This window comes from Campylobacter jejuni (assembly GCF_049221745.1).
In the GTDB taxonomy this organism is placed as follows: Bacteria; Campylobacterota; Campylobacteria; order Campylobacterales; family Campylobacteraceae; genus Campylobacter_D; species Campylobacter_D jejuni_E.
The window spans coordinates 1-57671 of sequence record NZ_JBMJAO010000001.1; the positions used below are offsets into that span (position 1 = coordinate 1).

Below are 57671 nucleotides of genomic sequence, written 5' to 3' on the forward strand. Positions count from 1 at the left end.
TTATTTAAGCGGACAGGTTGGGCTTAAGTATAAATTTTAAACACAAACTTTTTGAGAATTCTTTGCAACGAAATTCTTGTTAAAACACAAGAATTTCAAAGTTTTAACCTAGGCTTTATCTTAAAGCCCTTTTTATAACAAACAAGTAAATAAGTCTTTAGAGTATAAACCCTAAAAACTTTTAGTTTTCTTTGAAAAGTTTAGAAGCTAAGTGCGTTGCACGACTTTGATCTGTATCTTTTTTAAGTGTTTTATAAATTTTACTCACATATTCTTCTAAGGTCTGTTGAGAATCTATAGTTTTTTTAGAAGAAGGAATTTTTTCATATTCTCCATTGTTTTTAAGCTCATAAGCTAAAACATTATCACTAAGTTGCAAGCGTAAAAATTGAGCTAATTTAGCTTTGCTTCTTTCATCATATATAGGAGTCATAAGTTCTAAGCGACGCTCTAAATTTCTTGGCATCCAATCTGCACTCGATATAAAATAATTTGGCTCACTATGTTTAAAATAAAACACTCTAGCATGTTCTAAGTATTTTCCTATGATGCTTCTAACGCGTATGTTTTTACTATATTCTTCATTAGGTTTTAAACAGCAAATTCCACGTATGATAAGATCAATTTGAACCCCTTTTATACTTGCTTCATAAAGAGCTTTGATGATATCGCTATCTACAAGAGAATTCATTTTTGCAATGATTGTCCCTTCATCGCCTTTATTTGCTTCTAAAGCTATCATTTCTAAAATTTTTTCTTTAATTTGATTTGGACTCATTGAGAGGGTTTGAAGGCGACGATTTTTACTAAAGCCCGATAAGATGTGAAAAAAACTTGTCGTATCTCTTGCAAATTCTGCTTTGCTTGTAAAATAACTCATATCAGTATAGATTTTAGCACTGCTTGCATTGTAGTTTCCTGTACTTAAATGCATGTAAAATTTAAGTTTATCTCCTTGTTTGCGTATAACTTGAGAAACTTTAGCGTGAACTTTAAAACCTGTAATTCCATAAATTACATGAGCTCCAGCATTTTCTAAAGCTTTTGCCCAATGAAGATTGTTTTCTTCATCAAAACGTGCTTTTAATTCCACCATCACAGTTACTTGCTTTCCATCACTTGCAGCATCAATTAAGGCCTGAACTATATTAGAATTTTTTTCTACTCTATAAAGTGTCATTCTTATAGAAATTACTTCAGGATCTTTACTTGCTTCTTTGATAAATTTATAAACTGGATCAAAACTTTCAAAAGGCTGTATAATAAGTATATCTTCTTTTTCTACAGCATCAAAAATAGATAAATTTTCATCAAAAGGCGGCAAAGTTTTAGGTGTATAAAGCGGACTTAAAAGATGGGTAAAAGTTTTATTTTTAGTGATTTGCCAAAGACTAGGAAGATTTAATAAAATAGAATATTCATAGACATCTTTATGGAAAATTTTCATGTGAGTGTTAAGAAATTCTACGATTTGTTCATCTGCATTTTTTTGTATTTGTAATCTTACAAAAGCTCCTTTTCTACGAAGTTTTAAACCTTGCTCTAAAATCATCATAAAATCATCAGCTTCTTCCTCTTCTATCACCATATCTGCATTTCTAGTCACTCTAAATGCTGCTGAGGCTAAAAGCTTATAGCCTGGAAAAATTTCTTCTGCGTGTTGATGAACTATGCTTTCTATGGGAACATAAATATTTGTGCTTACTTCATAAAAACGAGGTAAAACCCTTGGAATTCTAATCATTCCAAATTTTATAAGTTCAGGATGTGCTTTATCGCAAATTTTAACTGCTAGCGAAAAAGAGAGATTGTTTAAATGTGGAAAAGGATGAGTAGCATCAACAGCAATTGGAACAATGACAGGAAAAATATTAGAGAAAAAATACTCATCACATTTTTGTTTTAAATTTTCGTCTAAATTTTCATAATGTTTTATAAAAAGATTTTCTTTTTCTAGTTCGTTTGTAATTTCGTTAAAATAATGTTCTAAAAGTTTTTTTTCTTGATGTAAATATTTACGTATAGCTTTTAGTTGTTGTAAAGGTGACATTTCATCACTGCTGCTTGCATTAACACCAGCTGAAAAAAGCTGCTTTAAACCTGCAACACGTATCATATAAAATTCATCTAAATTGGTGCAATATATAGCTATAAATTTTAATCTTTCTAGCAAAGGTAAATTTTTAGAACATTGATCTAATACACGAGAATTAAAGCAAAGCCAAGAAAGTTCTCGATTGATAAACATATCAGGACTTGTTTGCATTAATTTTTCCTTTTTTGTTTTATTTTATCATTTATTTTTAAATTTATTAAAAAAGTTTTATTTTTTTTAGTTAATTAAGAGTAAATATATCTTTAAAATTATATTAAATTCATCTATGATACAATCATAAAAATTATTTTTGGGAAATTCTGTGACATTATTGTTTTTGTTAGAGATTTCGAGAAAATGATAATTTTAAGGAGGAAAATTTTGAAGAAAACTTCGAATCTTTTTACTATTTTTCTTGTTTTGCTTTTTGTTTTCTTTGCAGTTGGATTTTATACCTTTTACAATGCTAAAGGTACATCTTATTTAAGCAATGCAAGTGAGTCTTGTAATAACTGCCATATTATGAATGAAGTTTATAACGAATACATGGCAGGACCACACTCTCAAAAAGTCAAGGGAGAACCTAGAGCAACTTGTGTAGATTGCCATTTGCCACATAGCTTTGTAGCTAAATGGATAGCTAAAGCACAAAGTGGTTTAGGACATGCTTATGCTTTTACTTTTAAACTTGATGAATTGCCTACAAATTTGAGTGCAACTGAAAAAAGCAGAAGAATGGTGCAAGAAAATTGCATACGTTGTCATGCAGATTTTGCTCAAACAGCTATTAATGCTACAACAAATCCACATGCAGATAAGTCGTTAAATTGTGCTTCTTGTCATAAAGATGTTGGGCATAAACACGGAATTTAATAAGGAGAAGATGAATGAAAAAAAATATTTTACGCTTAGGTATTGTTGTTTTGATTTTACTTATAGCAGGAGTTTTATGGTTAAATAATGATATAAATCAAAAAAAAGAAGATGAAGCAAATAAAAACACTATTGCAGCAAATGCTGATTTTTCTTTACTCAGTGATGATGATCCAAATTTTGAAAAATGGGGCAAGGTTTTCCCAGAGCAGCTAAAAATGTATTTAACAGTTGAAAAAGAAGAACCTAAGACTACTGAATTTGGCGGTAATTTAGCTTATTCAAAATTGATTCGTTTTCCTCAATTAACTATACTTTGGGCAGGATATCCTTTTAGCCTTGATTTTAATGAAGAAAGAGGACATTTTTGGGTTCAAGTAGATCAAATGAAAACAGCAAGAAACAACAAAGATTTTCTTAATGCCCATGGACTCGCTGCTTTTAAAGGACAACCAGCAGCTTGTATGAATTGTCATAGTGGATGGACTCCGTGGCTTATAAAAAATGTTGCTAAAGGGGATTTTACTGCTTTTAACTCAACAAATTACTGGACTATGATTAAAAATATCCCAGCCGTTGATGGTATAGTAGAAAATTCACCTGAACATGCAGGCCCACATGGTGGTAAAAGAATGGGTGTAACTTGCGCAGATTGTCACAATCCAAACGATATGAGTTTAAGACTTACTCGTCCAGCAGCTATTAATGCTTTAGTTTCTAGGGGATATGAAAAAGATCCAGTGCAAGGCGTAAAAGCCACAAGAGAAGAAATGAGAACTTTAGTTTGCTCTCAATGTCATGTTGAGTATTATTTTAAGCCAACTGGGGAAAAGGTAAAAGTAATGGGCGAAACTATTGTTGATGATAGTTCTAAAAAATGGTGGAATGGAACCCAGAAAAATTATGATGAATATGAGTTTTGGAGAGATGGTAATAAAGCTAAAGAGATTGAAACCGATGGTATAGTTTTAACTTTTCCTTGGAGTGAGTGGAAAAAAGGACAACCATTTAGAATTGAAATGCTAGATGATTATTATGATAAAATTCGTGGAGTATTTGGAGCTGATTTTACTCATAAATTAACAGGAGCACAAATTATTAAAATTCAACATCCAGAAAGCGAACTTTACAGTGGCGGTGTGCATGCTGCAAATGGAGTAAGTTGCGTGGATTGTCATATGCCTTATGTTAGAGAAGGAGCTAAAAAAGTTACTCAGCATAATATCACTTCTCCTTTAAGGGATATTAATTCTGCTTGTAAATCTTGTCATAAACAAAGTGAAGATTATTTAAAAGCTCAAGTGCTTGATATACAAAATAGTGTTGCACATGATCAAAGAACAGCAGAATATGCTATAGTTAGTTTGATTATGGATACTAAAAAATTACGTGATGAGCTAGGTAGCATGGGAAAATTCCAAACTGATGGAAAAGCTGATACGAAAAAGATTAGCGAGGAATTAAAAGAAGTTTTAGAACTTCATCGTAAAGCTCAAATGAGAGCAGATTTTGTTAATGCTGAAAACTCAACAGGCTTTCATAACCCTCGCGAGGCAACAAGAATGCTATTACAAGCTGTTGATATGGCAAGAATGGGACAAACTAAACTAGTAGAAATTGCAGCAATAAATGGAATTAAAGATTTTAAAACTTCAAATCTAGGTTTTGAAGATATACAAAAATTTAATCCAGGAGAGCTTTATTATAAAGTTGATGTTAATGATCATAAAGCAGGAGAGCGTTACTATGCAGATGAAAAAGATGTTAATGGTAACCCTCCAAAAGAACTTTTAGAGCATGATAAAGAGCTTGCTCCTTATAATTATCAAATAATTGATAAAAAATAATTCTTAAGCCCTATAATCATAGGGCTTTTCTTCTTTGTTTTAAAAAGTATAAACTTTTTGTTTAAAATTCACTTTTACTTCACTTTATTTTGTCAAAATATCATAAATTTTGATAATCAAAAAGGAACTAAAATGATCAATAAAAATAAATTATTTAGACAAATTCATATTTATCTTAGCTTATTCTTTTTACCTTGTGCTTTGCTTTTTGCTTTAACGGGTATAGTTTATATTTTTGGTATTAATCAAGATGTAGGTTTAAAGATTGAACATTATCAATTGTCAAAAACTATAGAAAGCGGCAAGGAAAGAGAGGCTTTGATAGAATATTTAAAAGAAAATGGTTTGAAAGTGCCATCTAATACAAATATAATTAAAAGTAGAGATAAGGGCGTAACAATAGGTGGAACTCACTATAGTGCTAATATAGTTCAAAATTCTACCAGTGAATATAATATTACTTTAAAAACAAGATCTTTGCTTGGAGATATGATTATGCTTCACAAAAACAAGGGTACTTGGTATTTTTCTGTGCTTAGTGTAGGGTTTGGTGTGGTTTTATTTATGCTTTATATTTCAGGACTTATGATTACTTTGTTTGCAAATAAAAAAGATAGAAGCAAGCAGTTTGCAGTTTTTGGAATGGGTATTATTGTAACTTTACTTTTGGCTTATCTAAGTCTTTGATTTATCCAGCTTTTAAGCTAGGTATTATTTATTTTTTTGTATAATTATACTTCATTTTGTTGGACAGATGGGTGAGTGGCTGAAACCACACCCCTGCTAAGGGTGCAGATCTTAACGGGTCTCGAGGGTTCAAATCCCTCTCTGTCCGCCACTAAAATTTTCTTGAAAACTCCAAGTATTTTATTAAGTATCGAAGCAAGAGACTAGCCCTTGCGAAGTTGTATTATTTTACAGCGTTTTTGATTTCTAAAATCATAGTTTTTAATGATTCTAGTCCATTGCCACTTGCTAGATACCAGTATTCTGGATCAAGATATATAATTTTTTTATTTTGTGCTGCTTTGGTTTTGGCAACAATTGGATTATCAAGTATGCCTTGAGCACGTTCTTTATTGCCTACTATAATATTTCTATCAATTATAAAAATATAATCAGGATTTTTTTCAAGTATAAATTCAGAATTGATACTTTTACCATGTGTGCCTACTTTTATATTCTCATCTACCGCGTTAATCCCTAAAACATCGTGAATAATTCCAAAGCGAGATTGAGGACCAAAGGCAGAAATTTTATTAGAATTAGTAAGAATGATAAGAGCTTTTTTATCTTCATCAACTATATTTTTAGTTTTTTCAATTTCATTTTTAATATCTGAGATTTTTGCTGAAGCTTCTTTTTCTAAACCATAAAGCTTTGCAACACTTAAAGTATTATTTTCAAAAGAATTTAAAAAATTTGTATTATCAAGCCCTACAAATAAAGTTGGAGCAATTTCTTTTAATTTGTCATAAAATTTACTTTGTCGTCCAGAAATGAGGATTAGATCAGGTTTTAAAGCATTAATGGCTTCAAAATCAACTTGTTGTACTCCACCTACATTAGGTTTATTTTTAAATTGTTGTAGGTATTTTGGCAAATTTTTAACAGGAACGCCTGCAACTTTATCATTTAATTTTAAAGCATCAAAAGTATCTAAAATTCCAAGATCTAAAATCACTACTTTGGAGGGATTTTTAGGGATTTTTTTTTCGCCTAAGCTATCTTTTACTAAAAAGCTATCACCTTCATCATTCATGCTAATAGGTATGACTTTTACTGCAGTGTTAGTTTTTGTTGTAGAGCTTATATTGTTTTCATTTGAATTTGAATTACAAGCTGTTAAAATCAAGCTTAAAAAAAATGCAAAAATTAAAGATTTTTTCATATTTTCTCCTTTTTAAAAATAAATACAAATTTTTTTGCCATCGATTTGACTTATGGGTATATCCATATCATAAATTTGTTTTAAAATTTCTTGATTGATAATTTCATCTTTTGAACCTTGTTTTAAAAGTTTTCCATCTTTTAAGGCTATGATTTCATCTGAATAAATAGAAGCAAAATTAATATCATGCAATACAACAGCTATGCTTTTGTTAAAGTCTTTGACTAAATTTTTCATCAATTGCATGATTTGTACACTATGCTTCATGTCAAGATTATTTAAAGGCTCATCAAACATTATAAATTCAGTATCTTGTGCAATAATCATTGCTATGAAAGCTCTTTGTTTTTGTCCGCCACTTAGTGTATCTAAAAATTCATTTCTTAAGTCACTAAGTCCCATAAAATCTAAGGCTTTATTGATTTTGATTTTATCATTTAAATCAAGCCTTCCTTGAGAATGTGGAAAACGTCCAAAAGCAACTAATTCTTCAACTTTTAATCTTAAATTGATATTGTTTTGTTGCTTAAGAATAGAAATTTTTTGTGCTAAAATTTGTTCTTTGTAATCTTTTAAATTAATTCCATTGATATAAATTTCTCCGCTGCTAGGTTTTATCAAGCGACTTGCAAGAGCTAAAAGAGTGGATTTTCCTGCACCGTTGGCTCCTATTATAGAAGTAATTTTGCCTTTATGAAAATCAAGGCTAAGATCTGAAATAATGGCTTTGTTATCATAAAATTTGGTAATATTTTTTAGTGTAATCATAATTTATTGCCCTTTAATACAAGATAGATAAAATATATTCCACCTAAGAAATTAATAATCACACTTATAGTGGTATTATAATCAAAAATTCTAGAGACAAAAAATACTCCACTAAGTAAAGCTAAAATATTAATAAGTATGCAAGCACTTAGTAAAATACTATGTTTTGTAGTTTTAAAAAGCTCGTAAGTGATATTAACTACCAAAAGTCCTAAAAAGGTTATAGGACCTACAAGTGCAGTGCTTATAGAAGTTAAAACAGCAATAATAATCATTAATTGTTTTGCTATTTTTTGATAATTTATACCTAAATTTATTGCTAAATCTTTACCCAAATTTAGAGGATCTAAAAATTTTATATAACGAAAAATCCATATAAAACTTAAAAAGGTAAAAATATAAGCAAGGATTAGAACGTTAAAAGCAATATTATCAAAACTAGCAAACATTCTTCCTTGTATTACCATAAATTCATCAGGATCGATCAATACCTCAAAAAAAGAGCTTAAAGTGCCAAAAAGTGTTCCAAAAATTAAACCTAAAAGCATGATAAGATAAATATTTCTATTGCTATTAAATAAAATTTTATAAAGTCCTAATGAAAAAATTACCATACAAATTAGGCTAATTAAAAAATTTATATTATTTTTATAAACACTTAAATTGGTTGCACCAAAGGAAAAGATAAGAGCACTTTGAAGTAACATATATAAAGAATCTAACCCTATGATAGCAGGAGTTAGAATTTTGTTATTGCATAGAGTTTGAAAGATTATAGTTGAAACAGCAATACAAATTGCTACTATGATAATAGCTGCAATTTGTAAAAAACGATTTTTTAAAGCATATTCATCAAAGCCATTTAAACCTACAAATATAAAGATACCCATCATGATAAGTGTTAAAAAACTTAAAATTAGTATTTTTTTACTCATAAGCTTTCCTTTTTAACAAAAGAAAGATAAAGATTAAAGATCCTAAAATCCCTGTAGTGATACTTAAAGGCATTTCAAAAGGAAAGATAATAAGTCTTGAAATGATATCGCAAATAAGTAAAAATAAAGCTCCAAAAAGTGCTATATAGATAAGATTTTTTCTAAGATTATCGCCTAGATAAAGTGCTACTAAATTTGGAATAATCAGCCCTAAAAAAGGTATAATCCCAACACTTACAATTACCATGCTAGTGATAATGCTTACAATCATCAAACCCAGAAACAATATCCCATTATAAGAAATTCCAAGATTTAAAGCTATATCTTCACCCATTCCAACTATAGTAATTTTATGTGCTAAGAAATAAGCAAGTATAAAAAGCGGTAAAGAAATGTAAAGTAATTCGTAATTTCCTTGCATGACATTTGCCATGCTTCCTTGTAACCAACTTTGGATATTTTGTATATAATTTAAAGCATAGGCAAAAAAAGTGGTTATAGCACTAATAATTCCGCCAAACATTAAGCCTATTAGAGGTACAAAAATCACATCTTTGAGTTTGATTTTCTTTAAAATTTGAATGAAAACAAAAGAACCTAAAAGTGCAAATACAGAAGCAATAATAGCTTGAGTAAAAAAAGATACTCCAGCAAAAAATATCAAAGAAACAAGTATGCCAAATCTAGCACAATCCATAGTTCCTGCTGTTGTCGGAGAAACAAATTTATTTTGTGTGAGTTGTTGCATGATAAGTCCACATATACTAAGGCTCATTCCTGTGAGTAAAATTGCTATAAGTCTAGGAATTCTTGTCAAGGTTATGATCTCTAATTGAGTAGGGCTGAGATTAAAAATATCTTTTACATTGATACTGATAACTCCTATAAACAAACTTATCATTCCAAAGAACAAAAGTAAAGTTATAAGTACTTTTAAACTCAATATATACTTAAAAAACAAATTTTTCCTTATAGTAATAATAATTATCAAAAATGAAATTGTAATAAAATTTATTTTAAGAACGAATAAAACTATAAAGGATATTTTTAATAAGAAATTAAAAATCCAGTTGAAAGTCTTTGTAAATGTTGATTATAATCTATAAGGCTTTCTCCATAACCATTAAAGTATTGTAAATACCAAAAAATTCCGTTATTAAAAATATCATAGCCTATATCAACTTGAATAGCACCTTTGTTATTGTTAAATTTAAGATTATTTCTTAGCATAAGATTGATAAAGTAATCATCTCCTAAATACGCTAAATTCACATCAAAATTTCCCATATAGTGCAATATGGCAGGATTATCATCATCTTTTTTGCTCTCAGGAATTCTATACCAAAGACGTGGAACAAATAAAAATTTGTTATACAAAATAGCTGTGGATATATAAATTCTATTCCATGATCGCGATTGTAAATTCTCATCTCCTTTGCCATTGCTTTCGTGTAGTATACCTAAGCGTAAGTTATTAAAAAATTCATAATCTTTAAAATACAAGGGAAAATCTACAAAAAATTCAGGTTGATAGTTTGTCTCTCTAAAAGGTGATGAATGTTTATAAATTTGCCACCAAGAAGTTTGAGTATAGCCTATATAATATTTCTCATCAAATCCTAACAAATTTTCAAAAAGTCTTTTTTTAACACTAAGTTGAAATTTGGCCTCACTTTTACGATTTTCTTCTCTTAATGGTCCAAAGCTATAAGCAAAGGGTAAAAAATAATTCATCTTATAAGAACTAATACCAAGAGGATTAAAACCCTCATCTTCGCCAAGATAATTAGCCAATGCTAAACGAGCAAAATCTTGTTTTTCTTCTTTGGTTGCAATGATGGATTGTTTTGTTTGTATAACTTGATTGGTTTTATTTTGTTCTTGAGAAATTAAAACAGGTGAATTTTTTAAAGCGAGTTTTTTGTAAATTTCCATAGCTTTTTTATAATCGCCTCGTTTTTCATACTCTAAAGCTTGTTGTAAATCACTAGCCCATATAAAAATGCATAAGCTTAAAAATAAAACAATTTTTCTCACTTTAACTCGCTTTTAAATTTTTCATATTCTTCATAAAAATTAAGATTTAAAAAAGCATCTTCATCTTCAAATTCTACAAATTTAGTTTTAATCTCAGAAAATAAAAGTCCTATTTTTTGTTCATTTTTTTCTAAGAAATTTTTACAAGTTTGAGCTAAAGAGCTGTGATAAAAGCCGCATAAGGGATGTTTGTGTAAAGGGGTTTTGGCTATGATTATTTTATAGTTTTGTTCTAAAAAAGGAAGCATTTTTAAAAGTTCATTTTCACCTACTTTAGGACTATCCACACTTAAAACAAAAACAAATTCATTTTTAAAATTTGAAAGTATAGAGTAAAGCGCAAGCATAGGAGAATAAACTTTAAATTCTAAAGAATCTTTTATCAAGCTAAAGTGGTTTTCAAATTTGTCTTCTTTTGCGCTCACATAGACATTTTTGAAAATTTTAGAAAATTTATCTACTTGAAATTGAGTTAAATTTTGATTTTTAAGAATCAATTTGCTTTTATCTTGTCCCATACGACTAGATTTGCCACCACATAAAATCACGCAATTTAGCTCATTAAGTTGCACACATTTCCTTTTTTAATATAATTATAATTCTACCACAAATTCGCCAAAATATTTTATAATTTCTTTTATGAAATATACAGAACTTTTGCAATTACAAACTTTTTTTTCTCAGTTTAAAAAAATCGATTTTATCAAGCGTATCAATGACAATATATTAGAACTAAGCTTTGATAGAGAAAGATTTATTTTTGATCTCACTCGTGCAATGAGTGCGATTTATACAGCTAAATTTAATGCAAAAAATTATAATGCACCTTTTGATTTTATGCTCAAAAAGTATTTTAGCAATGCTTTTATAAAGGAAGTTAAAGTTCTTAAAGATAATCGTATTTTATGTTTTAGTGTAAAAGCTAATAAGGCTTATAAAAGCTATGAGAGCAAAATTTATTTTGAATTTACGGGTAAAAATACTAACGTTATTATTACCGATGAAAAAGATTTGATTATAGAGGCTTTAAGACACATTGATAAAAGTTATCGCATTGTAAAACCTAATGTAATTTTAGAGCCTTTAAAACCTTATAAAATGGATGAAAATTTTGAGGAAATTAAAGATTTTAAAGCTTATTTTTCTCGCAAATTTACAAGCATTTATGAGAGTAAAATCAAACAAATAAAAAATTTAAAACTTGCACAAGTGGATAAAAAAATACAAAATTTACAAGAACTTTTTTCTAGCTTAGATGAAGAAAATTCTTTGCTCTTAAAAGCTTTAGAATACAGAAAAAGGGCTGATGTATTGTTTGCAAATTTGAGTGTTTTAAAAGATTATGAAAGGGAATTTAAGCTTGATGATTTTGAAGGCAAAGAGCTTGAGTTTAAACTCGAATTTAGTCCTAAACAAAGTGCTAATTTATATTATAAAAATGCTAAAAAATTAGAACAAAAAGCTAAAAATTTAAACATACAAAGACAAAATTTAAAAGAAAAGTTAGATTTTACCTTGAGTTTGAAAGAATTATTGTTTCAAGCTAAGAGTGAGATAGAGCTTGAAATTTTACTGCCTAAAAAAAATAGCAAAAAAAATCAAGATCACAAACAAGAAGATCTTGTGGCAAATTTTTATTTTAACGAGTTTAAAATTTGCGTGGGCAAAAATGAAAAAGGCAATGAATTTTTACTTAAAAATGCTAAAAAAGATGATTTGTGGCTTCATGTAAGGGATATTCCTAGTGCTCATACTTTAATTATATCAAACAAGCAAAAAATCAGCCTTGATGTGATAGAATTTGCTGCAAGGCTTTGTGTAAGCTTTTCTAAGTTAAAGAAAGGTTCGTATTGGGTCGATTATACCTTAAAAAATTTTGTTAAGGTTCAGCAAAAGGCGTTTGTAAATTATACAAATTTTAAAAGTATTAATATCACAAAGGATTAAAATGCCAGTTAGCCCATTAGGAAATGTCAATTATATAAATCAAAATATGGCTTATCCAGCTACACAAGCAAGCAATGAGCTTGCAAAAGAAGGTTTTGCAGCTACGCTAAATATGGCTGAATTTAGTGAAAAAGAAAAAACTTTGAACAAGCTTGAAAAAGTCAATGAGACTCATGAAATCAAAGAAGAGATCAAAGAAAAAGCCGAACAAGAAGAAAAAAAGAAAAAACACAATCAAGAAGCTAAAACTAGCAATGATGAGAAAAATGAAGAAGATGAGTCTAAAGATCCAAATTTTAAAGACGCACAAAGCATTCATCGCTTAGATATTAGTATATAAGGAAAAATATGTTTAATACAACTAGAATTATTTCAGCTCTTGTGATGATAGGGGCTATTATTATTATCGCGTTGATTGATCAATTTTTTATCAATTTTATCGTTTTTGCGGTTTTATTGTATTTATCTTTTAGCGAAGCAAAAAAACTTTTTGCTTTAGAAAATATTTCTATTATCCCTTTGGCTGTAGCTTTTATTTTGGGAAGTTTATCGTATAAAGCTTTGCTTTTTGGGATTTTAGCTTTGTTATTAGTCGTTGGATATTTGGTTTATAAAAAGGCTTCCTTAAAACCAGCTCTTATTTATATTTATCCTAGTTTGCCTATTTTAGCACTTTGGCAAGTGTATTTAGATCAGGGTATGTTCGCGCTTTTTTGGCTTATCATTATCGTTGCAGCTTGTGATAGTGGAGCGTATTTTATCGGAAAACTTATAGGAAAAACTCCTTTTTCTCCAACAAGTCCAAACAAAACCTTAGAAGGCGTTATAGGTGGCTTGATTTGTGCGAGTGTTATTGGAACTATTTTGGGAGTTTTTGTTTATAGCTTTTGGCTTTCTTTGCTTTGTTCGTTTTTTGTAGCGATTTTTGCAGCGATTGGAGATTTACTTGAGAGTTATTTTAAAAGAGAAGCAGGCGTAAAAGATAGTGGAGATCTTATCCCTGGTCATGGGGGTGTGCTTGATAGAATCGATGCGGTGATTATCGCTACTTTTGTGATGGTTGCTCTTTTATGATACTTTTTGGAAGTACGGGCAGCATAGGAGTAAATGCTCTTAAACTTGCTGCTTTAAAAAACATTCCTATTTCTGCTTTAGCTTGTGGGGATAATATAAAGCTTTTAAATGAACAAATCGCAAGGTTTAAACCCAAATTTGTTGCCATAAAAGATCCAAAAAACAAGCATTTAGTTAAACATGATAGAGTTTTTATAGGGCAAGAAGGTTTAGAGCAAATTTTAACAGAATGTCAAGACAAACTTTTGCTCAATGCCATTGTAGGTTTTGCAGGACTTAAAAGCACTTTAAAGGCTAAAGAACTTGGCAAAAACATAGCCTTAGCTAACAAGGAAAGCCTTGTAGTGGCGGGGAGTTTTTTAAAAGGAGCTAAATTTTTACCCGTTGATAGTGAGCATGCGGCTTTAAAATTTTTACTCGAAGGTAAAAAAAATATAGCAAAACTTTATATTACAGCAAGTGGCGGAGCTTTTTATAGGTATAAAATCAAAGATTTAAATCAAGTCAGTGTCAAAGATGCTTTAAAACATCCTAATTGGAACATGGGGGCAAAGATCACTATAGATAGTGCGACTATGGCAAATAAGCTTTTTGAGATTATAGAGGCTTATCATTTATATGATTTTAAAGAAATTGATGCTTTAATAGAACCAAGATCTTTAGTACATGCAATATGTGAGTTTAAAAATGGATCTAGCACAGCATATTTTTCAAAAGCAGATATGAAACTAGCTATTTCAGATGCTATATTTGAAAAACAAGATACGCCTATTTTAGAGGCTGTTGATTTTAGCAAAATGCCTGCTTTAAAATTTTATCCAATCAGCACAAAAAAATATCCTATTTTTAAGCTTAAAAATGCATTTTTAAAAGAGCCAAATTTAGGTGTTATCATCAATGCAGCTAATGAAATAGGTGTACAAAATTTCTTAGAAAATAAAAGTAGATTTTTAGATATTGCTAAATGTATTTTTAAAGCCCTTGATCATTTTGGAGTGCCTAAAATTTCAAGTATAGAAGAGGTTTTTGAGTATGATTTTAAAACAAGAGAGTATTTAAGGAGTTAAAATGAAATTTTTTTTAACAATTTTATTTTTTATAACAAGTATTTTTGCTTTAGAACTAGACTTTAGTGTAGGAGAAAATGGGAAAAGTCTAGATGATAATAATACGGTTTTAATTTTTGGTGGAATTCAAGGCGATGAGCCTGGTGGATTTCATGCGGCAAGTTTGCTTTTGAGTGATTATAATATCACTAAGGGTAAGATTATAGTGGCTCCAAATTTAGCTTTTGATAGTATTATCAAGCGTTCGCGTGGGAATAATGGGGATTTAAACCGTAAATTTGCAAGTATTAGCCCAAAAGATCCTGATTATAAAAGAGTTCAACGCATTAAAGAGCTTATTTTACTTCCTGAAGTTAGTATGGTGATCAATCTTCATGATGGTTGGGGTTTTTATAAACCAATCTATATCGATGCGATGCGAAATCCTAAGCGTTGGGGAAATTCAAGCGTGATTGACACAAGCGAAATCAATGCAAGCAAATATTCTGATCTTGAAAATATCGCCACTCAAACTGTAAATAGTGTCAATTCTTCACTTGCTGATCCAAAGCATGCTTATTATCTTAAAAACACCAAAACTCAAGAGCTTGGTGATACGGAAATGCTTAAAGCTTTAACTTATTTTGTGATTTCAAATCACAAAGCTGCTTTTGCAAATGAAGCGAGTAAAAATCTACCTGTAAATTTAAGAGCTTATTATCATCTTTTGGCAATTGAAAATTATTTAAAAACTGCAGGAATTGAATTTAGTAGAGATTTTGAACTCACTCCACAAGGGGTTGATAAAGCCATAAATAAAGAGCTTGAAGTAAAACTTTTTGATGATAGAATTTTACTTTCTTTGAAAAATCCAAGAAAGGTTATTAACTATGTGCCTTTTCCAGTAAATAAAGAGTTAAATTATAACACAAGCAATGAACTTACCGCTGTTATCGCAGAAGGAAATTCTTTTTATATCCAGTATGGCAATCGTTTTCAAACAAGATTATATCCTGAATATTTAGAATTTAGTGATGCTTTTAATGAAGTAACTTTTCAAGTTGATGGTAATGAAACCTCAGTTCCTTTTGGAACCAAGGTAAAAGTAAAAGAGAATTTTCTTATCCCAAAGATAGCTAATGTGCGCGTAAATATCATAGGCTTTGATCATGGAAAAGATGAAAGCGGTATTTTAGTTCATAAAAAAAATATGCAAACACAATACTCTTTAGACATGGCAGGTAAAATTTATAGAGTGGAATTTTATGAGCTAAGAGGAGCAAATTTGCAACAACTTTTAGAGGCAAATACCAATAGCAAGTTGATCAAAAATGCTAAAAATTTGGATTTAAACACTCTTAAAATGGCAAGATTAAAAGATAAATTCTTAGGTTCTATTTTAGTGGAATTTGAATGAAAAATCTTATCCTAGCTATAGAAAGTTCTTGTGATGATAGTTCTATAGCTATCATTGACAAAAATACCTTAGAATGTAAATTTCATAAAAAAATTTCCCAAGAATTAGATCATAGTATCTATGGGGGAGTGGTACCTGAACTTGCTGCAAGACTTCATAGCGAGGCTTTGCCAAAGATACTTAAGCAATGCAAAGAGCATTTTAAAAATCTTTGTGCCATAGCTGTGACAAATGAACCTGGGCTTAGCGTTTCTTTGCTCAGTGGAATTTCTATGGCAAAAACCTTAGCAAGTGCTCTAAATTTACCCTTAATCCCTATAAATCATCTTAAAGGTCATATTTATAGTCTTTTTTTGGAAGAAAAAATTTCTTTAGATATGGGAATTTTGCTTGTTAGTGGTGGGCACACTATGGTGCTTTATCTTAAAGATGATGGAAATTTAGAGCTTTTAGCAAGTACAAATGATGATAGTTTTGGAGAAAGTTTTGATAAAGTGGCTAAAATGATGAATTTAGGTTACCCTGGTGGGGTTATCATAGAAAATTTAGCAAAAAACGCCAAACTTAAAAATATCTCTTTTAACACACCTTTAAAACATTCTAAAGAACTCGCTTATAGTTTTTCAGGGCTTAAAAATGCAGTGCGTTTAGAAATTTTAAAACATGAAAATTTAAGTGATGATATAAAAGCAGAAATAGCTTATGCCTTTGAAAATACAGCTTGTGATCATATCATGGATAAATTAGAAAAAATTTTTAATCTTTATAAATTTAAAAATTTTGGCGTTGTAGGCGGAGCTAGTGCAAATCTTAATTTGCGTTCGCGTTTGCAAAATTTATGTCAAAAATATAATGCAAATTTAAAACTAGCTCCTTTAAAATTCTGCTCTGATAATGCTTTGATGATAGCAAGGGCCGCAGTTGATGCTTATGAAAAAAGGAAATTTGCAAGCATAGAAGAAGATATTTTAAGCCCTAAAAATAAAAATTTTTCAAGGATATAGATGAGAAAAGCTTTTACTATATTAGAACTTGTTTTTGTGATCGTTATTTTGGGAATTTTAGCCGCTATTGCTTTGCCAAAAATGAGTTCAAGTAAGGATGAAGCTGAAGTTAGCAAGTCTTTAAATAACCTTAAAAATTTGATCAATGATATAAGCATTTATACTTTAAAAAATGACCATTTAAGCTCTATAAAAACGATGAGTAATGTAAGCGGGGTTGAAAATGTTGATCTTAGTAATTTTAACGGCGTAAAAGAAGTAAATTTTCGTGTAGGCGATGATAAAGAATGCTTAAAACTTGTTTTTATAAATAAAGCTGATTTTATACTCATGGGAATTTCAAGCAATGAAGCAAGCAAAAATGCTATCATCAACGCAGCCAATCAGACTCATGAAGATTTAGAAAATATAGACTTTACAAGCTCTTCTAGTAATAAAGCTTGCGTGATCTTAAGTAAGAATGAAAATTTTAAAAATCTAGCGAGCAAAACTTATCTTTTAATAGGAGGAATGTAATGATAGTGAGTAAAACTTATGAGATTGACTCTTGCGATGATGTAGAACTTGGTATAAAAAGAAAATCAAAGCTTGAATTTAAGCTTTGGTATGATGATGAAAAAACACCTAAAGCTTTGGTGTTTGTGGTGCAAGGTATGGGCGATGATATATCATCGATCCAATATGTTGGTGATTATATGGTAAGGCAATTTAATACTGCTGTAGTTGGAGTAAATTATCATTGTATTGGTAATCGTCCTCAAACTGGATCAACTTTTAATTTAGATGATATAGACAAGCTTATTTTAAAAGCAAGTTGTGAAGCTATAGACATAAAGCTTCCTTATAGTGTTGATAAAATTCAAGACTATAAACAAATGAGTGAGATTTTTCATTTTATAAATAATAAAATAATAGAAGGTAAGCAAAAAGGTGATTTTGCACCAAATTATTTTTTAAATTTGCATGTGAGTTTGCAACCTGCAAAAAATGAGTATCAAAATTTTGGCGTTATGCAGGCTCAAGATCTTTTAAATGTCGCACTTTATCTTAAAAAACATGCTCCTTTTGATACTATGGGGGGGGGGTATTCCAGTTATCATGATAGGTAGTTCTCATGGAGGGTATTTAGCACACTTAGCCACTAAAATTGCTCCTTGGCTAATAGATGGAGTGTTGGATAATTCTGCATATGCTAAGTTTTTATGGAGAGTTGTAGGTTTTGGAAAGGAAATAGATTTTATGCAGTATAGCGAATTTGCTACTTTTGATTTTTTTCATCATATTAAAACACATTGTTCGACAAAAACTTTTTGGACAAGTAATTCTTCATCGCCTCGTTTTTTTTCTCCCGCAAGAAGAAAAATTCGAAATCTTTTAGAGGAAGATCATCTTTTAGAGCAATCAAAATGTTTAAAAACTTGCTTTATAAGTTATCATTCATTATATGATGAGTATGTTTCTTTAAAAGAAAAAACTATGCTTTATGAAGAGCTTGAAAAACTTGGCTTTGATGCAACTTTGCATTCTATTACTAAAGAATCTCAAGTTGATGGAAAATTTATTAAAAATTTAAATCATGGTATGGGAATTCCGGTAAAACTTTTGATTAAGAAAGAACTTCCTTTAATGCTAGAAAAAATAAAACAAAATCCAAAAAAAGATTGTAAAGAAAAATGTATCTCTTATCCTTGTGAGGATTTGTTGTATCAATTTAGCGAAAAAGATGACAAAATATCACTAAAAATAGATAAAATTTAAGGAAGGCTAATGACCATACTAGAAAAAAACATACAAGCTTTATTAAGCGGGGTAAATGAACCTTTAGGAAATAAACTTTTAAATTTCATACAAAATAAAACTTGTTCTCGATTTAATATAGATGAAAATTTAAATATCTTTGATAAAACTCATAATGTTTTTATGTATGAAAATTTAGAAGAAGAATTAAATTTTTTCTATCAAAGTATTTTAGAAAAAACTCCTAGATATCCTTTTATATGTATTTATGGCACAGGCAATGCTTTGCTTATTAAAAACTTAGCTAAACACTATAAACATCTTTTTGTATTTGAAAGTGAGATAGAACTTTTTATCTTGGCTTTAAGCACAATAGATTTGAGTGAAGAGCTTTGTAGTGGAAAAATTTATCTGGTGGATATTCAAGAGAAAAAAATAAATTTACAACTTAGAATACTTTTTGACCAAAATGATGTATTTTTATGGTTAAATCTTTATGAGATGTTTATTAATAATAATTTTTATAAAAAATGTTATTATGAGGAAATTTTGAATGCAGATAAAATTATACATGAAAATATTAATCTTGTTATAAGAAATTTAGATCCTGACTCCAAAATTTCTTTGTCTTGTTATGAAAATTTTTACAAAAATATACCTTTAATGTTGAAAAATATACCTTTTAAAAGAATTATTGATGAAAGAAAAGGGCTTTTTGAAAGCTGTATAGTTGTATGTGCCGGTCCTAGCCTTCAAAAGCAAATTCCATTGTTAAAAAAATATCAAGAAAATTTTGTGATTTTTTGTGTTGATGGAGCTTATCCTTTACTTGTAAAACACAATATAACTCCTGATTATGTGTTAAATCTTGATTTTGAAGAATATCCACTTGAATTTTTCAAAGAAGTTAATCCAGAAAATAAAACCTTATTTATATTAGCGGCAAGTACTCACCCTAGCGTGATTGATTATCTTTATAAAAAACAAATTCCTTTATCTATAGCATTAAGTGATAATCTTCCTTATCAAAATCTTCATATTAATGATTTTGGTTATCTTGAATTTGGAACCCATGTTGGGCATGCTTGTTATACTTTGGCGATTGCTTTAAAATTTAAAAATATAATTATTATTGGGCAAGATTTATCTTTTGATAAACAAGGAAATTCTCATTTTGATAGTTTTGATTTGGGGAGTGATATAGATACAACCTTAGATATTCCTACATTAAAAACAATTGCCTATGAAGGCTTAGGAGAAGTTTTAACGCATTTAACTTGGGATGATTATAGAAAAAAATTAGAGGATTTGTTTGCAAGAAATTCCCAAGTGAATTTTTTAAATGCTACAGAAGGTGGTGCTAGGATAGAATTTTCGAAAGAAATTAATTTTGAGTTATGTTGTAAGAAATTTAAGAATTTAAATAGTAAATTAAATAAGTCTCTTCCAAAAACTTTAACAGCTAATCGTAGTATTAAAATTTTTAATAAAATTTTAGAAACTTTCAAAGAAGAAAAACAAAATGCCTTATTTTGTTTAGAACATGCTATGAGATTAAATGATGCATTGAAAATGATTTTAGCTAGTGATAGAAAATTACCTTTAGATTTTTTTAAAAATACATATGAAAGTATTAGCAAATTTGAATCTTTTTTGGAAGTAAATTCTTTATTAAACGATGGAGTTTTAAAAGGGGTGATTTTTTATAAAGGTAAATTATTAAGTGAAGTTATTATTAGTAAAATTGAAGATGAAAAAGAATATTTATTAATGTATTTAAAATCTTATAAGCAATGGCTTGAAATTTTTATTTTTAGATTACAATTAAAATGTGATATTTATAATTTTTAGTTTAAAGTATAAATTTTTTAAAAAAAGTAACGATATAGGGTATAACAAGTTCATGGATGAACTTGAAATTATTTAAAAGGATTTAAAATGGGATTTCGTATTAACACAAATGTCGCAGCATTAAATGCAAAGGCAAACTCAGATCTAAATGCTAAAAGTTTAGATAGTTCATTAGCAAGACTTAGTTCCGGTCTTAGGATTAACTCTGCAGCGGATGATGCTTCAGGGATGGCGATAGCAGATAGTTTAAGATCTCAAGCCAATACTTTAGGTCAAGCTATCTCAAATGGTAATGATGCTTTAGGTATCTTACAAACTGCTGATAAGGCTATGGATGAGCAACTTAAGATCTTAGATACTATCAAGACTAAGGCTACTCAAGCGGCTCAAGATGGTCAAAGTCTAAAAACAAGAACCATGCTGCAAGCAGATATCAACAAGCTCATGGAAGAACTTGATAATATCGCAAATACCACTTCATTTAATGGTAAACAACTTTTAAGTGGTGGTTTTACTAATCAAGAATTTCAAATCGGTGCAAGTTCAAATCAAACCGTTAAGGCAACCATAGGTGCAACCCAGTCTTCAAAAATCGGTGTTACAAGATTTGAAACAGGTTCACAAAGTTTTACTTCAGGTGTAGTAGGACTTACTATCAAAAACTATAATGGTATAGAAGATTTTAAATTTGATAATGTTGTGATTTCAACTTCTGTTGGAACAGGTCTTGGAGCTTTGGCTGAGGAGATTAATAGAAATGCCGATAAAACAGGAGTTAGAGCAACTTATGATGTAAAAACTGTAGGAGCTTATGCTATAAAAGAAGGAACTACTTCTCAAGACTTTGCTATCAATGGGGTTGTAATTGGCAAGGTTGACTATAAAGATGGCGACGGTAATGGTTCTTTAATTTCAGCTATCAATGCGGTTAAAGACACAACCGGAGTTCAAGCTTCTAAAGATGAAAATGGTAAGCTTGTTCTTACTTCAGCTGATGGTAGAGGCATTAAAATCACAGGTAGTATAGGTGCTGGTGCTGGTGTTTTAAAAACTGAAAATTATGGAAGATTATCTTTAGTTAAAAATGATGGTAGAGATATCAACATAAGTGGAACTGGACTTAGTGCTATAGGTATGGGAGCTGCAGATATGATTTCTCAAGCTTCAGTATCTTTAAGAGAATCAAAAGGTCAAATTTCAGCAGCTAATGCTGATGCTATGGGATTTAATTCTTACAATGGTGGCGGAGATAAGCAAATTATCCAAGCTTCTAGTATTTCAGCATTTATGTCTCAAGCAGGTTCAGGTTTTTCAGCAGGTTCAGGTTTTTCAGTAGGTAGTGGAAAAAATTATTCTACTGTTTTAAGCGCAGCGGTTCAAATTGTTTCAGGTGCAGCTTCTATAAGCAGTACTTATGTAGTTTCAGCGGGTTCAGGTTTTTCTTCAGGTTCAGGAAATTCTCAATTTGCTGCCTTAAGAACATCAACTGTAGGTGCTACTGATGAAACTGCAGGTGTAACTACTCTTAAAGGTGCTATGGCTGTTATGGATATCGCTGAAACTGCTATCACTAATCTTGATCAAATCAGAGCTGACATAGGTTCTATACAAAATCAAGTTACATCAACCATAAACAACATTACCGTAACTCAAGTGAATGTCAAATCAGCTGAATCTCAAATCAGAGATGTAGACTTTGCAAGTGAGAGTGCAAACTACTCTAAAGCAAATATCTTAGCTCAAAGTGGATCTTATGCTATGGCTCAGGCAAATTCTAGTCAGCAAAATGTTTTAAGATTGCTTCAATAGTCTAAATATTTTTAAAATACTGCGATATATACAAATCCAAGCCTAGTTTAAATACTAGGCTTTTTATTTTAAACTCTCAAGATTTTTAATTAAACTAAAACTTGGAACACTTCTTGCTTTAATCTTTTCGATGCAATATTTTGAAAGGATTTAAAATGGGTTTTAGGATAAACACCAACATCGGTGCGTTAAATGCACACGCAAATTCAGTTGTTAATGCTAACGAGCTTGATAAGTCTTTAAGTAGACTTAGTTCCGGTCTTAGGATTAACTCCGCAGCGGATGATGCTTCAGGGATGGCGATAGCAGATTCTTTGCGTTCTCAAGCAGCTACTTTAGGTCAAGCTATAAACAATGGTAATGATGCTATAGGTATCTTACAAACTGCTGATAAGGCTATGGATGAGCAACTTAAGATCTTAGATACTATCAAGACTAAGGCTACTCAAGCGGCTCAAGATGGTCAAAGTTTAAAAACAAGAACCATGCTGCAAGCAGATATCAACCGCTTAATGGAAGAGCTTGATAATATCGCTAATACTACAGCTTTTAATGGTAAACAACTTTTAAGTGGAAATTTTACTAATCAAGAATTTCAAATCGGTTCAAGTTCAAATCAAACTATAAAAGCAAGCATTGGACCAACCCAGTCTTCAAAAATCGGTGTTACAAGATTTGAAACAGGTTCACAAAGTTTTACTTCAGGTATAGTAGGACTTACTATCAAAAACTATAATGGTTTGGAAGATTTTAAATTTGATAATGTTGTGATTTCAACTTCTGTTGGAACAGGTCTTGGAGCTTTGGCTGAGGAGATTAATAAAAGCTCTGATAAAACAGGAGTTAGAGCAACTTATGATGTAAAAACTGTAGGAGCTTATGCTATAAAAGAAGGAACTACTTCTCAAGACTTTGCTATCAATGGGGTTGTAATTGGTCAGATTAATTATAAAGACGGAGATAATAATGGCCAATTAATCTCAGCTATAAATTCTGTTAAAGACACAACCGGAGTTCAAGCTTCTAAAGATGAAAATGGTAAGCTTGTTCTTACTTCAGCTGATGGTAGAGGCATTAAAATCACAGGTAGTATAGGTGCTGGTGCTGGTGTTTTAAAAACTGAAAATTATGGAAGATTATCTTTAGTTAAAAATGATGGTAGAGATATCAACATAAGTGGAACTGGACTTAGTGCTATAGGTATGGGAGCTGCAGATATGATTTCTCAAGCTTCAGTATCTTTAAGAGAATCAAAAGGTCAAATTTCAGCAGCTAATGCTGATGCTATGGGATTTAATTCTTACAATGGTGGCGGAGATAAGCAAATTATCCAAGCTTCTAGTATTTCAGCATTTATGTCTCAAGCAGGTTCAGGTTTTTCAGCAGGTTCAGGTTTTTCAGTAGGTAGTGGAAAAAATTATTCTACTGTTTTAAGCGCAGCGGTTCAAATTGTTTCAGGTGCAGCTTCTATAAGCAGTACTTATGTAGTTTCAGCGGGTTCAGGTTTTTCTTCAGGTTCAGGAAATTCTCAATTTGCTGCCTTAAGAACATCAACTGTAGGTGCTACTGATGAAACTGCAGGTGTAACTACTCTTAAAGGTGCTATGGCTGTTATGGATATCGCTGAAACTGCTATCACTAATCTTGATCAAATCAGAGCTGACATAGGTTCAGTGCAAAATCAACTCCAAGTTACTATAAACAACATTACCGTAACTCAGGTTAACGTTAAAGCAGCTGAATCAACTATAAGAGATGTAGACTTTGCAAGTGAGAGTGCAAATTTTTCTAAGTATAACATCCTTGCACAATCAGGCTCATACGCTATGAGTCAAGCTAATGCTGTACAACAAAATGTTTTAAAACTTTTACAATAATCTTTCTAAAGAGCAAAATTTTGCTCTTTAGATTAGATTTCTTTTTTCAAGTTCGTCTTGTAAAGGAATGATAGCTTTTTTTAAGATAATATTTTGAGTATTTACAAGATCATAGATATTTTCTATCAAAGATTCGTGAGCATAAAGCCAAGCAAAAAGTTTGTTTTGTTTTTCGCTTTCATTTGTAAAATTTTGAGTGTATAGAGGAGTTAGTAAACTTTCTTCGTGATATAAAGTAGGTCCTAAAATTTCATGTAAAAAATTATAGTGTTTTAAATCTAAACGAGTTTTAAATTTATCTAAATTTTTATTGATTTGATCTAGGGTGAGTTTAGATCCCCCTTTTTTTAATGAAGCTAATTGATTTTTAACTTTTTTGCATTCTTTTAAAAAAGTTTGAGTTAAGCTCATTTGTTTTTTGATATTTTTATAGGCTTTTAGCATTAATTTATCTCTTTGATTTTTTGAAAGTTTAGGAATTTTAGCAAAAGGCTTTTTTAGATCTTTTTTAGGTAGAGTTTTGCATATTTCTTCAAACGATTTTTCTATAGCTCCTTCTATCCTAGCTCCTCCTTCAGTGCAATTATAAGTTTTTATTGTTTCTTTATTTTTCTTTATACTATTTTCAAAAATTTCTCTAAATATAGTCCAAATTTCAGAGCTTTGAACTATTCCTTCTCCTCCATAAGCTATAGTTGTGTATTTATCAAAATCCCTTTGATGATGTCCATCGTGGAGTTCTTCATGGACAAAGCCTTTTGAATGAGAGCTCCCATCTTTTGCATAAGCTAGATCTTGTCCTATTAAAATGATATTTTTATAGTTTAAATTGATAGCTAGTTCATAGTTCATGTGGGCTACGCTTAATCCACCACCTATATATCCAAATTCTTTAAGGTCTATTGAGCTAGCAAAAGGTAAAAATCTTGTTGCTAAGATATAGGATCTTTTGTTTTTTTCAAGATAAGAAAGGGTTTTTTTATGCACTAAAGAAGCTACTATAAAAATAATATCTTTATCAAAATTACCAAAATCATTATTAAAACATTCAGCTACTATTTCATCACGTTCCATCATGCAAACATAATCAGGTTTTATATCATGTTTTGCTAGTATAGCATAAGCACTATCAGCACAAAAAATAGTTGCTTTGTTTGCATACTGTTTAAGTAAAGGAAGCTGTTTTTCAAGACTAGGTCCTGTAGAAACTATGATGGCTACATTTTCATTTTTAGTATTTTTTCTTTTTTGAAGTAAGGTTTGATAGCTTGGATGAGAGATCATTTTTGGGATATTTCTTACAAACTGTTCTATACCTTGCATAGCATCTTTTGGGTCAGTTCCATGTCTTAAGCTTATGTTTTTAATAGCTTTTAAATTTAAAGTATTGACCTTTAATATATCTTCTTTGTAGTTTTTTTTATAAAAATTAGAATGTAAATGCAAATTGTAAGTTTTAAAAAAACGATTAATTTCCTTTAAAGAAAATATACTATCTGCTTTAGTATAGCTCATATAAGATGTGTAGATTAAGATCAACCTTCCTTTTCTTAAATCTTCACTAAAGTCTAGTAAATTTAAAACTATAAAAATAATTTCAATTTCTTTTTCAAAAATAACTATTCTTTTGTGATTTTCATTTCGAAGTAAGGCTTTGTATAAAATTCCATTTCCAAGACCGTAAAAAAATAAAGCTGGATATCTTTTATAATCTTTGAAAAATTCAATGTTTTCCTCTAGCTCTTTTAAAGGATTTTTATAAATGGTTTTTAGATTTCTTTTTTGAATGATATTGATATCTAAATTATCTTTACCAAAAGTATAAGAAAATTCTCTGAGTTCTTTTATTTGAACTAATTTTTCTTTAAGTTTATCATATTCTTTACCGTCCATAGCTTTTATGTTTTTATCAAAAATTTCATTTTGCATTTTTTATTTTCCTTTTGTATTTTTCTAAATTTCTTTGAGCTAATTCATTTTCTAAAGGAGTGATATTTTCTATCAAAGCTTTTTCTTGAGCTTTGATATGTTCATAAACCATATCAAAAAATTCTATATGTTCTTTTACCCATAGTAAAGATTTGTTATAAGAATCTTCTAAAGTTTTTGGATTTAAAACATAAATCCTTGCCAAATTAAGTTCAAATTGAGTTAAAAGAGGACCTAAAATTTCATAAAAATCTAGCATATTTTTTCCATCTTCAAGTTTAGTTTTGATTTTATCGATTTCTTGTATGAGATAATCAAGTATTTTTTTACCTTCATTTAAATTTGAGATTAAACTAAGATTTGAAAAACTTTCTAAGATGTGGTTATAAGATTTTAAAAGTTCATCTGAAAAATCTTTGCAATGTTTTATACTTTTATAAATTTTATAATAACTTTTTAATAATAATTCATCTTGTTTATCTTTGCTTAAAGCTTCTACTTTAGGAAAAGGTTTTTTAAGATCTTCTTTAAGTAAAGTTTCACAAATTTCTTTAAAAGGTTTTTCTATAGTCCCTTCTATCCTAGCTCCACCTTCAGTACAGTTGTAAGTAGTACAAAGCTTTAGTTTTTTTGTTTGAAAGATGTGTTTTTCTAAGGTATGACGAAATACATTCCACATTTCTTTAGTATAAACCATCTTTTTGCCACCATAAGCTAGAGTTTTTAAATGGTAGGTGATTTTATTTTTATCTACAGCATCATAATTTCCATAAATATGTTCACTTGGATGAGAGCTTCCATCTTCTGCATAAGCAAGATCTTGTCCTATGAAGATAATATTTTTATGTTTTAAAAGCATAGCTAGTCCATAAGCTATATTAGCTACGCTATGTCCTTCTACTAATTCTCCAAATTGTTTAAGTTTTAAATAATATACAAATTTAGATCCTCTGTAAGATAATAAAAAATTTCTATTATTGCTTTTCAAATTTTTTATGGTTTGAGGATGAGTTAAATGAGTTGTGATAAATAAAATATCTTTATCAAAATCACCAAAATCATTATCAAAAAATTTAGAGGTTGATAAAATTCTTTCTAAAGATAAAACATAATCAGGCTTTATGCCATGTTTTGCTAAAATAGGATATGAGGCGTCAGCTGCTATGATGGTTGCTTTATTTGTGTATTTTTTCAAAATAGGAAGTTGTTTAGCAAGAGAAGGTCCTGTTGAAACAATGATAGCAGTATCACTAAGATTTGCTCTTTTTTTGAGCAAATCTTGATAAGGTATGCGGGTTAGCATGATGGGAAGATTGTTAATACATTGTTCAATCCCTTGCATAGCATCTTTTGGAAGATTACCGTGTGTTAATATAACATTTTTGAAATTTTTCATAAGATTGTTATTTAAATTTAATATTTCTTCTTGATCTTTTTCATAATAATTGCTACTAAGCTCTAAAAAATAAGTTCTTGAAAATTGAAAAAAAGGATTAGAAGAACACAAATCATAATAATCTTGAAATTCTAAAGAATTAATATCAAGAATTAAAAGCCTATTTTCTTTTAATTCTTGTGAAAAATCTATAAGATGAAGCATAATCTTAATAATTTCTAATTCTTTTTCAAAAACAACTATATGTTGACGGTTTTTATTTTGAAGTAAGGTTTTTAATAAAATTCCATTTCCAAAACCATAAAAATAAAGCACAGGATATAAAAGATATTTTTCATTATAAGTTTTTAAGATAACATCAAGTTCTTTTATCGCATCTTGATAAAGAAAAGTATGATTTTGGATATCTTTTAGGTTGATATCTAAGTTATCATTACCTAAAATAAGCTCATAATGAGTGATTGATAATTCTTTTAATTTTTCTTTTAAGGTAGGATTATTTAGTGAATCTAGATTTTTATTAAAAAGTATAGTTTGATTTGTATTGAATTTCATAAGCCTCCTTTTTTATTTTGCTAAAATATCGTCATTTTTGTATTTTTTTAAAGCTTCTTTTATGATTTGGTTTTGAGTATTTAAATACTCAAAGCTTTGTAGCCACCATGTTTTTTGACTGGTTAAAAAGTCTTTAATTTTTTCGTTTTGTTCTAGATCATTTAAAACTTCGTAATGAACAATTTCGCATTCATTATGATAATATATAGCTTGAGTGAGCTCATTGAAAAGTTTTAATCTTTTAAGATCCTTAAAAAAAATTAAAAGGTTTTGCTTAATTTTTATTAGAGCTTGTAAATTAAGTTGAGATTTACTAAGTTCAAAGTCAAGTTTTTTTAGTTCATTTTGACATTTTTTTATAAATTTTTCACTTTGTTCGACATTTTTAATTAGCAGTTTTTGAGTTTGTAAAAATTTATTTTTTGTCTCATTGTTTTCTAAAATTTTAGGTTTGTCAAAAGGTTTTTCAAGATCTTCTTTAAGTAAGGTTTCGCACACTTCTTTAAAAGGTTTTTCTATAGTCCCTTCTATCCTAGCACCCCCTTGGGTGCAGTTATAGGTGTTGATTTTTAATTTTTCTTTTGCCCAAAAAATATCTTTTTCAAATGCTTGTCGGAACAAGTTCCAAGTGAGTTGAGTTCTTACTTGTTTTTCTCCTCCATAAGCAAGAGTATAAACTTCACCGCGTATTTTTTCTCCTTTATTTCCATAGATATGTTCACTTGGATGAGAGCTTCCATCTTCTGCATAGGCTAAGTCTTGTCCTATTAAAATGATATTTTCATGTCTTAAACTTGCAGCTAGTTCATAAGCCATATTAGCAACACTTGCTCCAACTCCAATATAACCAAATTCTTTAAGATTTAAAGATACAGCAAAGTGCAAAGGACGATGTGCTAACATATATTCTCTATTATTTCTTTCAAGAAATTCAATAACTTCTTTATGAACCACTGAAGCTAAGATAAACAAAATTCCTTTATCAAATTCTTTAAAATTATTATCAAAACACTTAGATACTATATCGTCTCTTTCTAACATGCAAACATAATCAGGTTTTATATCATGTTTAGCTAAAATAGGATAAGCACTATCAGCACAAAAAATAGTGGCTTTATTTGCATACTTTTTTAGTAAAGGCAATTGTTTGATAAGAGAAGGTCCTGTTGAAACAATGATAGCATTTTTAACTTTTTGTTTTCTTGCTTTTAGGAAATTTTGAAAAATACCATGGTTTAAAAGTTTAGGAAGATTATTAAGCATGTGTTTGATGCCGATGATAGAATCATAAGGATCATTTCCTTTAGCTAAAACAATAAAACGAATATTTTCAATAAGTTTTTTATTAAGTTCTTGTATCTGATGAGTATAGAATTTAAGATAAAAATCACTATGTATAAAAAGATTAAAAATTTTCACACTTTTTTGTATGTGTTCGTACATAAAAAGTGTCGTAAGTTGTGCAGTAGTGATATTTGGAGTATGAAAAAGTATTAATTTTTCATCTTTTAACTCTTTAGTGAAATCAAAAAGATGTAAAGCTAGAGCTAAAATTTCTAGCTCATCTTCAAAAACGATGATGTGTTTATGGTTTTTATTTTCACATAAGGCTTTATAAAACATACCATTTCCAAAACCGTAGAAAAATAATACAGGATATTTTTTATATTTATTTTTAAAAAGGGTTAAATTTTCTAAAAACTCTTGATTAGGATTTTTATAAAGCGAAACATCATCTTTTGTAAAATTCATTCCGTTTTCATTTTGTAGTATTTTAAAATCATTTTTTTCTAAAGCACGCAATTTATAGGCTAAGATTTGATCAACTTCAAATAAAGCTTGAGTATTTTTTAAAAAAAGATTTTGATTCATCTAAAATCACTTTCTTTTAAAGCATCACCAAATTCTATATCTTTAGTAGCTTTTTTACCTAGAATTTCTTGATAAAATTTAGGATGTAGCCCAAAAGAAGGACGCACAGATTTTATATTTTCTTCACTAAAAATTTCATTTTTTTTAATATTTTTACTTGCGTATAAGCTTCTAGCAAAAACACGGTTTTTAAGAGCTTTTTCATCTAAGTCTAACTTCCCATCACCTAAGGCACTTTCGGCCTGTCTTACTGCATCTACCATAGCTTTAAATTCATCAAAATCAAGACTAAATTTGCTGTCTTCACTTTCTATGCTTTTATCTAACATAAAATGCTTTTCTATCACTCTAGCTCCAAGTGCTACTGCTATTACAGGAGCTAAAGAGCCAAAGCTGTGATCGCTTAGTCCCACTTCAACATTAAATTTTTCTTTTAAACTTACTATGCCTTTTAAATTCATATCTTCTATGGCAGCAGGATAAGCTGAAGTGCATTTTAAAAAAATCAAATCAGGATTTTTTTCTTCTTTGAAAATTTCGCAGATTCTAAAAAGCTCTTCCTCTGCAGCAATGCCTGTTGAAACGATAGTAGGTTTTTTTTCTTTGGCGATTAAACGCACAAAATTTTCATCATTGGCTTCAAAAGAAGCGATTTTATAGGCTATAGGATCAAAGCGTTTAAGAAACTCTACATCTTCTTTAGCAAAAGGACTTGAAAAACAAAGTATGCCTTCATTTTGCGCAGTTTCAAAGATTTGAGAATGCCATTCATAAGGAGTTTTTGCGCTTTCGTAAAGTTCATAAAGCTTTCTTTTATCCCAAAGTCCACCTTTGATGATAAAATCTTCTTTATCGCTATTTAGAGTAAGACTATCAGGTGTATAGGTTTGGATTTTTATCGCATCAGCTCCCGCTTTTTTGGCGGCTTTTATGCTTTTAAGTGCCATCTCAAGACTTCCTGCGTGATTGGCGCTAAGTTCAGCGATGATAAAAACTTTTTTATCGGTATTAAAATTTCCTATTTGCATGTTTTAATTCCTAAAATATTATAAAAATTAAACTAAATATCGGTAAAATTATACAATTTTTTATTTAAGGGTTGGATTTGTGTGAAATAGAAAAACTTCTTTCTTTTAAATTTAATCATGAAAATCTCCTCTATACAGGATCTGGAACGAGTGCTTTGTATTTGATTTTTTCTTATTTAAAAAAACAAGGAAAAAGTAAAATTGCTATTCCTTCTCTCGTGTGTCCTCAGGTTTCTTGTGCAGCATTTAAAGCTGGATGTGAACTTGTTTTTATCGATGTTTCTTTATGTAATTATACTTTAGATTATGAAAGTTGTGTTGCTTTATATACAAAATATTCTTATGATGCTTTAGTTTTGGTTCATCTTTATGGACATTTTTGTGATGAGAGAATTTGGAAGTTTTGTTTAGAAAATGATATTTTTATTATAGAAGATTGTGCGCAAACTTATAAGATAGATTTTAGGGCTCATGCAAGTATTTTAAGTTTTGGTCATACTAAATTTTTGGAAAATAATTCATGGGGGGGGGTAATTTTTGTTTACTCTAAAGAAATTTTACAGGATTTATATATAATGAATGAGCACTTAGAATGCAAGGATTTTAAAATATTTTTTGAAGAATATAGGCAAAAATATTATGCTTTGGATTCTAAAGATTTACATTATTTTTCTAAGCTAAAATCTTTGCTTTTGGATTATACTTTGATTTTTAAAGCACAAAATTATGGAAATTTAAAAACTAAACTTAATAATCTAGAAATGATTTGTAAAAATCGTAGAGAAAAAATGCAAATTTATCAAGAAAATTTAGTGCATCGAGATATTATTCATCCTAAATTAAGCCATAACTGTATTTCTTGGCGTTATACTTTTAGATATTTAGGAGATAGGGAAAAACTGCTTGAAAGATTGCGTTTATTGAGAATTGATTGTTCTTCTTGGTATATTCCTTCTCATCAGATTTTTCAAAGTAAGATTTTAAAAAATGCTGAAATTTTATCTCATCAATTGATCAATTTATGGCTTGATGAAAAAATAAGCAAGAAAGAAATTTTTAAAAATGTCGATATAATTATGCAAAATTTGTAAAAAAGGTAAAATATGATTCAACAAAAATGGCACGAATTGCATGCAGATAAAAGGCATCAACCGCGTTACCCTAGCAATGATTTAGTAAGTTTTGTTTTTAGAAATTTTAAATCAGGAGATAAAATTTTAGATTTAGGGTGTGGTGCAGGAAGGCATGTTAAATTTTTAGCAGAAAATGGCTTTAAAGCTTTTGGAGTGGATTACTCAGAAAATGGAATTAAAGCCGCTCAAGAGCTTTTAAAAACATACAATCTTCAAGCAGATTTAAAAGTTTCAAGTGTAGATGATATTCCTTATGAAGATGAAAGTTTTGATGGTTTACTTTGTTATGGAGTGCTTTATTACAATTCTAAAGAGGTGATAGAAAAAGCAGCTAAAGAAATTTATAGAGTCCTTAAAAAAGGTTCTATGGCCTATGTTGCTGTAAGAAATATGGATGATTATCGTTATAAAAATAATGAGAAAAAGTCAAAATATGAAGTTATTATTCAAGAAAGTGATAAGAATAGATCTGCAAGCTGTGAAGATGGCATGCAAATGTATTTTTTTGATAAAGATGAAGTACAAAGGATTTTTAAAGATTTTAAAAATATAGAGATTAATCTTTTAAAAACAAGTTATGCAAATGATAGTTTTGCTGATGAAAGCTTTTTGATAATCTTGAAAAAATAAGGTTTATTTTGATGAATTTAGATGAGAGATTAAAAAAAAGACAAAGAAATGAAGTAAAAAGTATGTACATAATAGAGTATTTTTATAGAATTATTCTTGCGCGTAGATATTTGCCATTTTTGGCCAAGATAAATATACATCCTATTGCTATTACTGCACTAAATACTATTATTTTTCCTATTACTTTATATTTTTTATATTTTGAGTATTTTTTAGTGAGTGCAATTTTAATTCAAATATATGCTTTAATTGATCATACGGATGGTATGCTTGCACGGTATACAAATAAGCAAACTTATATAGGTTCAAGACTCGATCGTTTTAATGATAATGTATTTTTTAATGCAATTTTTATTTTTATAGCATTAGGTGCTAATTTATCTTTATATCTAGCTTTTATGACTATAATTTGTATGAATATTCATAATGCACTTGGAATGTTTTATTTTTCAAAAAAACTTAGGTCTTTAAAGAAAATTAGAAGATTTGGAATTAAAAAATGGTTTCTTGATAGAAATTTTATTTTAGGTATAGATTGTTCTTTAATGTTGACCTTGGTTAGCTTATTTTTAATTATTGATGAAGTATTTTTATTGTTTTATGTTGTATCGTTTTTATATTTATTGGATGTTATATATCGTTTTATAGAATTAAAAAGGAATCAAAATTTAGATTTTAAGGAGAAATGCAATGGGAGAAATTAAAGCAGAATCTACTTCAGCAGGAAGAGTTGTAAATAATTCAAAAAAAGATATTGATGCAATTTTTGTAAAGTATTATGGGCAAAAATGGTTAGATTATAGAAAAAAATGGTCAGATGCGTCTAAGCAGATTTTGAATGATTTTCCTTTATTTGTTCGTTTTGAAAATCAATTTAAATGTAATGCCAGATGTATTATGTGTGTTCATGGTCATGCAGACTTAAGGAATGATTATTATTATAATGGATATTTGCCAATTGAAACTTTTAAAAGACTTGTTGATGAATGTGATACATATAAATGTCCTTCTGTTGGTATGTCTCAGACTAATGAACCGCTTTTAGATCCTGATATTATAGAAAGAATTTGTTATGTTAGCAAAAAAGACAGCATAATGGATATTCATTTTAATACCAACGCTTCACTTCTAGATGAAGAAATGAGTAAAAAATTGCTTGATACTAAGATTACAAGAATGAATTTTAGTATCGATGCTTTTACGGAGGAAACTTATAAAAAAATTAGGTTAGGATTAAACTTTAAAAATGTTGTTAGAAATATAGAGAATTTTTTAAATCTTAAAGCTAAAATGGGTCAAGAGTTGCCTATTGTAAGAGTAAGTTTTCTTTTACAAGAAAAAAATAAACATGAACTTGAAGACTTTAAAAATTATTGGGTAGATAAAGTTGATTATGTTTCCGTTCAGCGTTATGTTCCAATTTCTCCATTTGATGATGAAAGAAGTATCGCTATTTCAGATGCTCCTATAGCAGGTAAACAGTGCTGTTCTTATCCTTTTGAATCTCTATTTATTCATGGAGATGGGCTTGTAGTTCCTTGCGCAAGTCATCGTGCTAAACATATTGCTGTAGGCAATATTAATACAGATAATATTTATAATATATGGCATTCTCAAGCTATGGAAGATTTGAGAGAGGCACATAGAAATGGTGATTTAAGTAAAACAAAATTATGTGATACGTGTTTATTCAAAGGATAATCAAAATGAACAAAAAGTTAGTTTATGTACCTATGGCTGCAGATATTATTCATCCAGGTCATTTAAATATAATTAAAGAGGCTCAAAAGCTCGGTTATGTTATGGTAGGTTTATTTTCAGATCAAGCTATTGCAAGTTATAAAAGAGTACCTTTTATGAATTTTGAACAGCGCAAACAACTTATAGAATCTATAAAAGGTGTTGATGAAGTTGTTATTCAAAACGAAAAAGATTATGACAATAATTTATTAAAATATAAACCGGATTTTATGGTTCATGGTAGTGATTGGAATGAAGGTCCATTAAATTCTTCAAGAAAAAAAGCTATTGATTTAATGAAAACTTGGGGAGGAGAGGTTATAGAACCGCAATATACTCCAAATATTTCTTCTACAAAACTTAATAAAGATTTAAAGCAATTTGGAATTTTACCTCAAAATAGATTAGGTTCTTTAAGAAAATGTATGAATGCTAAAAGTCTTATAAGGGGTATAGAATCACATAGTGGAATTAGTGCATTAGCTATTGAAAATACATTTTATAAAGATGAAAATGGGATTAATCAAGAGTTTGATTTTTTATGGCTTAGTTCATTAACTGATTCGAGCTCTAAAGGAAAACCTGATATAGAATTTGTAGATTTAACTTCAAGAATAGCTACAGTCAATGATATTTTAGAGGTATCAACAAAACCAATAATTTATGATGGTGATACAGGATCTCAAATTCCACATTTTACATTTATGGTAAAACGATTAGAAAGGCTTGGTGTAAGTGCAGTGGTTATTGAGGATAAAATTGGCTTAAAGAAAAACTCTCTTTGCGAAGGTAATGATATAAAACATACTCAAGATTCTATTGAAAATTTTTGTTTAAAAATTCAAGCTGGAAAAAAGGCACAACTTAGTGAAGAATTTATGATTATTGCAAGAATTGAAAGTCTTATTTTAAATCAAGGTATGAATGATGCAATTTCAAGAGCTAGAGCTTATATTGATGCTGGAGCTGATGGTATTATGATTCATTCTCGAAAAAAAGATGGATGCGAAATTATAGAATTTTGCAAAAAATATAATACTTTTAAAGATAGAAAACCATTGATGGTTGTTCCTACAAATTATCCATCACTTGGCGAAAAGAAGTTGCAAGAAGCTGGAGTTAATATTGTAGTATATGCCAATCAATTATTAAGATCTGCATATACAGCAATGCAAAATACTGCTTTGTCTATTCTTAAAAATAAAAGTTCGGTTGAAGCGGATAAAGATTATATTTCTGCTTTGGATTTAATTAATTTAATTAAAGGCAATGAATGATTGATTCTGAAAAATTTGCTTCATTTTTACAGGATCGTTTTTCTTTTATAGCTGGTGTTCCAGATAGTCTTTTAAAATACATAAATCAGGCGTTGGAAGAAAAATTCAGAGAAAATTTTCATATTTGCGCTAATGAAGGACAAGCTGTAGCGTTTGGAGTTGCTTATAATTTAGCTACATCGAAAATACCTTTGATATATATGCAAAATTCAGGTATAGGTCATGCTTTAAACCCACTTTTATCTCTTGCAGATAAGACGGTGTATCAAATTCCTTTAATTTTATTTATAGGATTAAGAGGAGGAGTAGACGATGAGCCCCAGCATTTAAAACATGGGGAAATAAGTGAAAAAATTTTAAAGATTTGCAGTATAAAAACTTTGTATTTATCTCAGAATATTACTACCGCAAAAAAACAAATAAATAAGGCAATTGAACAAAGTTTTAACGATAAAAAAATTATTGCTTTTTTGATCAAAAAAAATACTTTTAGCAAATACTCTAACAATGATATAAAAAATAACAATTTTACTATTCTTAGAGAGGAAGCTATTGCTTTAATTCAGGATATTTTTCAAGATTCAAAATTTGTTACTACGACAGGCATGATTTCGAGAGAATGTTATGAACTAAGAAAAAATAAAAATCAAACACATGAAAATGATTTTTTGGTAGTAGGTTCTATGGGGCATGCTAATTCTTTAGCTTTTATTTTATCTAGATATAGTAAAAAACGTATTGTTTGTTTGGATGGAGATGGAGCATTAATTATGCATATGGGTGGAATTTTAAATTTTAAAGGTGCTAGTTTTTTGCATATTGTTTTTAATAATGAAATGCATGATAGTGTTGGAGGGCAAAGAACTCATATATCGAATACAAATTTAAAAAAAATGTTAAAAATTTGCGGGTATGATTATAGTTATTCTGTCGCCACAATTACACAACTTAAAAGAATACTCAAGAATATTAAAAAGCAAAAAGGTTTGATATTTTTAGAAATAAAAGTTAAACGTCAGACGCGTGATAACTTAGGTCGTCCTAAAAATTTATTACATTTAAAGGAGATTTTTTGTCGGGAGTTTTAGTTTATATTACGGGATTAAGTGGAAGTGGTAAAACAACTTTGGCAAAAGAATTACAAAAAGAATTAATACTGCAAAATATTTATCCCATATTACTAGATGGCGATGAATTGAGAGCTTGTATAAATAATGCTAATTATGATATTAAGAATCGCATGGAAATGGCAATGTTTTATGTAAAAATTGCCAAAATGTTATACAATCAAGGTTTTATAGTGATTTTATCCACAATTTCTATGTTTGATTCGATAAGGGAATTTAATAGAAATTGTTTTCAAAATTATTTGGAAATTTTTTTAGATGTTTCTTTTGAAATAAGAAAAAAAAGAGATAGTAAAAATTTTTTTAAAAATAAGATGGAAAACATGGCAGGTATTGATCAAATTTTAGAATTACCTAAAAAAAGTCATATTGTTTTAAAAGATGACTTTGATATTAATAATGCAAAAATATTAATTATAAATAAAATATTAAATTTTGTTTAGTAAAAATACATTTATATCTTCATTTAATTTCATTTTAATATAATAATAACCCTTAGAATCCATCAGCGATGAAGAATAATCAAAATTTTTTACATTATTAAAATGAATTTTTTCTTTAATAATAAATTCAGGGCATAGTGATTTTATTTTTTTATAAAATAAATAATCTTCTTTGGTAAAAATCATTTTAACTAGACAAAAATTTTCAGCTTTTGTATTTACTTTTTTCAATTCTTTTTTTAAAGAACTTTGAATTAAGAGTTGTAAATAATCAATTTCGTATGAATTTTTAACTAATACATCTCTCCAGCCTCCCATTCTACTTGCAATTTCTATGATTTTGACTGTATTGTCATGAAGTTTAATTTCTATATGACAAGCTCCAAAACAAATATTAAAAGCATCGAGTGTTTTAAGAATAGCTGTTTTTATATTTTTTTCTTCATTTGAAGAAATTCTTGCAGGAACGAGTTGTTGTGTCTCTAAAAAATCATTTGCAAATTCACCTTCTCTTAAATATTCTTCTGTGATAGCTATAATTTGATGTTTACCGTGTGAACTAATAGTTTCTACGCTAAATTGCCTACCTTTTAAAACTTCTTCGGCTAAAACGATTTTATTGTAAGAAAGTTCTTTAGCTTTATAAAAGTATTTTTTTAAATTTTCTTTATCAAATACTTTTACAACTCCTCTTCCAGCACTTCTGTCACTTGGTTTTATAACAACAGGGAATTTGATAATTTGTTCTAAATCTTTTTCATCTTTGAGTATAAAATATTTAGCATGGTTAATATTATTTTTTTCAAATATTTTTTTCATTAAGCTTTTATCTGTGGTATTTTTAGCACATTCATAAGAATTAGTTCCAAGATCAAGCTTTTCTCCAATGTAGCATGCTGTTAAATTTCCAAGTTCTGTGGCTGCTGTAGCAATACCTACTATATTAAATTTGATAGCTAATTCCAGAATTTTTTCTTTATCAGCAATAGAAATAGGATGAAAATAATCTGCTAAGTTTTTACAAAAACAATTTTCATTGTAGTCAAAAACATGAGTGATAAAATCTTTTTTTGCATGTAACACTAAATCTGCTTGTAAATCACCACCACCAATAATAAAAAAATGTTTGTTTTTCATAGATTCTCCTAGTAAAATCTGCTAAAAGATTTTTACTAGAAGTTTAGAGGTGAAGTTTTCCTTTTATATAAATTTCAGGATCCTCATCCTTTGAAATTTTCAAATAATAATAACCCTTAGAATCCATTAATGACGAGGAATAAGGAAATTCTTCATTGTTTTTAATATGAATTCTTTCTTTTACTATTATTTGTGGTTTTAAAGCTTTTAATTTCTTATAAAACTCATAATCTTCTTTGGTAAAAATCATTTTAACCAGACAAAAATTTTCAGCTTTTGTATTTACTTTCTTTAATTCTTGTTTTAAAGAACTTTGAATTAAGAGTTGTAAATAATCAATGCCATAAGAATGATATGCTAATACATCACGCCAACCTCCTATGCGAGTTGCAATTTCGATTACAGATAGCTTGTTTTGTTCTACCCCCCCCCTGTTAGTACTAGTTTTGAGTTTAATCTCTATATGAGAAGCCCCAAAATTAATCTTGAAAGCATTTAGAACTTTAATAATTTCGTTTTGGATAAAATTCTTTTGGTAATTAGTTATTCTTGCAGGGATAAGATGCTGTGTCTCTAAAAAATCATTTGCAAATTCACCTTCTCTTAAATATTCTTCTGTGATAGCTATAATTTGATGTTTACCGTGTGAACTAATAGTTTCTACGCTAAATTGCCTACCTTTTAAAACTTCTTCGGCTAAAACGATTTTATTGTAAGAAAGTTCTTTAGCTTTATAAAAGTATTTTTTTAAATTTTCTTTATCAAATACTTTTACAACTCCTCTTCCAGCACTTCTGTCACTTGGTTTTATAACAACAGGGAATTTGATAATTTGTTCTAAATCTTTTTCATCTTTGAGTATAAAATATTTAGCATGGTTAATATTATTTTTTTCAAATATTTTTTTCATTAAGCTTTTATCTGTGGTATTTTTAGCACATTCATAAGAATTAGTTCCAAGATCAAGCTTTTCTCCAATGTAGCATGCTGTTAAATTTCCAAGTTCTGTGGCTGCTGTAGCAATACCTACTATATTAAATTTGATAGCTAATTCCAGAATTTTTTCTTTATCAGCAATAGAAATAGGATGAAAATAATCTGCTAAGTTTTTACAAAAACAATTTTCATTGTAGTCAAAAACATGAGTGATAAAATCTTTTTTTGCATGTAACACTAAATCTGCTTGTAAATCACCACCACCAATAATAAAAAAATGTTTGTTTTTCATGAAAACTTTCTATATTTTTGTTATTTTATTTTTATTATAGCAAAATATTTATAATATAATTATGCAAAGTATAGATGATATTACTTGGTATATTTTAATATTTAAGGAAAGAAATGAAATTTTGTAAAAAATGTGTAATGCCAGATACTAAACCTGATTTACATTTTGATGAAGAAGGAGTTTGCGATGCTTGTCGCTCTCAAGAAGTTAAGAATTATGAAATTGATTGGAAGGCAAGAGAGAAAGAATTTTTAGAACTTGTGAAGAAATATAAAAAGCATCCCGCTTATGATTGTGTTATCGGAGTAAGTGGCGGAAAAGATTCTACTTTTCAAGTAGTTAAAATGCTTGAACTTGGACTCAATCCTTTGTGTGTGTGTTTTGAGCCTAGCGTGCCTACGAAAATAGGGCGTAACAATTTAGAAAATTTAAATCGTCTTGGCGTGGATTTGATCCATATCAAGCGTGATCCAAAAGTTTATCAAAAACTTGCTCGTGAAGCTTTTATAAGAACAGGGGATAATGAATGGCAAAACCATTTGGGAATTTTTACTTCTGTTCCACGCATAGCGGTAAATTTTGGAGTGCCTTTGATCATCTGGGGAGAAAGTCCGCAGATAGAGTATGGCGGTCCTGCGAGTAGTAAAAATAAGAATATTTTAGGTAGAGAGTGGCTTGAAGAATTTGGTGGACTTTTAGGAAATCGTGCTTCTGATATGCTTGGGGTAAATGGCATCACTGAAAAAGATTTATTTTTATATACTTATCCAAGTGATGAAGAACTTGAAAGAGTAGGGGTTACAGGGCTATTTTTAGGGTATTATTTTAAATGGGATTATAAAAAAATTCTTGAAATTTCTAAAAAATATGGTTTTTTAACTCTAGATCATCCTGTTGAGACTACTTATGAAAATTTTGAAAATTTAGATTGTTATTCTAATCATGTGCATGATTATTTAAAATACTGCAAATATGGTTTTGGTAGAGCAACGGATAATGCTTGTTTGGATATTCGTTTAGGTTATATCAGCCGTGAAGAAGGGGTGCGTTTGGTGCAAAAATACGATGGCAAACCCCCTAAAAAGGCTATTAAAAAATACCTTGAATTCAGTGGTTTTAGCGAAGAGGAATTTCAAAAAATAGTAGATTCTTTTACCAATAAAAAAATCTTTAAACGCGATGAAAATGGTAATTTTTTAAGAGATTATGATGGTTCTTTGGTAAGAAAGGATGAGTGTATTTTAAAATGATAGCACTGATTGATTATAAAGCTGGAAATTTAAACTCAGTTGCTAAAGCTTTTGAAAAAATAGGAGCTAAAAATTTCATAGCTCAAGATCCAAAAGATTTGCAAAAAGTAGATAAGTTGCTTTTACCTGGAGTGGGATCTTTTAAAGAAGCGATGAAAAATTTAAAAGAGCTTGGTTTTATAGAAGCTTTAAAAGAGCAAGTTTTAGTACAAAAAAAACCTATTTTAGGTATTTGTTTGGGAATGCAGCTTTTTTTAGAAAAGGGCTATGAAGGTGGAGTTTGCGATGGGCTTGGTTTTATAGAAGGTGAAGTAGTCAAATTTGAAGAGGATTTAAATTTAAAAATCCCACATATGGGTTGGAATGAGCTTGAAATTTTAAAACAAGATCCTTTATATCAAAGTATAGGTAATAAGAGTGATTTTTATTTTGTGCATTCTTTTTATGTGAAATGCAAAGATGAATTTGTAAGCGCTAAAACGCAATACGGACATAAATTTGTCGCATCTTTACAAAAAGATCATATTTTTGCGACGCAATTTCATCCTGAAAAAAGTCAAAATTTAGGCTTAAAACTTTTAGAAAATTTTATAAGGCTTTAAATGTTAAAAACTAGAATTATCCCTTGTGTTTTACTAAAAAACGGACAACTTGTTAAAAGTATAGAATTTAAAGATTTTCGTACTATAGGACACTTAACTTCAACGATGAGAATTTATAATGCGCGCAATGTTGATGAGCTTATTATCTTAGATATAGAAGCTTCAAAAAGTGGAGAAATAGACTTTGAAAGTATAGAAGATCTTGCTAAAGAATGTTTTATGCCTTTAACTATAGGTGGCGGGATAAAAACTCTTGAAGATATACAAAAGATTTTAAACTTAGGTGCGGATAAAATTTCTATCAATTCTAAAGCCTTAGAGGATATGGATTTTATAAGCAAAGCGGCTAATCGTTTTGGTTCTCAATGTATAGTTTGTTCTATAGATGTTAAAAGAAAAGGGGATCAATTTTGTGTTTATGATAGGGGAAATTTACTTGAAAAAAGTCCTTTAGAACTTGCTTTAGAATACGAAAAAAAAGGAGCCGGAGAGCTTCTTTTAACTTCTATAGATTTTGAGGGAAAAGCAAAGGGTTATGATTTGGAACTTTTAAAGATTTTTCAAAATAAACTTAAAATTCCTCTTATTGTCAATGGAGGACTTAGTAAACCAAGTGATGGAGTTAAGGCTTTAAATTTGGGTGCTGATGCTTTAGCGGGAGCTTATATTTTTCATTTTTCTAAGTACACTCCTAAGGATGTGAAAGAAGAGTTAGCCAAGCAAGGCTTTGCAGTGAGATTGCTTTAAATAAATATAGTAAAAATTTTTATCTTCATCATAAATAGTAAAATGGTTTTGTTGATATAATTTTAAAGCTTTGTGATTATTTTTAAAAACATAGGCTTTAAGAGTATCTACTTTTAAAATTTCAAAAGCGTATTTTATAATTTCATTCATTAAAATTTGTCCTACACCTTTTAAATTAGGTTTTGCATAAAGTCCAAATTCGCAAGATTTAGCTGCGATATTGATAAAATCAATCACACCAATAATCTGTTCATCTTGAAAAACTAAAAAATATTTTTTACTAGAATCTTGATGTAAGCTTTTTATAAATCTTAAATGCTCTTCAAAATCAATTTGTTTTGTTTTCATAAATTGACTAATATAAATATCATTACGCCATTTAAAAATTAGATCTATTTCTTGTGAATTTAGTTCTATAAAATTTTTAAGTTTTATCAATACCTATACTCCACTTCATAACCTTTTTTAACAAGCCAAGATGCTGTAGGTTCTTGATTTTTAACATAACAAATAGCTTTGAAATTTGCCTTTAAAAGTAAGGCTTCATTGACTAAAGAGCTTGCACTGATGATGAGTTTATTACTTTCATTCATTAATTTTGCAAGATTTTCATAATCGATAAATAATCTAATATTGTCATGTAATTTTGCAAATTTTTGTAATTTTTTAAGATAGGGATTAGAAGAGCTAGTTGCAATGCTTATGATTTTTGTTTTAGGTAATTCACTAGCAAGTTCTATGGAAAGATTTTTTATATCAGTTCCGCCCATGCAGATGAAAAAATCATATTTTTTTTCTCTATTTTCTTTGGCTTCTTGGTAAAATTCTTCTCTGATTAAGGCATAAGAAAAACCGCATCTTACTTCGCATTTAAAAGGCACTAAACCTTCATAATCACTTGCTTTTGAGTAAGCATTGACATTGAGTAAAATATCACAATGATGAGGCTTTATTTCATCATCAAAGCTTAAGATTTTCACCCCTGTTTCAAGTTTAATGAGTTTTTCATCATCTATGCTGATGCCATAGTGATCAATAATAAGAAGTTCAAATTTTTCTTCTTTGATAAGATTGATAAGCTCGTAGATACTTTCACTGTTAAGCTCATAAACAGGATAAGGAATTTCATCGATCAAAGAGCCTTCTAAAGGCAAACAAGCAAAACTTACATCGTTATATTGTTTAGCTAAGACTAGATCGCGTTTAATGTGTCCAAAGCCTATTTGGCTTGAACTATCGCTCCTAAAAAGCACTTTCATGATTTACCTTATAAAGTATTTTTGCAAATTCTAAATCTTGCATGGTGTCTATATCGCAAGCTAAATTTCTTGGTAATACAAATACACTAGAATGAGGTTTAAACATAAAATCTTCTTCAAGCCAAGCTTTACTTGTACCAAAATAAAAAGCCCCTGCATCATGATAAGCTTTTGTTAAGTCTTGTGAGCGACTTTTATAATGTTTTTCATCAAACATATAAACTTGATTGTTTTCATTCAGATAAAAGGCCCTTTGTATAGGATACTCAAACTCAGTAGCAGCAAATAAAAACTTGCTTTTGTTTTGAATAAATTTTTCATAGGCTTGTTTTAAAATGTCTTTGTTTAGCAAAGGAGCAGTAGCATAAAGGCAGCAAACATTATTATAAAATTTATTTTGATTTTGTAAAATTTCTATGGTATTTTGCACTACAGCAGTGCTTGAAGCATAATCATCGCTTAAATTTTTATCACGCACAAATGGAGCTTTTGCACCGTATTTTAAGGCTACTTCTATGATTTCTTCATCATCGCTTGAAAGTATTACTTCATCAAAAATGCCTGAATTTAAAGCATTTTCTATGCTATAAGCGATTAAAGGTTTACCTAGAAAATCAATGATGTTTTTTTTAGGAATTCTTTTTGATCCACCGCGTGCAGGGATTATGCAAAGATTTTTCATAGTTATGCCTTATTTTGTATTTTTATTGCTAGAATTTAAGTATAATTGTCTTTAAAGTACAATAAAACTAGGATAAGGGTAAATATGCTCATAAATCAAACTTTTGAAATCGATTCTTGTGATGATGTAGAACTAAATATCAAAAGAACCAGTAAGCTTGAATACCGTATAAGTTATGATGATGAAAAAGAGATTAAAGCCATAGTTTTTATAGTAGGTGGTTTTGGAGCTAATGCAAATATTTCTTTTTTAGATTTTGATAGGGAATATATTGCTAAAAATTTTGATGTTGTAGCGGTGCATGTTTTTTATCATTGTTTTTGCGCAAGACAAAGTATTGATCAAAAGTACAATCCAAAGCTTATTCCTAATCAAGATGATTTAGAGCGTGTAAATGGTATTTTAAAAAATATTAATTTAGGACACTTGTTGGCTAATGAAAATAATTTTGAGCAAATTATTCCTCTTATAGAACAAAGAGCTGGAGAGATTAAACAAGCAGGCTTAGTTGATGAAAGTCAAAAAATAGAACTTTTTTGCGATTTTGTCCCACCTAATGGAGATTATCAAAACTATGGCATTATGGCAGCTATTGATCATATCAATGCTTTAAAAGATCTTGTTAAACGCTTTCCAAAATTTGCAGATTTACCAAAAATTTATGGGGGGGGGTCTTATGGAGGATACCTATCTTTACTCATAGCAAAAATAGCTCCTTGGTATGTGGATGGCGTGATTGATAATTCAGGACCCGCCTTGCCTCCTTTGAAATTTATATTGGGAAGGGAAATTGATTTTCCTGAATTTGTTTTTAGTTTTAAAAATCTGAATTTGTATTGTTTTTTAAAAAAACATTGGACATGCAAAGAAAATGCGTTATATTTTTTCAATGATGTAAATTATATGATAAGGGCGTTGTTAAATTTAAAGCATCTGCAAATTTTATCTGAAGTTTCAAAAAATATTATTTTTATAACTTATCATAGCGCTAAAGATGTTGGAGCGCCAGCTAAGGATAAGATCATGCTTTATGAGATTTTTAATACTTTAGGTTTTGATGCTACTTTAAATTTGATAAAAGACGAAAGTCAAATAGATGGAAGATTTATAAAAGATTTAAATCATGGTATGAGAATCACTGATAAAGCTTTATTTAGAAAAGAACTTCCCTTAATGCTTGAAAAATTGCAGAAAAGAAAATCTTTTATGCAAGAAAATTCTATCTCCTATCCTTGTAGCGATAAAATTTTTACTTTTAAAGATAAGGAAAATCAATTTATATTGGAAAATCTTTAATTTTTATAAAGGCTTGTAGATTATAAAAATCTATATCTAAAGCCATTATATTAAAGATAATTCCAGATCCAAAGCTTGATAAAACATATTTTTCAACACCCCCCCCCCACATTTTTACATGCGTTTTTTCTTGGTTTTGTTTATAAAGACAAAGTTCTATAGGTAGATTACTAACTTTACAATCTGCATAGATTTTAAATGTTTGATGAAAACATGGGAAATTTTCCATATGTAAGTTTTCTAAATTTTTTTTGAAGAAAAAATCATTAGGTGTATGAAAAAAGAAATTTGATATTTTTGTTTTATCAATGTTAAAATAATCAAAAAAATCATTAAAAAATTCAGGATAGTTTTCTGATATAAAGTTAAAAAACAAGGTGTTATTAATATACAAATACTCATTGAAATTTGTATTGTAAGCATTAAGAGGCAATGTTTCTTCCAAAGTATATTGACTGTATATTTCCTGAGAAAAATAAGTTTTTTGTGTTGTATTTTGAGATTTTTCGATTAAAATTGCACATGCGCAGTCACTATGTGTAAGATAGGATATTTTGTCGTTTTTTATATCTGTTTTTTTGCTTTTTACGAGACTTGTAAGAATGATTATTTTATGGATATCGGGATTATCTAGCATTAAAAAAGCTTGCATGAGTGTTTGTAAAAAACCTGAGCAAAATGTTGTTGTATCTATACATACAGTTTTTTTGCTTAAATTTAAATTTTTATGTATAATGCTTGATGTTTGAGGTGCAAAAAAATCAGGTGTATGCGTAGCAAGAAAAACTATATCTAATTCTTCTTTTGAACATATATTATTTTTAAATAATGTATTTAAAGCTTCTGTAGCTAGGTCGCTTGCAAATGTATTTTCATTAGCTATATAGTGAGATGAAAAATTAGAAGTTTTTTTAAGAAGTTCAAATTTATTCTTTGTTAAATTACATAATTGTAGCTCTTCATCTATAGAAAGAGTATTTTTTGGAAGTATTACGCTAATAGCTTTAATATTATGAGAATTTAATGTAAGTTTCAATTTGAAATCCTTTGATATTTATTTGCTATAATAACATAAATATTTGTTTTAAGGCAAGATAATGACAGCATATTTTCATATAGGCAATCCTAAAACAGGAAGTACTGAAATTCAAAGTTTTTTTGTTAAAAATGAATTTTTAATTTTAAATCAAGCTTATATTTATCCAAAAAGTCTTAGAGTAGCAAATAGACATTGGGCTTTAGTGGATATGGTTTTAGAATTGGTTCAAAAAGAAGATATTTTAAAAAAAAAGAGTGTTTTAAGTCATATTACAAATGAAAGACTTCTTAGAACTATAGAAAATTTTAAAAGCGAAAGCGCTTTACATAAAGATAAAAAATTTATTTTTTCATGCGAGGGTATAGTTTGGGATTTTTCCAGCAAAAAACATGTAGAAATTTTAGAGAAAATCATGAGAGAATTGGGTTTTACTCAAATTTATATTATTGTATATTTTAGGGATACTTTGGGTTATTTAAATTCTCATTGCTCTCAAGATCATAAGAATAATATGGGATATTATTCTGCTGATTTTGCCCCACAAGATCATCCTAGAAAATATATTTTTGATTATGAGTGGATTTGCAAAACTTATGCTGAAGTATTTGGTGAGGAAAATTTGATAGTAAGACTTTTAAGAGAGGATTATGTAGGGGGAACTTTGCTTAAAGATTTTACTTATCATTTGGGACTTGAATGGGATGAAAGTTTTATTCTTAAGCAAACTAAAAATGAAAGTTTTAACCTTTTAGGAATGGAACTTATGTCAAGATTAAATCAAAAAGATCTAAAGCAAGATAATCTTAATTCTTTACTTTTTATAGCCAGAAGAAAGTTTGAAGGTACTAAAGAAAAAAGATTAAAATTTGCTGTGCAAAAAGATATTGCTAAGGCTTATGTGGATTATTTTGCTTCTTCGCTTGAATGGGTAAAAAACAAATATTTCCCGCATAAAAATTCTCTTTTTACTCCTATAAATTGGGAAGAATATGAACAAAATTATACCTTAACTCACACACTAAGTAAAGACTGGGATGATGTGGCGGATTTTATAGCACAAATTATTGTTTCTAAAAATGAAATCATCAGTTCTTTAAAAGAACAGCTTGAACTTGCAAGGAAAGATTAGTCTTTCATTGCGGTTTCAAGCATTTTTTTGATATTTTCAAAGCTTTCGAAATTTTCAGGCGTAATAAATTCTGCTTTTAAAGGTTTTTTATAAAATTTTTCTATTTCGGCAACTAAGGCCATGATATCAATACTATCGATAAAATCTTCACTTACTAAATTTTGCATACTTTCGTTGATATCTGTTCTTTCTATATTGATAAAAAATTGTTTGATTTCTTGCATTTTTATTCCTTTGTGATTTTTAAAATGGTATTATCGCTTAAATTTAAAATTAAATCAAGTTCGTTGATTTCATAAAGTAAAATTCCCTTTCTTCTCCTAAAAGTTTTATTTTTGGTTTGGATACCCCGCTTAAAGCACCACAATCCATAGCTCTTAAAAATCTAGAGATTTTCTCTTTATCCCAAGCAAGTTCTAAGTAGCCATTATTAGGTAAATCTGATTTTTTGTGATACTCCCCCCCCCCGCCATTTGAAGTTTGAACTTTAAAGATCTTATTTTTTAAATTTAGCAAAGTCTCTTTAAATGAAGTTATAGCAAGATTATGTTGTACATTTAGAAGACTTAAAGCGGTAAAACTGCTATTAAGTTTAATTTCTTTTTGGGTTAAAATAGCACCTGTATCAATACTTTCTTCAACCATGTGCCAAGTAATTCCTGTTTGTTTGTCATTTTCCCATATACTCCAAATTCTTGCATTGCATCCTTTATGAAAAGGCAATAAAGCATTATGATAGTTTATAATGGTATTGTTTTGAACGCATTCTTTTTTGAAAATATACGAATTATTTGCACTAATGATAAGGCAGTTTTTAAGATTTTTACAAAAATCATCTAAATTTTCTAAATTTTTTAAAAAAATCACTTCTTGATTAAAAAAATACTAGCTATTTTTTGACATTCTTTGACGACTTTTCCTGTACCTATAATGTAGATGTGTGAGTAAGTCATTAAAAATTCCTATAAAATTTTGAATTATTTAATTTTAATTCTTTATAAAAAGCTTGTTCAAACAAGTTCATTTAAAACTTTCCTATCAATTTTACCATTTTGATTGAGTTTAAATCTATTTAGCTTGATAAAATTTTTAGGGATCATATAGCTAGGCAATTTATCTTTTAGAAAGGTTTTAAAGTCAATTTCTTCATCGCTTTCATAAAAACAAATAATATCTTCCTTAAAAATACAAGCACAATTTTTTATATTCGTATGAGAATTTATCACGCTTTCTATTTCTCCAAGTTCTATCCTATGCCCCATATATTTGATCTGATTATCCGCTCTTCCATAGCATAAAAGTTCGCCAAATTCATTATAAGAAACAATATCTCCTGTTTTATAGAGTAAATCTAAATAATTGTCATGCAAAGGATTTTGTATAAAAGCTTGTTTTGTTTTTTCTTTATCATTATAATACCCTAAAGATAAAGAAGTTCCACGTACAAAAAGTTCCCCTTTAACACCCATTTGCTTAGGACTGATAAAATCCATATTTTCATCAAAAACTAAAAGTTCCGTGTTTTTACACGCTTTGCCTATAGGTAAAAGTTCTTCGTCTTTAAAATTGCGATCCACTATATAAAAAGAACATACATCAGTAATTTCTGTTGGCCCATAAAGATTAGCAAATAAAGCATTTGGTAAGTGTTTACGCCAAATATTTAGTTGTTTATTGGGCATAATTTCACCACAAAAAAGTATCTTTTTTAAATACTTTAAATTAAAGTTTGTTAAAGCTTCAGTATTCGCAAAGTAAATTAACACCGAAGGTACCCAAAATATAGTGCTTACTTTTTCTTTTTCAAGGTATTCTAAAATTTTATTTGGAAAGGCAAAAAGATGATTAGGTAAAAGGTGCAAAGTCGCTCCTGCTTTTACACTTGAAAAAATATCTAAAATGCTATTATCAAAATAAAATGGCGCTTGATTGGCTAAAATTTCATTCTCATCAAATTTAAAAGTCTCACACACCCAAAAAGTGTAATCAATCACACTTTTATGTGCTATGCTTACTCCTTTTGGAATGCCTGTACTACCACTTGTAAAAAGAACATAGAGTAAATTAGTATCTATGTGTTTTTCTTTTGCATTTTTTATTAAACTCTCATCTATATCAAAACTTTCAAAGTCTTGTGTATAAAGCGTAGGTAAATTTAAGTTAAAATTTAAATCCTTTGAAGTAATAAAAAGCTTAGGTTTTAAAACCTCTATAACTTTTTCTACTCTTTCTTTAGGACTTTTTTCATCTAAAAGGGTATAAAAATTTCCACTTAATGCTACCCCAAAAAAAGAAATCAAACAATCAATTCCTTTAGGCAAGATGATTAAAACAGGAGCTTGAATAGGATTATCGCTTCCTAAAGTTTTTAAAATTTCACTAGAAAGTTTTTTGGATAAAAGATCAAAATTTTTATAAGTAATTTCTTTTCTTTCTTTGGCAAAAGGTTCTACGAAAGCAGTTTTATCATTAAAATTGATTAAACTTTTTTCTAAAAAATCGTAGATATGAGCTGTCATGATTTACCTTTTTAGTTTTTTGTATTATAATATCGATAAATTAATAAAAAGGCCTTTATATGCTCATAAATCAAACCTTTGAAATCGATTCTTGTGATGATGTAGAACTAAATATCAAAAGAACCAGTAAGCTTGAATACCGTATAAGTTATGATGATGAAAAAGAGATTAAAGCCATAGTTTTTGTCATAGGAGGTTATGGAGCTAATGCAAATATATATTTTTTAGACTCTTATAGAAATTATATCGCTAAAAATTTTGATGTAGCGACAGTAAATGTTTTTTATCATTGTTTTTGTCAAAGGCGTTCAGATGTTGAGAAATATAGTGCAATTACAATGTTTACAAAAGAGGATGTGTCAAATTTATCTCAAGCTTTATTAGACATAGGTATTAAGATAGATGTTGATATTCAAAATGCACAACAATGTTACGAATTACTTAATCAGAATATTACTACTTTAAAATCACAAGGAAAACTAGCGCAAAATTATCAAGCGAAATTTACTTCAACTTTTGTCCCACCTAATGGAGATTATCAAAACTATGGCATTATGGCAGCTATTGATCATATCAATGCTTTAAAAGATCTTGTTAAACGCTTTCCAAAATTTGCAGATTTACCAAAAATTTATGGGGGGGGGTCTTATGGAGGATACCTATCTTTACTCATAGCAAAAATAGCTCCTTGGTATGTGGATGGCGTGATTGATAATTCGGGTTCAGCTTTGCCACCTTTGATTTATATTTTAGGAAGAGAAATGGAGAGCGGTTGTGATTATGTATTTGATGATCCAAATACTTTGATAGAATGTTTTGTAAAAACCCGCTGGACACGTAAAGAAAATTCACCTTATTTTTTTAATAACGAAAATTATTTTATTAGAACATTATTAAATAAAGATCATTTGATTTTACAAAGTCAAAAAAATAAAAATATCATTTATGTGAGTTATCATAGTAAAGAAGATCCTTTAACTCCAGCAAATTTTAAAGAACAAACCATGCAAATATTAAAAATTTTAGGATATGATGTAAGCTTAAATTTGATAGATGAAAATAAAATTGATGGAAAATTTATTAAAAATTTAGATCATGGTTGTGGTATACCTGATAAAGCCTTATTTAGAAAAGAACTTCCCTTAATGCTTGAAAAATTGCAAGGAAGAAAATCTTTTATGCAAGAAAATTCCATCTCTTATCCTTGTGGAAATAAAGTGTTTACTTTTAAAGATGTGAGAGATAAATTTGAATTAGAGATAAAAGATTAAAACCTTAAAGGTTTTAATCAAGCTTTGCTAAATCGATTAAATCACTCACTTTTTGACAATTTTTCAAGTCCTCGGCTGTGATTTTTAAAGCAAAAAGATTTTTGTAAAGTACCATCACAGATACAAAAGCCAAACTATCCCACTCATCTATATCATCAAGTAGCATATCCTCGTTTAAGTCTTCATCTCTATGCATAGCTTCTTTAAGCTCTTCTAAAAATTCAGTTTTTGTCATTATTTCTCCTTTGTGTAAATTAAAATATCTTTTTTGTATAAATCCTTAAAATTTAACACCGCACTTCCCCAGCTAAGTCCTGCACCAAAAGCACTTAAACTCGCTTTAAATTCTTTTGGAGTATCTAACTCGCAAAGTAGAGCAGGTAGTGAACAAGCGCTTAAATTAGCGTATTTTTCCATGATGAAATTAGGAACTTTATCATCATTAAGTTTTAATTCTTCTTTAATGCAATCAATCAAATACGCATTAGATTGATGAAAAAGATGAAAAGCAATGTCTTTTTCTTCTACCTTGGAAAATTCTAAAATTTCTTTAAAGCTTTTAGGTTCGCATTCTAAAGCCATATTGAAAATATTTGCTCCGTCCATATAAAGATTTTCTAATTGTCTAAATTCCTCAGTTTGCATGAGTGAATCGTCATTAAAAATATCTGCTTTAGGTATTCTCATCGCACCTTTTGGAATGATGAGTTTATCAAAATATTTCCCATCGCTTCCAAGTTTAAAAAAAGCTTCGTTAAAATCTGTTTTTTCAATCAAAGTTGCACTTACTCCATCACCAAAAATAGGAGCTAAATTCATATTTTTAGGATGGATGAATTTGCTTAAAGTATCCCCACAAACGAGTAAAATTTTACTTAAGCCACTTTGTATTAAAGAATGAGCGACAAATAAGCCGTATAAATACCCTGCACAAGCTTGTCCTAAATCAAAAGCTATAGTTTTAGAACTTAAATTTAAAAGCTGATGTAAATAACAAGCCGTAGAAGGCATGAAAAAATCAGGACTTTGAGTTACTACGATGAGTGCATCAAGGCTATTTTTATCTATATTTAAACCTTGCAAAAGTGTATTAGCTGCGTGTTTTCCAAGATCGCTTACACAAGTGTTTTCATCGCAAATATAACGCGTGTTTAAGCCTATGACTTTTTTCATTCTTTTAAGGGTTTTGATATCGTTTGAAAAAACGCTTTCTAACTCATCATCAATACAAATTTTATGTTCAGGTATGCTTACGCAAATGCCTGAAATTTTGGCTTTATCAAATCTAGTTTTCATGGATTATAAGTCCTTTAAAATTTAAATTTTGAAATGAAACAAGGGCTGAGTTTTTTTCAATTTCTTTAGAAATTTGTTCTAAAAAGTTTAAAAATGGCATATTTCTTTCGCCTTTTTGATAATAAAGCTTTGCATTATTATTTTTAAGATCAAAGAAATTTAAAGCTAGTTCAAAGGCTTTAAAAAACATTCGAGCTTCAAGTTTTCTACCTAAAGCCCTACAAGAAATGCAAAGATCATCGATAAATAAATTTCCTTCTTTGCAAGAAAAAACAAAAATAGCGATAATCCCACTATCGCTTAATTTATCACTCATGCTCACACTTACAATGAGTTCTTTTTGCATATATTGTGCGACTTTTTCTTGGTTTAAGCGTGTGTAATTAGCGATAAATTGATTGGTTTTGCCTAAAAGTTCACTAATGCGAGTGATATTTTGCAGATCATTTTTGCTAAAATTTAAGCTGATTTTCAGATTTTGAAAATATTCTTCATCGCTTAAACTTTTAAGCTCTTCTCTTAAAGCATTGGCTGCTATATCTTTGGCACGAATTTGATCTTCTTTGGTATTTGAAAGTTTTAAAAGATTAGGAAAAAGCTTGATTTTATAAAGTATATTTTCATCGCATAAAAGTGTTTTAACACCTGTAAATTTGGTATTTTCAAGCTCGGCGATATTATCATCTATAAAAAGCATAGCATTAGTATTTATATTAAATTTTTTAGCAATTTTTAAGATATTCTCACCCTTTGGTTCCCAATTGATCATTCTAACATCAAAATCATTCCATTGTAAGATGAAATCTCTCCTTGTTTCAAAAAGTTTTTTTACGTCTTTTTCTTCATTTTTTGAAGCTAGGGCAAGTAAAAAGCCTTGTTTTTTAAAAGTTTTAATTTTTTCTTGTAAGGTTTTGTGCAAAGGACTTAAATTAAGATTATCTATACCCTCTTCACCTAAAATTCCTTGATACAAGGTATTATCAAGATCAAGCACAAGGGCTTTAAGAGCAGGTTTTATGAGTGCAGGGATGAGGCTAAGTCCTAAAATTTGTGCTAAGAAAATCAAGGCTTTATTATTAAGTTTAGAGCCTGTAAGTTCTTCTTTAGCTAAGTCTAAAATATCTTCTTCATCAAAATACTCTTTTATGAGTTTTTCCACATTAAAAATTTCGCAATTTAAAATTTTTTTATCTGTTTTAAATTCTCCTAAACTAAGGACTAAAATAGGGCTTTGTGAAATTTTTCTTAATGCTAAAAGTCTTTCTTCTAGAAAATTTTGCACATTATTTTTATAGCGGGTTAAATCCAGCCATAAAAGTTCCAAATTAGCTTCTTTAAAATTATCAAAACTCAAGCTATCATCATAAGAGCTGAAATTAAAATTAGCTTTTAAATTGTCAAAATGTAAAAAAGGAGCAATGATACTTTGCACTCCTTCAAAGGCATGATTTCTATGGATATTGATAAGAAGATCTTGACTTTTACTAAAGTCTAATTTTTTGGCAAATTTTATAAGTTCATTGCGTTTTAAATGGGATGAAAAAAGATTCATTATTTTTCCAAAACTACTGCCATAACAATGGCATTTTTTGTTTTTAATGCTTTTTCTAAAGAATAATTATTTGCCATAAAATATTCGCATTCTTTGATTTTTAAACCTGCATTTTTAAGCAAATCTTTAACTTCATCAGGATGAGAAAATAAATAAATATGGTCAATAGCAGGAGCGTTGATAGGGATGGTTGCAAAAATTTCTCCACCATCATTCAGTAAAGTTTTTACATCTTTCATAAACTGTAAAGGTTGTTCTACGTGCTCCAAGACTTCTCCCATTACAACTAAATCTGCTTTATTGTTGAAATTGCATTTAGTGAAATCTTTACATATAAAATCACATTTAAAATTATTTTGATTAATTGCTCCAAATTGATTTTCTACCATATCTTTGCTCATTTGACAACTTATAGGAGAAATATCTATTCCATAATATTCTATAAATTTTTGACTTCTTAGTGCTTTAACAAAAAATTCTCCATGACCAGGACCGATTTCAAGATAAGTGCTTTTTCGATCTTGTTTTTTATCTATATATTTAGCAAAATATCTTCTAACTTCAATATGAGCATTCCAAATAAAAGAAGATATAGCAAGTCCCACCATGTATTGCTTCATATAATTTTCATTGAAATATACTATATTTTCTACTTCTGCTAAAGTGCTATATCTATATTTTCCAAATTCTATAAAATATTTAGTTTCTTCTAGAGTGTCATTGAGTACAACTATATAACTTTTAGCTTGTTCTTCTAGATTGATGTTCAATGTATCTTTATAATAGATGATAAGTTTTTCTAAATCATTATATTCTTCATCTGAAAGTTGTAATCCATCTAAACATTTTTTATGCAAAACATTTTTTTCTTCTATGAGTTTAAATAGTTTTTTAGTATTTTTTAACATAATTTCTCCTTAATAGCTTTTAAAAGTTCATTTTGAGATTTTAGCCGACTTAATTCGTCTTTGCTGAATTTGATTTCAAATTCCTCTTCTAAACTCATGATGATATCAATATGAGCTAAAGAAGTCCAGTTCTTGCAATTTTCCATGCTTAAATTTGTATTTTCATCTACTTTGATTTCAAGTATATTTTCTAAAATTTCATAAAATTGTTTTTCCATATGTATAGCACTTTCTTAAGAATGTTGAAAATTAATATATTGTATCATAAAATTTTTCATTAATTATAAAATATTTTATTTAGGTTTTAATATGGAAAAGATAATACGATTTATAAATTTCTTAGAGTTAAATAAAGATGATTTTATTTTATTTACAGGGAATTTAATGCAATTTTTACAAAACATAGATGAAGATAATAGAAAAAAATTAAATTTTTTATTAGATTGTATGAAAGATAATGTAGATACACTAGCTATTCATACTTTTAATTGGGATTTTTGTAAAGGTTTGGCATATGATATTTTAAATTCTAAATCACAAACTGGAGCTTTAGGTAATATAGCTCTTAAAAGAGATGATTTTAGGAGAACAAAACATCCTATTTATTCTTTTGCGGTTACTGGAAAATTTCAAAAAGAACTTGTTGCACTTGAGAATAAGGGAGCTTTTGATAATAATTCCCCCTTTGCTTTTATGTATAAAAATAATACAAAAATGATTATTGTAAATTTGCCTTTGCAAGATTCTTTTACCTTTGTGCATTATGTGGAAGAATGTTTAAAAGTGGATTATCGCTTTAACAAAAGTTTTGAGGCTTTATATACAGATGAAAAGGGATTTACGCAATTAAAAACTTATGATATGTTTGTTCGCAAAGATGGAGTTTTAACGGATGTTAATGGTTTGGAAGATCTTTTTATAAAAGAAAATGTGATGGAACTTAAAAAATTTGAAAATCTTTGCATTAAGAAAATTGATTTATCTAAGGCATATGACATAATTGTTAAGGATATTAAAGATAATCATGCTAAAAATTTAATGAGTTATGTTTAAAAGTTTATATTCTAAGATTTTTACCAAAAGTTCTTTAAATTCATAAGCTTGTATATTTAAGATATTGGCTATATCGATGATATCATTTTTCCCATCGCAATAAGCTAGAAAATTACAAGCCAAAGGAATGTCATTAGCAGTGCTAAGAGTATGATATAGTCCTCTTTTGCCAAGATTGGGCTCGCATACTATGGTGTTTTCATATACGGCGTTGATTTCTAGATTTAAAATCATTTCTTGCATACTTTGAAGTCCACCCATTAAACCTTTTTTGGAGATAAAATTGAGATCATCTTTGCTAGTGTGGTATTGTTTATACTCTCCATACTTGGTGCGACATACCCCTACTATGCCAAGATTTACAAGCGGAGCATTGTATTGTCTTTCATCGCTTCCACGATCTAAAAAACTAAATGCTTTAAAATTTTCTTTATTTTTAAGCGTATGCAAGGCAACTTTATCGCTTAGAGTATTTTCTTTAGCTGTGTGTATGAGCGAGTAGGCATGATCATCACCTAAGCAAGAAAGCACAAAGCCTGCTTTAACATGTTTTTTTAAATGCTCTAAATGTTTGCTAAGATAGACTATAGAGCCTATGGTTTCAGGGATGATGACAAAGCGGTAATTATATCTTCTTTCTTTTAAACTCAAGAGCCATTTTGCTAGGAAAATACTCACCACAGGACCACTGAGTTCATTATTTGCCATGGAAGGATGGCAAAGATAGGTTGAAATTAAAATTTCATCTTTTGAGTTTTGCGTACTAGGTAGGATAAAATCAGCATAATCCAAAACTCCATTTTCATCATGTTTTGCATCGATATAGACTTTGTATTTGCCTTTTTTGAGCTTTTTTCTTTCGTTATGTGTGAGACAAAATCCCCAACGCCTTTTATAATAACTTGTTACGTAAGGGATGGCATCGGGCATTTTTTCTATGGAGTAAAGATGATCTTGAAGTTCTTCAAGTTCGATTTCTTGATCGATGGCTTCGCTATAGTTTAGAAGGTGTAGATTATGCTTTTTAAAATCACAAATTTTTTCTCCTTCTGGAGTGATGATATAAGCTTCTTTGGCGTTCCATTCATCAGGGACTATCCAGTCAAAAACCTTTGTGCCACTTTTTATAGAGTGAAATTTGAGTATACCCCCCCCCGCCAGAGTTTTATTTAAAATTTCTAAGCTATCTCTAAAGCCTTGCCCTGTGATACTTCTAGGGATAGGAAAAAGTTCACAAGCTAGTTCATACATAGCTTTTCCAGTTTGGCTAAAATCTTGACTTCTAAAGTCTAGCTTATCCACAATATCCCTTTTTAACTTTTTCAAGAATACTAAATAAAGTATCTTTTACAAATTTTGCATCTT

53 protein-coding genes, 1 tRNA gene and 2 pseudogenes (1 of these 56 running past the window's edge) are annotated in these 57671 nt (G+C 29.0%); 29 read left to right on the plus strand and 27 right to left on the minus strand.

The genetic code is table 11. The features are described from left to right. Positions 1-181: 181 nt before the first annotated feature. Positions 182-2266, minus strand: a complete 2085-nt coding sequence (gene ppk / locus ACOTU8_RS00005; protein ID WP_422341235.1) for an RNA degradosome polyphosphate kinase — start codon at positions 2264-2266, stop codon at positions 182-184. Between the two features lie 186 nt (positions 2267-2452). Here ppk and nrfH point away from each other — a divergent pair, with 186 nt between their 5' ends. The 4 genes from nrfH (at position 2453) to ACOTU8_RS00025 (ending at position 5653) form a co-directional block, all read left to right on the plus strand. After that, positions 2453-2968 (plus strand): cytochrome c nitrite reductase small subunit, encoded by a 516-nt coding sequence (gene nrfH / locus ACOTU8_RS00010; protein ID WP_422341236.1) that lies wholly within the window; start codon positions 2453-2455, stop codon positions 2966-2968. A 14-nt stretch (positions 2969-2982) separates the two neighbouring features. Beyond that, positions 2983-4815 (plus strand): ammonia-forming cytochrome c nitrite reductase subunit c552, encoded by a 1833-nt coding sequence (gene nrfA, locus ACOTU8_RS00015; RefSeq protein WP_422341237.1) that lies wholly within the window; start codon positions 2983-2985, stop codon positions 4813-4815. Positions 4816-4947: 132 nt separating this feature from the next. Next, the gene (locus ACOTU8_RS00020) at positions 4948-5502 is read left to right on the plus strand and encodes a hypothetical protein (protein WP_422341238.1); all 555 of its coding nucleotides are present in this window, start codon (positions 4948-4950) and stop codon (positions 5500-5502) included. 61 nt (positions 5503-5563) lie between these two features. Then, positions 5564-5653: transfer RNA gene (locus ACOTU8_RS00025), tRNA-Ser, on the plus strand. A 72-nt stretch (positions 5654-5725) separates the two neighbouring features. On the opposite strand, the gene ceuE is transcribed toward ACOTU8_RS00025, so the two are convergent. The 6 genes from ceuE to mobA all read right to left on the minus strand — a co-directional run bounded on the left by ceuE (position 5726) and on the right by mobA (position 11018). Beyond that, a complete protein-coding gene (ceuE, locus tag ACOTU8_RS00030) occupies positions 5726-6706 on the minus strand; it encodes a siderophore ABC transporter substrate-binding protein (RefSeq protein ID WP_422341239.1) in 981 nt (326 codons plus the stop codon). Between the two features lie 12 nt (positions 6707-6718). Then, the gene (ceuD, locus tag ACOTU8_RS00035) at positions 6719-7474 is read right to left on the minus strand and encodes an ABC transporter ATP-binding protein (RefSeq protein ID WP_422341240.1); all 756 of its coding nucleotides are present in this window, start codon (positions 7472-7474) and stop codon (positions 6719-6721) included. Then, the gene (gene ceuC / locus ACOTU8_RS00040) at positions 7471-8409 is read right to left on the minus strand and encodes an iron chelate uptake ABC transporter family permease subunit (protein WP_422341241.1); all 939 of its coding nucleotides are present in this window, start codon (positions 8407-8409) and stop codon (positions 7471-7473) included. Before ceuC ends, ceuD begins: the two co-directional genes overlap by 4 nt. After that, entirely contained in the window at positions 8402-9370 is a 969-nt protein-coding gene (ceuB, locus tag ACOTU8_RS00045; RefSeq protein ID WP_422341242.1) for an ABC transporter permease, read from the minus strand. The genes ceuC and ceuB overlap by 8 nt, the downstream gene beginning before the upstream one ends. An 86-nt stretch (positions 9371-9456) precedes the next feature. Beyond that, positions 9457-10446 (minus strand): phospholipase A, encoded by a 990-nt coding sequence (pldA, locus tag ACOTU8_RS00050; protein WP_422341243.1) that lies wholly within the window; start codon positions 10444-10446, stop codon positions 9457-9459. Beyond that, positions 10443-11018, minus strand: coding sequence for a molybdenum cofactor guanylyltransferase (mobA, locus tag ACOTU8_RS00055; RefSeq protein ID WP_422341244.1), 576 nt, complete (start codon positions 11016-11018; stop codon positions 10443-10445). Before mobA ends, pldA begins: the two co-directional genes overlap by 4 nt. A gap of 67 nt (positions 11019-11085) precedes the next feature. Here mobA and ACOTU8_RS00060 point away from each other — a divergent pair, with 67 nt between their 5' ends. The 11 genes and pseudogenes from ACOTU8_RS00060 (at position 11086) to ACOTU8_RS00110 (ending at position 24208) form a co-directional block, all read left to right on the plus strand. Further along, a complete protein-coding gene (locus ACOTU8_RS00060) occupies positions 11086-12393 on the plus strand; it encodes an NFACT RNA binding domain-containing protein (RefSeq protein ID WP_422341245.1) in 1308 nt (435 codons plus the stop codon). 1 nt (position 12394) lies between these two features. Next, complete coding sequence (locus tag ACOTU8_RS00065) at positions 12395-12733, plus strand: hypothetical protein (RefSeq protein WP_422341246.1); 339 nt, start codon at positions 12395-12397, stop codon at positions 12731-12733. A gap of 8 nt (positions 12734-12741) precedes the next feature. After that, positions 12742-13467, plus strand: coding sequence for a phosphatidate cytidylyltransferase (gene cdsA / locus ACOTU8_RS00070; RefSeq protein ID WP_422341247.1), 726 nt, complete (start codon positions 12742-12744; stop codon positions 13465-13467). Next, complete coding sequence (dxr, locus tag ACOTU8_RS00075; RefSeq protein WP_422341248.1) at positions 13464-14534, plus strand: 1-deoxy-D-xylulose-5-phosphate reductoisomerase; 1071 nt, start codon at positions 13464-13466, stop codon at positions 14532-14534. The genes cdsA and dxr overlap by 4 nt, the downstream gene beginning before the upstream one ends. A 1-nt stretch (position 14535) precedes the next feature. Then, positions 14536-15930 (plus strand): M99 family carboxypeptidase catalytic domain-containing protein, encoded by a 1395-nt coding sequence (locus ACOTU8_RS00080; RefSeq protein ID WP_422341249.1) that lies wholly within the window; start codon positions 14536-14538, stop codon positions 15928-15930. Further along, positions 15927-16934 carry a tRNA (adenosine(37)-N6)-threonylcarbamoyltransferase complex transferase subunit TsaD gene (gene tsaD, locus ACOTU8_RS00085; RefSeq protein WP_422341250.1) on the plus strand — a complete coding sequence of 336 codons (1008 nt, stop codon included), beginning with the start codon at positions 15927-15929 and terminating at the stop codon, positions 16932-16934. Before ACOTU8_RS00080 ends, tsaD begins: the two co-directional genes overlap by 4 nt. Beyond that, on the plus strand, positions 16935-17450 hold the full coding sequence (locus ACOTU8_RS00090) for a type II secretion system protein (protein ID WP_422341251.1): 516 nt from the start codon (positions 16935-16937) through the stop codon (positions 17448-17450). Continuing rightward, positions 17450-18692: pseudogene (locus tag ACOTU8_RS00095) on the plus strand (DUF2920 family protein). The gene ACOTU8_RS00090 and the pseudogene ACOTU8_RS00095 overlap by 1 nt, the downstream one beginning before the upstream one ends. Before the next feature lie 9 nt (positions 18693-18701). Next, on the plus strand, positions 18702-20522 hold the full coding sequence (locus ACOTU8_RS00100; RefSeq protein WP_422341252.1) for a motility associated factor glycosyltransferase family protein: 1821 nt from the start codon (positions 18702-18704) through the stop codon (positions 20520-20522). An 87-nt stretch (positions 20523-20609) separates the two neighbouring features. Further along, positions 20610-22331, plus strand: a complete 1722-nt coding sequence (locus ACOTU8_RS00105) for a flagellin A (protein ID WP_422341253.1) — start codon at positions 20610-20612, stop codon at positions 22329-22331. 155 nt (positions 22332-22486) lie between these two features. Continuing rightward, the gene (locus ACOTU8_RS00110) at positions 22487-24208 is read left to right on the plus strand and encodes a flagellin A (RefSeq protein WP_422341254.1); all 1722 of its coding nucleotides are present in this window, start codon (positions 22487-22489) and stop codon (positions 24206-24208) included. 27 nt (positions 24209-24235) lie between these two features. Here the strand turns inward: ACOTU8_RS00110 and ACOTU8_RS00115 are convergent, their stop codons facing one another. From ACOTU8_RS00115 to pseI, 4 genes are read right to left on the minus strand one after another with little or no spacing between them, the layout of a single operon-like run. Further along, a complete protein-coding gene (locus tag ACOTU8_RS00115; protein ID WP_422341255.1) occupies positions 24236-26137 on the minus strand; it encodes a motility associated factor glycosyltransferase family protein in 1902 nt (633 codons plus the stop codon). After that, positions 26127-28088 (minus strand): motility associated factor glycosyltransferase family protein, encoded by a 1962-nt coding sequence (locus ACOTU8_RS00120; RefSeq protein WP_422341256.1) that lies wholly within the window; start codon positions 28086-28088, stop codon positions 26127-26129. Before ACOTU8_RS00120 ends, ACOTU8_RS00115 begins: the two co-directional genes overlap by 11 nt. Positions 28089-28100: 12 nt before the next feature. Continuing rightward, complete coding sequence (locus ACOTU8_RS00125) at positions 28101-29960, minus strand: motility associated factor glycosyltransferase family protein (RefSeq protein WP_422341257.1); 1860 nt, start codon at positions 29958-29960, stop codon at positions 28101-28103. Further along, a complete protein-coding gene (gene pseI / locus ACOTU8_RS00130) occupies positions 29957-30988 on the minus strand; it encodes a pseudaminic acid synthase (RefSeq protein ID WP_422341258.1) in 1032 nt (343 codons plus the stop codon). Before pseI ends, ACOTU8_RS00125 begins: the two co-directional genes overlap by 4 nt. Positions 30989-31065: 77 nt before the next feature. Between pseI and ACOTU8_RS00135 the strand changes: the two genes are divergently transcribed. The 7 genes from ACOTU8_RS00135 to ACOTU8_RS00165 are packed head-to-tail and all read left to right on the plus strand — an operon-like array spanning position 31066 to position 37338. Beyond that, on the plus strand, positions 31066-32079 hold the full coding sequence (locus ACOTU8_RS00135; RefSeq protein ID WP_422341259.1) for a DegT/DnrJ/EryC1/StrS family aminotransferase: 1014 nt from the start codon (positions 31066-31068) through the stop codon (positions 32077-32079). A gap of 12 nt (positions 32080-32091) precedes the next feature. After that, positions 32092-32751 (plus strand): class I SAM-dependent methyltransferase, encoded by a 660-nt coding sequence (locus ACOTU8_RS00140; RefSeq protein ID WP_422341260.1) that lies wholly within the window; start codon positions 32092-32094, stop codon positions 32749-32751. 11 nt (positions 32752-32762) lie between these two features. Next, positions 32763-33455 carry a CDP-alcohol phosphatidyltransferase family protein gene (locus ACOTU8_RS00145; protein ID WP_422341261.1) on the plus strand — a complete coding sequence of 231 codons (693 nt, stop codon included), beginning with the start codon at positions 32763-32765 and terminating at the stop codon, positions 33453-33455. Then, entirely contained in the window at positions 33442-34452 is a 1011-nt protein-coding gene (locus tag ACOTU8_RS00150; RefSeq protein ID WP_422341262.1) for a radical SAM/SPASM domain-containing protein, read from the plus strand. Before ACOTU8_RS00145 ends, ACOTU8_RS00150 begins: the two co-directional genes overlap by 14 nt. A gap of 5 nt (positions 34453-34457) precedes the next feature. Then, positions 34458-35768, plus strand: a complete 1311-nt coding sequence (gene aepX, locus ACOTU8_RS00155) for a phosphoenolpyruvate mutase (RefSeq protein ID WP_422341263.1) — start codon at positions 34458-34460, stop codon at positions 35766-35768. Further along, positions 35765-36856, plus strand: a complete 1092-nt coding sequence (gene aepY / locus ACOTU8_RS00160; protein WP_422341264.1) for a phosphonopyruvate decarboxylase — start codon at positions 35765-35767, stop codon at positions 36854-36856. The genes aepX and aepY overlap by 4 nt, the downstream gene beginning before the upstream one ends. Then, on the plus strand, positions 36841-37338 hold the full coding sequence (locus ACOTU8_RS00165) for an adenylyl-sulfate kinase (protein ID WP_070248374.1): 498 nt from the start codon (positions 36841-36843) through the stop codon (positions 37336-37338). The genes aepY and ACOTU8_RS00165 overlap by 16 nt, the downstream gene beginning before the upstream one ends. Here the strand turns inward: ACOTU8_RS00165 and ACOTU8_RS00170 are convergent. Beyond that, complete coding sequence (locus ACOTU8_RS00170; RefSeq protein WP_422341265.1) at positions 37324-38475, minus strand: ATP-grasp domain-containing protein; 1152 nt, start codon at positions 38473-38475, stop codon at positions 37324-37326. The two genes, ACOTU8_RS00165 and ACOTU8_RS00170, sit on opposite strands and share 15 nt — an antisense overlap. A 43-nt stretch (positions 38476-38518) precedes the next feature. Beyond that, entirely contained in the window at positions 38519-39703 is a 1185-nt protein-coding gene (locus tag ACOTU8_RS00175) for an ATP-grasp domain-containing protein (RefSeq protein WP_422341266.1), read from the minus strand. A 113-nt stretch (positions 39704-39816) separates the two neighbouring features. Between ACOTU8_RS00175 and pseA the strand changes: the two genes are divergently transcribed. The 3 genes from pseA to ACOTU8_RS00190 are packed head-to-tail and all read left to right on the plus strand — an operon-like array spanning position 39817 to position 42302. Then, complete coding sequence (pseA, locus tag ACOTU8_RS00180) at positions 39817-40953, plus strand: pseudaminic acid biosynthesis protein PseA (protein WP_422341267.1); 1137 nt, start codon at positions 39817-39819, stop codon at positions 40951-40953. Further along, positions 40950-41555, plus strand: coding sequence for an imidazole glycerol phosphate synthase subunit HisH (gene hisH, locus ACOTU8_RS00185; RefSeq protein WP_422341268.1), 606 nt, complete (start codon positions 40950-40952; stop codon positions 41553-41555). The genes pseA and hisH overlap by 4 nt, the downstream gene beginning before the upstream one ends. Further along, complete coding sequence (locus tag ACOTU8_RS00190) at positions 41556-42302, plus strand: HisA/HisF-related TIM barrel protein (RefSeq protein WP_422341269.1); 747 nt, start codon at positions 41556-41558, stop codon at positions 42300-42302. On the opposite strand, the gene pseH is transcribed toward ACOTU8_RS00190, so the two are convergent. From pseH to pseF, 3 genes are read right to left on the minus strand one after another with little or no spacing between them, the layout of a single operon-like run. Further along, positions 42267-42740 carry a UDP-4-amino-4,6-dideoxy-N-acetyl-beta-L-altrosamine N-acetyltransferase gene (gene pseH / locus ACOTU8_RS00195; protein WP_422341270.1) on the minus strand — a complete coding sequence of 158 codons (474 nt, stop codon included), beginning with the start codon at positions 42738-42740 and terminating at the stop codon, positions 42267-42269. The genes ACOTU8_RS00190 and pseH overlap by 36 nt on opposite strands. Then, entirely contained in the window at positions 42737-43561 is an 825-nt protein-coding gene (gene pseG / locus ACOTU8_RS00200; protein ID WP_422341271.1) for a UDP-2,4-diacetamido-2,4,6-trideoxy-beta-L-altropyranose hydrolase, read from the minus strand. The genes pseH and pseG overlap by 4 nt, the downstream gene beginning before the upstream one ends. Continuing rightward, entirely contained in the window at positions 43545-44243 is a 699-nt protein-coding gene (pseF, locus tag ACOTU8_RS00205) for a pseudaminic acid cytidylyltransferase (protein WP_422341272.1), read from the minus strand. Before pseF ends, pseG begins: the two co-directional genes overlap by 17 nt. 84 nt (positions 44244-44327) lie before the next feature. Between pseF and ACOTU8_RS00210 the strand changes: the two genes are divergently transcribed. Then, positions 44328-45539, plus strand: coding sequence for a DUF2920 family protein (locus ACOTU8_RS00210; RefSeq protein ID WP_422341273.1), 1212 nt, complete (start codon positions 44328-44330; stop codon positions 45537-45539). Here the strand turns inward: ACOTU8_RS00210 and ACOTU8_RS00215 are convergent. Then, positions 45520-46575 (minus strand): 3-oxoacyl-ACP synthase, encoded by a 1056-nt coding sequence (locus ACOTU8_RS00215; RefSeq protein ID WP_422341274.1) that lies wholly within the window; start codon positions 46573-46575, stop codon positions 45520-45522. The two genes, ACOTU8_RS00210 and ACOTU8_RS00215, sit on opposite strands and share 20 nt — an antisense overlap. A gap of 61 nt (positions 46576-46636) precedes the next feature. Between ACOTU8_RS00215 and ACOTU8_RS00220 the strand changes: the two genes are divergently transcribed. Then, complete coding sequence (locus ACOTU8_RS00220) at positions 46637-47707, plus strand: acyl carrier protein (RefSeq protein WP_422341275.1); 1071 nt, start codon at positions 46637-46639, stop codon at positions 47705-47707. Here the strand turns inward: ACOTU8_RS00220 and ACOTU8_RS00225 are convergent. The 3 genes and pseudogenes from ACOTU8_RS00225 to ACOTU8_RS00235 all read right to left on the minus strand — a co-directional run bounded on the left by ACOTU8_RS00225 (position 47704) and on the right by ACOTU8_RS00235 (position 50226). Continuing rightward, on the minus strand, positions 47704-47931 hold the full coding sequence (locus tag ACOTU8_RS00225) for an acyl carrier protein (RefSeq protein ID WP_422341276.1): 228 nt from the start codon (positions 47929-47931) through the stop codon (positions 47704-47706). The two genes, ACOTU8_RS00220 and ACOTU8_RS00225, sit on opposite strands and share 4 nt — an antisense overlap. A 2-nt stretch (positions 47932-47933) precedes the next feature. Next, positions 47934-48660: pseudogene (locus tag ACOTU8_RS00230) on the minus strand (formyltransferase family protein). 57 nt (positions 48661-48717) lie between these two features. Continuing rightward, positions 48718-50226 carry an AMP-binding protein gene (locus ACOTU8_RS00235; protein ID WP_422341277.1) on the minus strand — a complete coding sequence of 503 codons (1509 nt, stop codon included), beginning with the start codon at positions 50224-50226 and terminating at the stop codon, positions 48718-48720. Between the two features lie 59 nt (positions 50227-50285). On the opposite strand from ACOTU8_RS00235, the gene ACOTU8_RS00240 reads away from it, so the two are divergent. Next, positions 50286-51497, plus strand: coding sequence for a DUF2920 family protein (locus ACOTU8_RS00240; RefSeq protein ID WP_422341278.1), 1212 nt, complete (start codon positions 50286-50288; stop codon positions 51495-51497). A 13-nt stretch (positions 51498-51510) separates the two neighbouring features. On the opposite strand, the gene ACOTU8_RS00245 is transcribed toward ACOTU8_RS00240, so the two are convergent. The 5 genes from ACOTU8_RS00245 to ACOTU8_RS00265 are packed head-to-tail and all read right to left on the minus strand — an operon-like array spanning position 51511 to position 55471. Then, complete coding sequence (locus ACOTU8_RS00245) at positions 51511-51732, minus strand: acyl carrier protein (RefSeq protein ID WP_002786077.1); 222 nt, start codon at positions 51730-51732, stop codon at positions 51511-51513. Then, positions 51732-52793, minus strand: coding sequence for a beta-ketoacyl-ACP synthase III (locus tag ACOTU8_RS00250; RefSeq protein ID WP_422341279.1), 1062 nt, complete (start codon positions 52791-52793; stop codon positions 51732-51734). The genes ACOTU8_RS00245 and ACOTU8_RS00250 overlap by 1 nt, the downstream gene beginning before the upstream one ends. Continuing rightward, on the minus strand, positions 52783-54345 hold the full coding sequence (locus ACOTU8_RS00255) for an HAD-IIIC family phosphatase (RefSeq protein ID WP_422341280.1): 1563 nt from the start codon (positions 54343-54345) through the stop codon (positions 52783-52785). The genes ACOTU8_RS00250 and ACOTU8_RS00255 overlap by 11 nt, the downstream gene beginning before the upstream one ends. Beyond that, positions 54345-55253: a class I SAM-dependent methyltransferase gene (locus ACOTU8_RS00260; protein WP_422341281.1), complete on the minus strand. Its 909-nt coding sequence runs from the start codon at positions 55251-55253 to the stop codon at positions 54345-54347. The genes ACOTU8_RS00255 and ACOTU8_RS00260 overlap by 1 nt, the downstream gene beginning before the upstream one ends. Next, on the minus strand, positions 55247-55471 hold the full coding sequence (locus tag ACOTU8_RS00265) for an acyl carrier protein (protein WP_422341282.1): 225 nt from the start codon (positions 55469-55471) through the stop codon (positions 55247-55249). The genes ACOTU8_RS00260 and ACOTU8_RS00265 overlap by 7 nt, the downstream gene beginning before the upstream one ends. 91 nt (positions 55472-55562) lie before the next feature. Here ACOTU8_RS00265 and ACOTU8_RS00270 point away from each other — a divergent pair, with 91 nt between their 5' ends. Beyond that, positions 55563-56306 carry an AAC(3) family N-acetyltransferase gene (locus tag ACOTU8_RS00270; RefSeq protein WP_422341283.1) on the plus strand — a complete coding sequence of 248 codons (744 nt, stop codon included), beginning with the start codon at positions 55563-55565 and terminating at the stop codon, positions 56304-56306. Here ACOTU8_RS00270 and ACOTU8_RS00275 read toward each other — a convergent pair. Then, positions 56289-57608: a DUF4910 domain-containing protein gene (locus ACOTU8_RS00275; RefSeq protein ID WP_422341284.1), complete on the minus strand. Its 1320-nt coding sequence runs from the start codon at positions 57606-57608 to the stop codon at positions 56289-56291. The genes ACOTU8_RS00270 and ACOTU8_RS00275 overlap by 18 nt on opposite strands. Further along, positions 57601-57671, minus strand: partial view of a UDP-4-amino-4,6-dideoxy-N-acetyl-beta-L-altrosamine transaminase gene (gene pseC, locus ACOTU8_RS00280; protein WP_422341285.1) — the end only. It continues 1060 nt past the right edge of the window; the window shows 71 of its 1131 coding nt (coding positions 1061-1131); its start codon lies off the right edge, out of view; its stop codon occupies positions 57601-57603. Before pseC ends, ACOTU8_RS00275 begins: the two co-directional genes overlap by 8 nt.

What these genes read in the sequence shown, in the direction of transcription:
- ppk (WP_422341235.1), bottom strand. Translation starts at nt 2,266, where the DNA reads ATGCAAACAAGTCCTGATATGTTTATCAATCGAGAACTTTCTTGGCTT.
- nrfH (WP_422341236.1), top strand. Translation starts at nt 2,453, where the DNA reads ATGATAATTTTAAGGAGGAAAATTTTGAAGAAAACTTCGAATCTTTTT.
- nrfA (WP_422341237.1), top strand. Translation starts at nt 2,983, where the DNA reads ATGAAAAAAAATATTTTACGCTTAGGTATTGTTGTTTTGATTTTACTT.
- ACOTU8_RS00020 (WP_422341238.1), top strand. Translation starts at nt 4,948, where the DNA reads ATGATCAATAAAAATAAATTATTTAGACAAATTCATATTTATCTTAGC.
- ceuE (WP_422341239.1), bottom strand. Translation starts at nt 6,706, where the DNA reads ATGAAAAAATCTTTAATTTTTGCATTTTTTTTAAGCTTGATTTTAACA.
- ceuD (WP_422341240.1), bottom strand. Translation starts at nt 7,474, where the DNA reads ATGATTACACTAAAAAATATTACCAAATTTTATGATAACAAAGCCATT.
- ceuC (WP_422341241.1), bottom strand. Translation starts at nt 8,409, where the DNA reads ATGAGTAAAAAAATACTAATTTTAAGTTTTTTAACACTTATCATGATG.
- ACOTU8_RS00060 (WP_422341245.1), top strand. Translation starts at nt 11,086, where the DNA reads ATGAAATATACAGAACTTTTGCAATTACAAACTTTTTTTTCTCAGTTT.
- ACOTU8_RS00065 (WP_422341246.1), top strand. Translation starts at nt 12,395, where the DNA reads ATGCCAGTTAGCCCATTAGGAAATGTCAATTATATAAATCAAAATATG.
- cdsA (WP_422341247.1), top strand. Translation starts at nt 12,742, where the DNA reads ATGTTTAATACAACTAGAATTATTTCAGCTCTTGTGATGATAGGGGCT.
- dxr (WP_422341248.1), top strand. Translation starts at nt 13,464, where the DNA reads ATGATACTTTTTGGAAGTACGGGCAGCATAGGAGTAAATGCTCTTAAA.
- ACOTU8_RS00080 (WP_422341249.1), top strand. Translation starts at nt 14,536, where the DNA reads ATGAAATTTTTTTTAACAATTTTATTTTTTATAACAAGTATTTTTGCT.
- tsaD (WP_422341250.1), top strand. Translation starts at nt 15,927, where the DNA reads ATGAAAAATCTTATCCTAGCTATAGAAAGTTCTTGTGATGATAGTTCT.
- ACOTU8_RS00090 (WP_422341251.1), top strand. Translation starts at nt 16,935, where the DNA reads ATGAGAAAAGCTTTTACTATATTAGAACTTGTTTTTGTGATCGTTATT.
- ACOTU8_RS00100 (WP_422341252.1), top strand. Translation starts at nt 18,702, where the DNA reads ATGACCATACTAGAAAAAAACATACAAGCTTTATTAAGCGGGGTAAAT.
- ACOTU8_RS00105 (WP_422341253.1), top strand. Translation starts at nt 20,610, where the DNA reads ATGGGATTTCGTATTAACACAAATGTCGCAGCATTAAATGCAAAGGCA.
- ACOTU8_RS00110 (WP_422341254.1), top strand. Translation starts at nt 22,487, where the DNA reads ATGGGTTTTAGGATAAACACCAACATCGGTGCGTTAAATGCACACGCA.
- ACOTU8_RS00115 (WP_422341255.1), bottom strand. Translation starts at nt 26,137, where the DNA reads ATGCAAAATGAAATTTTTGATAAAAACATAAAAGCTATGGACGGTAAA.
- ACOTU8_RS00120 (WP_422341256.1), bottom strand. Translation starts at nt 28,088, where the DNA reads ATGAAATTCAATACAAATCAAACTATACTTTTTAATAAAAATCTAGAT.
- ACOTU8_RS00125 (WP_422341257.1), bottom strand. Translation starts at nt 29,960, where the DNA reads ATGAATCAAAATCTTTTTTTAAAAAATACTCAAGCTTTATTTGAAGTT.
- pseI (WP_422341258.1), bottom strand. Translation starts at nt 30,988, where the DNA reads ATGCAAATAGGAAATTTTAATACCGATAAAAAAGTTTTTATCATCGCT.
- ACOTU8_RS00140 (WP_422341260.1), top strand. Translation starts at nt 32,092, where the DNA reads ATGATTCAACAAAAATGGCACGAATTGCATGCAGATAAAAGGCATCAA.
- ACOTU8_RS00145 (WP_422341261.1), top strand. Translation starts at nt 32,763, where the DNA reads ATGAATTTAGATGAGAGATTAAAAAAAAGACAAAGAAATGAAGTAAAA.
- ACOTU8_RS00150 (WP_422341262.1), top strand. Translation starts at nt 33,442, where the DNA reads ATGGGAGAAATTAAAGCAGAATCTACTTCAGCAGGAAGAGTTGTAAAT.
- aepX (WP_422341263.1), top strand. Translation starts at nt 34,458, where the DNA reads ATGAACAAAAAGTTAGTTTATGTACCTATGGCTGCAGATATTATTCAT.
- aepY (WP_422341264.1), top strand. Translation starts at nt 35,765, where the DNA reads ATGATTGATTCTGAAAAATTTGCTTCATTTTTACAGGATCGTTTTTCT.
- ACOTU8_RS00170 (WP_422341265.1), bottom strand. Translation starts at nt 38,475, where the DNA reads ATGAAAAACAAACATTTTTTTATTATTGGTGGTGGTGATTTACAAGCA.
- ACOTU8_RS00175 (WP_422341266.1), bottom strand. Translation starts at nt 39,703, where the DNA reads ATGAAAAACAAACATTTTTTTATTATTGGTGGTGGTGATTTACAAGCA.
- pseA (WP_422341267.1), top strand. Translation starts at nt 39,817, where the DNA reads ATGAAATTTTGTAAAAAATGTGTAATGCCAGATACTAAACCTGATTTA.
- hisH (WP_422341268.1), top strand. Translation starts at nt 40,950, where the DNA reads ATGATAGCACTGATTGATTATAAAGCTGGAAATTTAAACTCAGTTGCT.
- ACOTU8_RS00190 (WP_422341269.1), top strand. Translation starts at nt 41,556, where the DNA reads ATGTTAAAAACTAGAATTATCCCTTGTGTTTTACTAAAAAACGGACAA.
- pseG (WP_422341271.1), bottom strand. Translation starts at nt 43,561, where the DNA reads ATGAAAGTGCTTTTTAGGAGCGATAGTTCAAGCCAAATAGGCTTTGGA.
- pseF (WP_422341272.1), bottom strand. Translation starts at nt 44,243, where the DNA reads ATGAAAAATCTTTGCATAATCCCTGCACGCGGTGGATCAAAAAGAATT.
- ACOTU8_RS00210 (WP_422341273.1), top strand. Translation starts at nt 44,328, where the DNA reads ATGCTCATAAATCAAACTTTTGAAATCGATTCTTGTGATGATGTAGAA.
- ACOTU8_RS00220 (WP_422341275.1), top strand. Translation starts at nt 46,637, where the DNA reads ATGACAGCATATTTTCATATAGGCAATCCTAAAACAGGAAGTACTGAA.
- ACOTU8_RS00225 (WP_422341276.1), bottom strand. Translation starts at nt 47,931, where the DNA reads ATGCAAGAAATCAAACAATTTTTTATCAATATAGAAAGAACAGATATC.
- ACOTU8_RS00235 (WP_422341277.1), bottom strand. Translation starts at nt 50,226, where the DNA reads ATGACAGCTCATATCTACGATTTTTTAGAAAAAAGTTTAATCAATTTT.
- ACOTU8_RS00240 (WP_422341278.1), top strand. Translation starts at nt 50,286, where the DNA reads ATGCTCATAAATCAAACCTTTGAAATCGATTCTTGTGATGATGTAGAA.
- ACOTU8_RS00245 (WP_002786077.1), bottom strand. Translation starts at nt 51,732, where the DNA reads ATGACAAAAACTGAATTTTTAGAAGAGCTTAAAGAAGCTATGCATAGA.
- ACOTU8_RS00250 (WP_422341279.1), bottom strand. Translation starts at nt 52,793, where the DNA reads ATGAAAACTAGATTTGATAAAGCCAAAATTTCAGGCATTTGCGTAAGC.
- ACOTU8_RS00255 (WP_422341280.1), bottom strand. Translation starts at nt 54,345, where the DNA reads ATGAATCTTTTTTCATCCCATTTAAAACGCAATGAACTTATAAAATTT.
- ACOTU8_RS00260 (WP_422341281.1), bottom strand. Translation starts at nt 55,253, where the DNA reads ATGTTAAAAAATACTAAAAAACTATTTAAACTCATAGAAGAAAAAAAT.
- ACOTU8_RS00265 (WP_422341282.1), bottom strand. Translation starts at nt 55,471, where the DNA reads ATGGAAAAACAATTTTATGAAATTTTAGAAAATATACTTGAAATCAAA.
- ACOTU8_RS00270 (WP_422341283.1), top strand. Translation starts at nt 55,563, where the DNA reads ATGGAAAAGATAATACGATTTATAAATTTCTTAGAGTTAAATAAAGAT.